The organism is Yersinia entomophaga (assembly GCF_001656035.1).
Taxonomy (GTDB): domain Bacteria; phylum Pseudomonadota; class Gammaproteobacteria; order Enterobacterales; family Enterobacteriaceae; genus Yersinia; species Yersinia entomophaga.
In genome coordinates, this window is sequence record NZ_CP010029.1 from 173,015 (window position 1) to 230,224 (window position 57,210).

Sequence of the window (57,210 nt, forward strand, 5' to 3'; positions counted from 1 at the left end):
ACATATGGCAGCCGGCGCATATGCATCGAGTTACGGGAGCAGGGTTTTAACGTGGGCAGATACCGCGTTCGGCAGATAATGAAAACCTTATTACTGATTGCTAAATGCCCCGGGCGTCATCGCTATTCACGCGGCGAAAAATCCGCTGTCGTGGCTGCTAATCTGTTGAACCGGCAGTGTAATCCAGAAACATTGAATACTTGGTGGTCAGGTGATATCACCTATCTGCGTACCGCTCAGGGTTGGTTATATTGGGCTATCGTGATGGACCTATGTTCAAGAAAAATAGTGAGTTGGCCCTTCTCAGACAAGCCGGACAGCGACTTGACTGTTCGGGCCTTAAGGCTGGCGGTCAATAAACGACGACCCACAGGGTCTGTGGTGCTCTATAGCGTTCAAAGGGCACAATATACCAGCGCCCAGTTCCAGTGCTGTCAACAGGAACTGGATGTTACAGGTACCCCTGACCACACTCAACGCCAACAAACCAGAAGAAGAAAGGATGACTATCAGGCAGAGCAAGTATCTGAATAACCTAATGGAGTAGGATCACCGGAATATCAAACGCCGAACACGGCCGATGCTGGGATTTAAATCATTTCGGCGGGCGCAGAGGCATCGAGTTGGTACAGATGATACGTAAAGAGCAACTTCAGCATCCCGCGGGTGCGCATTTATCACCGGCGGAATAATTTTATTTGTTGGCAGCCTAAAATATCGGCAGCGCAACTTTTGCTGACTCTGCTCTGTTAATGCTACAGAACCTTTTTTACCAGCAATGCCTGAAGCATGGCTCATGGGGTAGCGTCTGATTGTTGTTACCCCCAATCACTTTGAACCCTGATTCGTTCAGTGTTCTCATCAGATAATCCTAGAAATGTACTAACTCCTCATGATGCGTGAGCCAGCACTGCTGGTCAGGGCAGAGCGTCTGGTGGCTGCGGGCATATCCGGGAAGGGAATGAAGTCGCCATAGGTGTTACGCCACAGAACACCGTCTTCCACCTGCCGCAGTTCACTCTCCCAGAACAGGCTCCAGCCTCGCCCCAACACATCAATTTCAGTTGCGGTGTTGGGGGGCATATTTAGCGCTTAAATAATGGGATGAAGTGTGGGGATTGCTCACTATGGTAATGCGAATGAGTTTTAATAATGGTATATCTTATAATTAGAAAATCTTTAGGTTTCTTTACAAATAAATAAAAACGCGATCGAGATCAAATACTTGGAACACCAAAAATATCATCTTTGTGTTATCAATTTAACGCAGGGTGTTATATGAAAATTAAAGACTTTTTTGTTATGACCACGCCTTCAAGACGTCGATATGGTGTCGCTTTCTTTGTTGGTATTATTGCTGGCATAATGTCAGCTTTTGTAAAGTGGGGCGCAGAGGTCCCGTTGCCACCTCGTACATTCTCCGGCGGACGAGACGAATTTAATCCCCCTTATTTATTTCTGAGAGATTATCTCGGTATTGACCCAACTCAGGCTGTCTATCATTTCTCTGAGCACATCATTAATCCGGTGCATGTAACTCATATCATTTTCTCTCTGGTTTTTGCGATCGGTTATTGTTTGGTCGCCGAAGTCTTTCCTAAAGTTAAATTATGGCAGGGGGTAATGGCGGGTATTATTGCAACGGTTGCCGTGCACTGGATTAGTTTCCCTCTATTGGGATTAACTCCACCGCTATCAGGTCTACCTTTTGATGAATATCTCTCAGAATTAGTTGGGCATATTTTCTGGTTCTGGGCTATTGAAATGATCCGCCGTGATTTAAGAAACCGGATAACCCATGAGCCTGATGCGGAAGTACCGCTCGATTCACCTTTCCGCTAAATGTTGCTCGAGGATCTTAACCCACACTTTGTTGTGGGTTTTTTTACGCCTTGAAATTGTCCGGTATAAACGATCGTCTACGGGTACACATGCATAATTCCATTGTATTGGATAAGATTTTTATTAGAAGAGGTTTAAAGCATGAATTCTAGGGAGGAAAAGACGGTTAAAGCTGAGGCGTTGGGGAGATCGGCTACGTTGCAGGACGAAAGCAACTTCCGTCCTGCATTGAAACTTAAATATATATTAAGCTTCGATTGGCGCACGCCAGTCGTCAGCACCTGAAGTGCCAGCGGTAGTGTGTTCCCAGTTGATTTTACGATATGACAGAGATACGCGCACTAATTGAGTAAACTCGGTTTTAGTGCTGTCTTGGCAATGTGGCATTTTGCAATCGATATCAATAATAGTGGCATCTTCTAATTCAGTTGTGAAGAAGTGCTCTTGTTTACCTTCCACAGAAGTGCGGTACCATTTTAATTCTACTTTAGGCAACATTTCACCTGAAGCCAGTGCGTTATAAAGCAAAGGAACAGCCTTGTTTAATGCAACTGTAAAACGGAATGGTTTATGAGCACGTTGACCGGACGGCTGTCCAGATTGTGGATCTGTAGGCACGGTAACAACGTGTTCAAATTCCTGTACCAGCATTTCATCTTCATGACCCTGTACAAATATATTACCAACAGATTCAGCAGTGAATGAACCTGCTGTAATGTTGCCTTGTGTCTTACCGGTAATGGAGATATAGCATGGAGTTGGCATTGAGAATATCCTATAAAAGTGAGTTGGTATTGAACCCTAAATGACGCTAATAACCTGTAATTGAATATTCCAGGTGCCGGTTATTGCATTGTATACACAGAGCAAGACCTTATCGTCGACGCCACTATAATCAGCCAAAAGCAAATCTCCAAACCTCACAATGAGGATAGTTAATTAGTAAAAACACCATTAGTTTAAAAAATTAAAATAATTGCAAAATCAGAATAATCATCTTTATGGTCTATTTTTTTAGATCTAATTTTGTGCGAACTTATTTATTCAAAAAAATAAATAATTTACAACTCATTGTTATTGATGTTTTTTGTAAATTAAATTTAAAAAAATATTTGATCATGTGTGTATTGAGACGAACTTCAAATAAATAATGATGGATAGTTACCTAGTTATTTTTTCTATGGACTTTTTGCGGTGAAATAAGGGAAAATCCCTTGGAGATGCATTTTTTCCCAATCATTTAATTAATTTTTGCATCATGTGGAAATAACCTGCCTGACCCGATCAGCGCTGAGATTAAGGAATATCCAAGAAAATTTTGGTTAAGTATTCCTGTGCGTCGCATTGACTCATCTTGAGAAAAATAAGTTATTTCTTAAATTCTTAGGATAATTCTTGGATTTATAACCGAAAGGTAATGTGGATATGAGTAAGGATAATTCGAGTAGTGTCGCTCCTAAGGAAAGGATCAACATTAAATATGTCCCGAATACCGGTGACCAGGTTGCGGAAGTTGAATTACCGTTAAATCTGATGGTAGTCGGCGATCTGAAAGGGGTTAGAGAAGATACGCCAATTGAAGAACGGCAGGTTGTTTCTATTAACAAAAATAACTTCAATTCCGTAATGAATGAAGCTGGGATTAATCTTACTTTTAACGTTCCGAATCGTTTAGATGGTAACGGCGAAGAAGATATGCCGGTGACATTGCCTATTAATTCACTTAGCGATTTCTCGCCGGATAATGTGGCCAAGAAAGTTCCTGAACTGAATAAGTTATTAGAACTGCGTGAAGCATTAGTGGCGTTAAAAGGCCCGCTTGGAAACATCCCTGCATTCCGTTCACGTCTGCAAGACTTGCTTTCTAATCAAAGCGTCCGTGAACAGCTTCTGAAAGAGCTGGAAATACTTAACCAAAAGTAATTGGTCTGGATACAAGGAATTTTAAGTATGTCTGTACATGAAGAGAACGCAGCCACGCTTGCACCGGCAGCGAGTACCACTTCCTTGCTTGATGAGATTATGTCTCAAGCACGCATGGCACCGGAAAACGACGGTTATGATATTGCGAAACAGGGCGTGGCGGCATTTATCTCCAGTATTCTTGATACCGGCGTTAATGAAGAGCCAATCAATAAGCTGTTAGTGGATAAAATGATCGTTGAGCTGGATAAGAAACTCAGCGCTCAAATGGATGAAATTCTTCACGCAGAAGCATTCCGTGAGCTGGAAGCCTCGTGGCGCGCGCTGAAACTGTTGGTGGATCGCACTGATTTCCGTGAAAACATCAAAATCAATATTATGCATGCGACCAAAGATGAGTTGCTGGAAGATTTTGAATTTTCACCAGAGATTGTTCAATCCGGTTTCTATAAGCATGTTTACTCTTCAGGTTATGGTCAGTTCGGTGGGGAACCTACCGCTGCGGTAATCGGTAACTATGCGTTCAGCAATTCTTCCCCTGATATGAAGCTGTTGCAGTACGTCAGTGCCGTGGGCGCTATGGCTCATGCGCCATTCCTGTCGTCTGTGGCTCCCGATTTCTTCGGTGTAAGTAGTTTTACCGAGCTGCCGGGTATTAAAGATCTGAAATCCGTATTTGAAGGCCCGGCTCACACCAAATGGCGTGCGCTGCGTGAGTCCGAAGACTCTCGCTATCTTGGCCTGACAACACCGCGTTTCCTGCTGCGTCTGCCGTATTCAACCGTTGAAAACCCGATTAAAAACTTCAACTACCACGAAGATGTCAGTAAAAATCACGAGCATTTCCTGTGGGGCAACACCGCTTATTTGCTGGCATCTTGCCTGACAGATAGCTTTGCCAAATATCGCTGGTGTCCGAATATTATCGGCCCACAAAGCGGCGGCGCAGTGAAAGATTTGCCAGTGCATCTGTACGAAGCAATGGGTCAGATTCAGGCAAAAATTCCTACCGAAATTCTGATTACCGATCGCCGGGAATTTGAACTGGCAGAAGAAGGTTTTATTACGCTAACCATGCGTAAAGGCAGCGATAACGCCGCGTTCTTCTCTGCTAACTCAGTGCAGAAACCAAAGAACTATCCAAATACCCGCGAAGGAAAAATGGCAGAAACCAACTACAAGTTGGGGACCCAATTGCCATACATGTTCATTATCAACCGCTTGGCGCACTACATTAAAGTGCTTCAGCGCGAGCAGATAGGGTCATGGAAAGAGCGTCAGGATCTGGAGCGTGAACTGAATATCTGGTTGAAACAGTACATCGCCGATCAGGAAAACCCACCGACTGATGTTCGTAGCCGTCGCCCGCTGCGTTCCGCTCAAATCCAGGTCTTGGATGTTGAAGGGGATCCAGGCTGGTATCAGGTTGCGATGTCAGTGCGCCCTCACTTCAAGTATATGGGGGCAAGTTTTGAGCTGTCATTGGTAGGCCGTCTGGATAAGGAATAATCCGACATGGCAGCGCTGTTAAGTTGGGAGCGAGGAAGCTCCTCCAGCTTGTTTGAGCGTATACAGGGGGAAGGCTCCGGCCTTTCCCGTCGTGCGCGGGCAGACGATTTGCTGGTCTCAATAAAAGGACATTTGAACAAAGTCCTCAATGCCCGCCCCGGTGGTTGCCAGAGTTCGGTAGAGCTAGGCGTTATTGATCTCAATGATGCTACCTCAACGGCAACGGATTTTCGGCGCAGCATTGAGCACGCCATCAAAAACTGTATTGAGAGTTACGAACCCCGTATCTCATCCGTATCCGTGCATGCAGAAACCAATGATGGCGATCCGCTGCTGTTGAATTTCCGTATCAGCGCGCAGGTGAGCTTTGACAACATCGGCGATCTGGTGGAGTTCAATATTCAGTTGGATAACAACCGGCACTACCGTTTTGATCAGGATTTATAATGTCGTTCGAAAAATATTTCAGAGATGAACTGGACTATCTCAGACAGCTGGGACGAGATGCCGCCGTTGAAAGACCGCATCTGGCGACCTTTTTATCTGAGCAGGGTTCGGACCCTGATGTCGAACGGTTATTAGAGGGTTTTGCCTTCCTGACCGGGAACTTACGGGCTAAGATCGACGATCAGTTCCCTGAGTTGACCCACGGTTTGCTGAATATGCTGTGGCCGAACTATTTACGGCCCACGCCTAGCATGACCATTATCGAATACACCCCTGATGAGAATGTGGTGACCGAGGCGGCGTTGGTCAAACGTGGCACGCAGATTCTCAGCAATCCGATTGCCGATGAGGATTTTGTCAGCACTTCCCCGAAATCTGGGGCGCAATGCGTGTTTACTTTGTGTCGCGACATCTGGTTGTTCCCGATGGCGATTCGCGATATCACGGTGAACAATAGTAACGAGCAAGGCATTATTGGCATTAATTTCCAGGCTAAAAACGAGCTAAATTTCCAACACTTACAGTTGAATAAGCTGCGTTTCTATTTAGGCGAAGAAGCTTATACCAGTACGCAAATCTACCTGTGGATCAGCCACTATTTTGAGCGCGCGGAGCTGGTGGTTAACGATATTACTATCCCGATGCCGGATTTTGACTTTGTTCCGGTGGGTTTTGATCGTCAGGATGCGCTGCTGCCGTACCCAAAAAATGCCTATATGGGCTACCGAATTTTGCAGGAATACTTCTGTTTTCAGGAAGGTTTTCTGTTCTTTGATGTTTGCGGTATTCCGGATTTGCCGGGGCATCTGAAAGCCAGCGAATTTACGCTTAATCTGCATTTTTCTCAGGCGTTGCCGCCTGATGTCAAGGTGCGGCCAACGACCTTCCGTATGCACTGTACGCCGGCGGTGAACCTGTTCCAGCATGATAGTGAAGCCATTGCGCTGGATGGCACTCAGGCCGAATACCCGCTGCGTGCCAGTTATCACCATCCCGATCGCTACGATATTTTCTCCATCGATAAAGTGGATAGCTGGCTAAGTGAGAAGGGCGACGGCAAAGGGCGCTCCCGCGGAAGAGCGCGAAACTACACGCCGTTTGAAAGCTTCGATCACCAAATCGAGCATGTGGGTGAACGCCATGCTCTTTATTACCACCTACGAGTGAAAAAATCCTTATTCCGCAAAGGGTTCGAACATTACATCGCCTTTGTTCGCGGAGACGAATCTCAGCTTTTACACGCCGAAGAAAATGTTTCCGTCAGCATGACCTGTACCAACCGTGAGTTGCCGATGCTACTGCGGGTGGGGGATATCAATCAGCCGACCAAAGATAACCCGTCATTTGCTTCATTCCGCAATATTACCCGGCCTTCTGTGCCGCTTTATCCGGTACTGGACGGCAGCCTGCATTGGTCTTTGCTGTCAAATATGTCTCTTAACTATATGTCTCTGCTGGAGAAAGATGCGCTGAAGCAGATTCTGCGCACCTACGATTTACCCAGTATGAACAACCGCCAAGCAGCACGGGTTTCGCAGAAAAAACTGGATGCTATTCAGCGAATCGATACCAAACCGGTGGACCGTCTGTTTGCTGGTGTGCCGGTACGCGGGCTGCAATCCACGCTGTATCTGGCGCAAAGCGCCTTTAACTCCGAAGGCGAGCTGTATTTGTTCAGCACCATTCTGGCTCACTTTTTCTCACTCTATGCCAGCGTCAATGCCTTTCACATTTTGAAAGTGGTCAATACCGATAATCAGGAATGTTATGAATGGCCGGTTCAGATAGGTCAACATGCGTTGATGTAGTGCCCGGAGACGAGTCTCTAGACGTCTCCCGCTATAACTTTTTTCAGCTGGTAGAACTGCTTAATCAGCTCTCGGGTAAAAAACTATCCTCGCAGGGGGAGGCGGTAGCCTACCCGGCGGGCGAGAGTATTCGCTTCAGATCCAGCGCCAGCCTGGCTTTCCCAACGCGGGATGTGGTGGCGCTGGAAAAGTCGGAGCGCGGTCAATATCAGTTGGAAGTGTCCTTTCTCGGTTTGCACGGCAGTCAGTCGCCGATGCCCGGTTATTACCTGGATTCACTGGCCTGGGAAGATGCACAGAATGAAAACCGCCTGACGGATTTCCTTAATGTATTCAATCATCGCCTGATCACTTTATTACATCAGGTGTGGCGGAAATACCGCTATCACATCTGTTTCGAAGACGGCGGTGTGGATGATTTCTCTCAACGCATGTTTGCGCTGGTGGGGCTGGGTAGTGAGGTTATTCGCAACAAACTTCAAATTAATCACAGCAAAATGCTGGCTTACGCCGGTTTGCTGGCCAGTCCGGGGCGTTCGCCGGAGGTTATCTGCGGGCTGGTTTCCCACTGTTTCGATTTACCCGATGTAGAACTGCACAGCTGGCAATTGCGTCAGGTCAATATCGACCCGTCTCAGCAAAATCGCTTGGGCGGACGGGAGAAGATTCGCGGCAAAAAGTATCTGGAAAAATCAGTGCTGGGCAGCAATTTCACTATCGGTTCTCGCGTCGCGGATCGCAGCGGCAAGTTCATGCTTTGCATCAACAATTTATCTCGCGAGCGCTTCCTTTCCTTTTTACCTAACGGCGAAAACTATCAGCCATTAGTGATGTTTGTTTCGTTCGTGATGCGCGATCAGTTCGCGTGGGATTTGCGTCTCGGGCTCGCCAGCAAGCAGGTCAGTGGCATGGTACTTGGGGCAGACCAAAATAATTTACTCGGTTGGACCAGTTTTTTAGGCGATCCGGAAGAGAAACCCGACGTAACCATCTGCGTCATGGAATGACAACCCGCATTCAGGAATAGAGAAAATGGAAAAACAACAGCCAACCCTCACACTGCGGGTGCTAAACAGCGACAAATTGGAAAGTGGTAAAGCGGCCAGCTGCCTGTTCGATATTCAGGGGGGCCGAGTCGGCAGTGGCAGCAGCAATTTGTGGTCGATTCAGGATCAAATGTCCTCGGTTGATGGCGCTCAGTTTGCCGTGGAATGGCAGGATGGCGCGTTCTGCCTGCGCGTTTTGGGGCAACCGGTCATGGTTAATCAGGCCAGCTTAACCCGCGATGCTGGTTTTATCCGCCTACAGGCGGGGGACAAAATTAACGTTGGCATGTTAGCCATGAGCTGTCACATCGGTCATACGCTGGCCGATCGGCAAGATCCGCTGACGTTATCTCCTGAATCATTGGTTTCCAGCTATAGCAATCCGCTGGAGGCGATGATGGAAGGAGGCGAACCGCCGCGCGGTGCAGAAGCGCCTTATCAGGGTAATCTGGCCGCGACTGTTTCCAACGACTTTAGTCAGGATCCGCTGCGTATTTTACAAAGTGAGAGCCTGACGACGTTAACGCAGTCGCCCGCGACCGACCCCGATGCCAGTCAATCCCTACAGCAGGATCGCTACAGCAGCCCTCTGTTTTCTTCACCGCTATCAGATACCGCCAAGGACAGTGCCATGGATCAGGAATTTATCGACCTGCCTCATATCAACCGCCTTACCGCCATTGATCAATCAGAAACGTTGGAAATGCGTGAGCAACAGCACGTCGCTATGACCCCGCTGATGCGTGGCATTGATGCGCAATTGCCGATTAATAATAGCCAGGAAGCCCATGATTTTCTGGAGGAAATCGGCAAAACAATGAAAGCGGCCATCGACGGCTTATTGGCGTTACAGCAGGTGCAGCACGGATTATCGGATAAACATTTGCGTCCGATTGAGGATAACCCGCTACGGCTGAATCTGGATTACGACACCACGATGAATGTGCTGTTTGCCGATCAGAAAAGCCCGGTGCATCTGGCCGCACCGGCGGCGGTGGCGGAGAGCCTGAATAATGTCCGTTTACACCATCAGGCTAATCAGGCGGCAATTGGAGCGGCGTTGGCAACCATGCTGGACGCGTTTTCACCGCAGCATTTGCTGGCGCGTTTTGCGCATTATCGTCGCAGCAATGAACGGCAGGAAATGGACGCCGCCTGGGCGTGGGAGATGTACAACAGCTATTACCAGGAATTGGCCTCCAGCCGTCAGCAAGGCTTTGAGAAACTGTTTTGGGAAGTTTATGCGCAATCTTATGACCGCGCCTTACGTCAGGGATTGCAGGAGAGCGCGCAATGACACGCATCGCGAGTCATTCACTGGCCGTGTTGTTGCTGGTTCTGTTATTGCCGGGATGCAGTAGCACTTGGGAAGCGACGAAAAAAGTTGGTCAGGTGATGTGGGATCCCAGTATTCCCGTGGGTGTGAAGGACGATCAGCCTTCAACGGTGCAAATCACTCTGCTGGCCGAAGCGGATATTAACCCCAATGACAGTGGCGAAGCTGCGCCGCTGGAGATTCAGGTGATTTATCTGAGCGAAGATTCCAAATTATTGGCCGCCGATGACGATCAGCTAACCAGCGAAGAATTAGAAAAAGTGTTGGGCAAAAACTACATCGACCATCAGGACTACACCCTGTTGCCCGGTCAGTACAAACCTTTGCCGCCGATTAAGTTGAAAGCAGAGAACCGTTATCTCGGCGTTGTCGGTCATTACACCGACGCGGAAAAAGCCGAATGGAAAAAAATTATTCGTATCGACGGCGTTGGGCACAACTACCAGGTGTTAGTGCATGTTCGGGCGAACGAAATTGATCTCAGGAAAGAGGAAGAATAGCGATGCCAACCAAGAATCGCGTGATTTGGCGAGAAGGGCTATTTATCAAGCCGCAGCATTTCCAGCAGCAACAGCGCCATAACGACTATGTGTTGCACAGTCTTTTATCTTCATTAATGGACTATGGCTACGGATTTCGGTCGTTAGTATTGAATCACGAATTATTAAAACTGGGGCGCGTGGGCATTACTTCAGCCAGCGGTACGCTGCCGGACGGCTCGGTATTTGATATTCCGAATCAGGATCACACCCCAAAACCTTTGGATGTGAACAATCTGAATGACGCCGCCAGTCGTGATATTTATCTGGCGTTGCCGATGCAAAACGACGCAATAAACGAAGTGGCCAACGCGCAAAGCAGCGGAGTAGGCGCTGTTCGATATCAAGAGCGCAGCGATAGCGTGCGAGACTTGCATACTCAGGGCGGCGATGTGAGCGACCTGGCATTAGCGCAGTTAGCGCCACGTTTGATGCAAGGTTCCGAAGATCTCAGCGCTTTTACCGTTTTGCCGCTGTGTCGCATCAAGGAAAGGCGTCCAGACGGAGCCATTGTTTTAGACGCGGAGTTTATTCCAACCTGCACTTCGATTTCGGTTTCTCCTGAACTCAAACGCTTTATGGATGAAGTTGAGGGAACGCTGGTAGAACGCGCCAAACTATTGGCTAAGCGTATCGGTTCCCCCGGCCAGCAAGGGATTGCGGACGTGGCCGAATTTATGATGCTGCAATTGTTTAACCGCGTGCAGCCATTGTTCACCCACAGTGCCTATCTCTCCACGTTACATCCGCAAGAGTTCTACTGCCAATTGGTGCAAACCTGCGGCGAGCTGAGAACCTTTACCGATGAGTCGCGTCTGGCCGGTATTTTCCCGGTGTATAACCACGATAATCTGACGGACAGTTTTGTTCCGCTGATGTTGGCGATGCGTCAGGCGCTCAGTACCGTTCTGACGCCGCGCGCCATATCAATTCAACTGATGGTGCAGGCTCACGGCATTCGGGTGGCAACGATTAACGACCGCGATCTGCTGCGTAGCGCCGATTTCGTGTTGGCTATTCGGGCACAGATTCCACAGGAACAACTGCGTCGCCAGTTTATTCAGCAAACTAAAATCACTTCCCTGGAAAAAATCCGCGATCTGGTCAGCGTCCAGCTTCCGGGCGTGCCGCTGGTGGCGTTATCTGCTGCGCCGCGTCAGTTGCCTTACCATTCTGGATACACCTATTTCATGCTGGATCAGCAAAGTCAGGCCTGGAAAGACATTCAGCAAAGTAATGCCATTGCGTTCCACGTATCCGGCGACTTCCCAGAGCTGGATATGCAGTTCTGGGCGATCAGGAGCAGCTAACCATGAGCGAAATCGCACCGAATATTGCGTCATTATTTGATGAGCCGGAAGCCGCGCCGACGACTCGCCAGTACCAATTGGAGCTGCGCGGCGAAAGTTTGAACCCGATGGTAGATGCCGCTACGCCACTGCTGGGTATGGTGATGCGCCTGAAAAATATGGCTAATCAGGCGTTGCCGGAGCAGCTTTATCAGCAGGTGGTGACGGATATTCGCGCCATCGAACAGTTTTTACAGACCAAAGGCTATGAGCCGGGTGCCATTGTCTCTTTCCGCTACATGCTGTGTACCTTCATCGATGAAACCGCTTTGGGACACGGCTGGAATAGTCAAAACGGTTGGTTACAGCAATCGCTGTTGGTGCAGTTTCACAACGAAACCTGGGGGGGAGAAAAAATCTATGTGTTGCTGGAACGCCTGATGGGCGAACCGCAGCGTTACAAGGATTTGTTGGAATTCATCTATCTGTGTTTCTGTCTTGGCTACCGAGGGCGCTATAAGGTCAGTGCGCCGCAGGGGGATGAATTTGAACGTTTATTCAGACGGTTACATCACCAATTGCATGAAATGCGCGGCGATGCGCCGCCGACGGTATTACACCTCAACGCCGGAGAGTCTTCCGGCCGTTATCGGTTAAGCAAGCGCTTAACTATCAAACATTTACTGTGGGGCGGATTAGGGCTGTTAGCGCTGGTCTACGGGTTTTATCTGATTCGTTTACACGATCAAACCCAAGATATCTTGCAGCAGCTAAACAACTTATTGAGCTAAGGAAGGCCAAATGATCCGCATAGATTTACCCACATTAGTTAATCGCCTCAATCCCATCGCGAAACATGCGCTGGAAACGGCCGCCGCCCACTGTGTCAGCGAGCAGGAAATCGAAATTACGGTTTCTCAGGTGTTGCTGCAATTGCTGAATACGCCGTTGAGTGATGTGCGTTTAATTATCAATAAAGCTGAAATCGACCAAGATAGCTTGAGGGAACAGTTGGACACCCGCGTTCCCAGTCATCAGGTAGTGACTCAGTCTTACCCAAGCTTTTCACCGCTATTGATCGAGTGGTTGCAGGATAGCTGGCTGCTGTCCTCCACGGAAATGGATCACGGCGAAATGCGCAGCGGGGTCATGCTGATGACTTTGCTGATGAGCCCGGCGCGCTATCTTTCCGCACGTGCCGCTCAATTATTGGCTCCGGTAAACCGCGAGTTATTAAGGCAAAACTTTAGTCAGTGGACGACGGATTCCGCAGAAACTCAGGTTGTTTCTCTTGCGGCAGGCCAAACCTCTGCCGTTCAACCTAACGGTGAAAGTTTGTTAGCCCGTTACGCCAGCAACATGACCGAACAGGCGCGCAGCGGCAAGCTTGATCCGGTGCTGTGTCGCGATGAAGAAATCGATCTGATGATCGATATTCTGTGCCGTCGCCGCAAAAACAACCCGATTGTGGTAGGGGAAGCCGGCGTAGGGAAAAGCGCGTTGATCGAAGGACTGGCGCTGCGAATTGTGGCCGAGCAAGTGCCGCAAAAATTGTTGAGTGCGGAATTGATGACGCTGGATCTGGGCGCGCTGCAAGCGGGCGCGGCGGTGAAAGGGGAGTTTGAGAAACGCTTCAAAGGCATTATGGCGGAAGTTAGGCAGTCTGAAACGCCCATTATTCTGTTTATTGATGAAGCCCATACCTTGATTGGCGCAGGTAATCAGCAAGGTGGTCTGGATATTTCCAACCTGCTGAAACCGGCGCTAGCGCGCGGTGAATTGAAAACCATCGCCGCTACGACCTGGAGCGAATACAAAAAGTATTTTGAGAAAGATGCCGCGCTGTCTCGCCGTTTTCAGCTGGTTAAAGTTTCCGAACCGAGCGCCGCCGAGGCCACCGTGATTCTGCGCGGTTTACGCACCATTTATGAAAAAGCCCACGGCGTACTGATTGACGACGAAGCGCTACAGGCGGCTTCTACGCTCAGCGATCGTTATTTATCTGGCCGCCAGTTACCGGATAAGGCCATTGATGTGCTGGATACAGCCTGTGCCCGCGTAGCGATCAATTTGACCAGTGCGCCGCGAGAGGTTTCGGCTTTACAGACTGAATTGCACCAGCTAGCTATGGAAATCCAGATGCTGGAGCGCGAGCTGCATATTGGGCTGAGTGACGATAGTGAACGCCTGGCAACGTTACTGACTCAGCGGGAAGAGATTGACGCCCGTCGATTGGCGCTGATGGCAAGCTGGCAGCAGCAGCAACAGTTGGTTGAGCAAATTGTTGCACTGCGCAGCATTCTACTGGAACAAGACGATATTACCGCCGATGAACGAGCGGAATTAGTGCGTTTGGGTCATGAACTGGATTCATTGCAACAGGTGCAGTCGCTGGTTTCTCCTCATGTCAGCAAATCCCAGGTTGCGGCGGTGATTGCCGAATGGACCGGCGTGCCGCTGAATCGTTTGTCCCAAAGTGAGCTGGCGGTTGTGACTGAGCTGCCACTTTATCTGGAAAAGCAGATCAAAGGGCAGGATACCGCCATTGCTTATTTGCATCGTCATTTGTTGACCGCTCGCGCCGATTTACGCCGCCCCGGCCGTCCTCTGGGCGCTTTCCTGTTGGTTGGGCCAAGTGGGGTAGGTAAAACCGAAACCGTACTGCAAATTTCAGACTTATTGTTCGGTGGCCAGCGTTATCTGACCACCATCAATATGTCTGAGTTTCAGGAAAAACACACCGTATCCCGCCTGATTGGTTCTCCTCCAGGCTACGTGGGCTATGGCGAAGGCGGCGTATTGACCGAAGCCATTCGTCAGAAACCTTATTCGGTTGTGTTGCTGGATGAAGTGGAAAAAGCGCATCCAGACGTTCTCAATCTGTTCTATCAGGCTTTCGATAAAGGTGAGCTGGCCGACGGCGAAGGGCGGATTATTGATTGCAAAAACGTGGTGTTCTTCCTGACTTCCAATCTCGGCTATCAAACCATCGTCGATAACGTCGCTGATGCGGATTCCATCAACGATCTGCTGTATCCCGAACTGGCTGCTTTCTTTAAACCGGCGCTGCTGGCGCGTATGGAAGTGATTCCGTATTTGCCGCTGGGACGTGAAACCCTGCTGGCGATTATTGCCAGTAAATTGCAGCGGTTGGATAACTTGTTGCGTCAACGATTTAACGCCGAAGTCGTGATTGACGATGCGGTTACGGAAGAAATCTTGCTGCGGACCACTCGCGCCGAAAACGGTGCGCGCATGTTGGAGTCCATTATTGATGGCGTCCTGCTACCGCCGGTCTCTTTGTTATTACTGCAAAAAATGGCGGCGGGAAGTGACATTGGCTTTATTCGTATCGCAGTAGACGGACACAGCTTTGTTGCAGAGGTAGAGGACAAGGTATGAAACAGCGGCTAAAAAGCGTATTGGCGCTATTGGATAACGACACCATTGAGCAACTGATACACCACTTTTTGCAGGTTAATCATCGTCGGCAACGTTTTGATGCTTTGCTGGTTACCATGCTGAACGTCAATGAAAGTCGTCTCGATTGTTACAGCCTACCTCGGCAGGACGAGCGCGCGACGCTGAAACTCGACGTTCAAATTGATGAAATCAACCATCCGCTGGTACAGGTTTTACGTAACGGCGTCCCCGCAGTGTGGGATTCCTTACAGCGCGGTGTGCGTATCGAAAACGCCGATTTTCGCGGTTTTGTGCAAGAACTGCCCAGCGCCTGTGGTTTGTACGCGCTGCCGTTGTTCAACTGCAACGGTCAGGCCTGCGGCGTGGTGGCGGTATTTGCCGAAAACATTGAGCACTACACCCTCGCCAACGGCATGTTTAGCATTTACTGCCATATTTTCCAGCATCGTTTGAATAAATTGCAGGAACTGGAACAGCAGCGAGCGCAACTGCGACAGATTCGCGAAGTATTCAAAGCGCAGCAGCAACGACAAAAGCAGCTGGATGAGTTGCTGGTCTCCCTCAGCACATCGGATAACAACCTGTCTCCGGCAGGTTTATCTAACGATTACAGCAAAATAGACGATCTGACCGAAGCGGTGGAAGAGTTTGAATGCACCATTTTGCGTCAGCGTCAGCGCATGTACGGCACGGATAAAAAACGCATCGCCGCCAGCCTGAATATGGCACCACGCACGCTCGCCTATAAGTTGGCTAAGTATCGGTTTCAGTTATGAAAAAGTTGATATTAACAGCCACATTGATATTGGCTTGCAGCCACAGTCTGATGGCTGCAGAAGATGTACCTACCGTTACCCAACAATCACCTCAGTTATCGGCGCTGACTCAGTGTCGCAATGAGCCGTCTCCCTTGGTTCGACTAGCTTGTTACGATCAGGCCAGCAGTCCGGTTGGCGTAACCGATGACCGAATGATGGGGCCGGGTTGGCGTCGTGCCATGGTGCAGGAAAAAGGGCGGGAGGCACATTCCCTGGCTTTTCTGACCCGCCAGTCCGCTGGCAACAATCCGACCGTGATTATCACCACGCCGGCGATAGGAATGCCGCCTCCGCGTCCGGTTCTGATGTTTAGCTGTATCGATAACATCACCCGCATGCAGGTGGCACTGGTTGCGCCGCAAAAGGAAGGCGAAGGCGCGCTCACCTTTGTTACCGACCGCACTAAATTCGATACCGAATGGTTTGTTCGCGAAGAGGGTTTCCTGCTGGAAGCCAGTCGCGGGCTGGCCGGTATTGATGAAATCAAACGACTGCTGGATGGAGAAACCTTGGCCATCAGCTCAAAACAAGGGGCGGCAGTGCGGCTGACCTTCAACATTTCCTCGCTGGCAGAGGCGATCAAGCCACTGCGCAGCGCTTGTCATTGGTGAAGTTGATATGAATGCTATCGCCCAACATCCCTGGCGGAATTTGCTGCTAGCCCCGTTAGCCGACGGGCGCGCAGCGCTGGCGCTCAAAGACGATAACCCGCGCTGGGAGTTTATCGACGGCGAAATGGTGAAGCTGGGTTCGCTTACCCACGCCAGTCTGAATATTGCTGAATTGCAGCAGCAGGCGATGACGCTGCTGTCCGAAGAAAGCAAAGACATGCGCTTACTGACCCACCTGTTGCGTACTTTGCAGCACGGTGGCGAACCGCAGAATATCTTGCTGGCGATGCAATTGCTTTGTGATTACGTCAGCCATTTTTGGGCCGAAGCCTGGCCGCACAATGGTTTGCATAAACGCCGTTTGGCACAGCAGATCGTTAAACGTTTCGACGCCGCAGCCAGTCTTTTTAGCCAACGAGCCACCGGTGAACAACGGCTGGAAGCTTTAGGGCAACTGGCGCGACTGGCACAGTGTTGGCACGAAAGTGAGCCTCAATTGGCGAAAGAAGTGGATGAGCTGAGTTTCCCCTATCGCTATCAGCCAGAACCTCAGGTTGCGGATACACCGCAGACCAGCAGCCCGTCTTTATCCAGCGGCAGCGCGCCGGTTTCTTCTGTCGATGCGCCGGTTACGGAAGCGCCGATTGCCAGCGTCACGGTGGACAGTTCCAGCGATCGTGCGTGGCGGCAAACGCTGCTGAAAGTGGCGGATTTGCTGTGTGAACGCCATCCGGACAGCGACAGCGGCTACCGACTCCGACGCCACGCGGTCTTTAGCACTATCACCACGCCGCCTCAGTCTCAGAGCGATGGCCGCACGCCGCTGGCCGCCGTTTCAGCGGATCGCACCGCCAGCTATCAGGCTGCGTTACCGGCAGCCGATTTAGCGCTGTGGCAGCAAATCGAGCAAAGCCTGACGCTGGCTCCTTATTGGCTGGACGGGCATTTTCTGTCGGCGCAGGTGGCTGAACGTTTGGGTTATCCGCTGGTGGCGCAGGCGATTCAAAGCGAGCTTCGCGCTTTCCTGGCTCGCCTGCCTGCCCTGCGGGAACTGAGCTTTACCGATAAAACCCCGTTTCTCTCTGTGGAAACCGCCGCTTGGTTGCAACCGCAGGAAACGACGGTAACTACCGGTAGCGCCCGTGAGGATCAGAATGATATCTGGCAGTGCTATGAGCAACAGGGATTGGAAGCGGCTCTGGCTGCGGTTGATCAACAGCAACAGCAACAAACTGAACCTCGGGATCGTTTCTATAGCCAGTTGCTTAGTGCGCAATTATTGGAAAAGGCCGGGCTGGCGGCAATGGCGCAACAGCAGTATCAGAGCCTTTATTTGGCAGGGAAACAGTTGTCATTACCGGAGTGGGAGCCTTCGCTCTTTGCCGGGTTATCAGAAAAACAGCGGCGGCAGAACTCATGACAGCCACGATGCGACACAGGAATGTTAATCAATGAAAATGCCTTCAATACCCAAAATGCCAAAGATGCCTTCATTTTTACGTTTATTGAAGCCCATTATTCCGCGTTTTAAGTCTTCAATACCGATATTGCTGGGGCTGCTCTGGTGCATCGCTTTGGTAGTGATTTGGCTGTGGGGGCCACTGTGGCAAATGGGGGAACAGCATCCGCTAGAATCACAGCTGAGTCGTTGGCTGGTGACGGCTGTGCTGGTATTGGTTGCGGTGTGCTGGCTGACGTGGCGAGTTACGCGACGGCTGCAAGAATTAGAAAAACTCCAACTGGATCAACAGCAGCGGGAAGAAGATCCGGTGCAAATCGATTTGGATCGGCAGAACGGTTATCTGTCTCGCTGGTTGCAGCAGCTACAGCGCTATCTCAACACGCCACGCTATTTGTATCAGCTGCCGTGGTATCTGATGTTGGGTACCGAACAGAGCGGTAAAACTACGCTGCTGCGGGAAGGTTATAAACTGACGGAAATCTACAGCCCCGACGCCAGTAAAGGCGATGACGCCGCACAGCTACAGGTGCGCTGCTGGGCCGGTGAAAAAGCGGTGGTTGTCGATCCGACCGGAAAGCTTATCGAGCAACCGGATCAAGGAGAGGAAGGCAAACCTCAGCTTTATTCTCGCTTGTGGCAGGAACTGCTGGGCTGGCTGCAACATAACCGTAAGCGTCAACCGCTCAACGGCATCATCGTTACAGTCGATGTTTATCAGTTGCTGACCGCCAATAAAGATCGGCGGGAAAGTTATATCGACCATATGCGCCAGCGTCTGCACGATGTGCAAATGACGCTGCACAGCCAGATTCCAGTCTATTTGGTGCTGACCAAGCTGGATTTGCTGTACGGCTTTGAGGCGATGTATCAGTCGTTGGATAAAACCCAGCGCGAAGCGATTTTAGGCGTGACTTTCACTCTGAATACGCAGGATGAAGATCACTGGCGCAGCGAGTTGAATCAATTCTGGCAACAGTGGATGGCACAACTAAACAACGCCATGCCGGAGATGATGTTTAACGGTGTGGATAGCGATCAGCGCCCGCAGCTATTCAGTTTTACCCGTCAGATTCACGGTTTGCATGATTACGTGCTGCAAATGCTCGATCGTATGCTGTTTAGCGGCGATAGCAAACCGGCGCTGCTCCGCGGGGTTTATCTGACCTCGGCTCAGCAGCGTGGACAAATGGACGACCTGTTTACCCAATCGGCGGCGGTGCAGTATCACCTTGGGCCGCAGGCATTCCCGACCTGGCCGGTGGGTGACACTTCTTCTTATTTCGCCAAAGGATTATTTAATAATGTCCTGCTGGCCGAGCCAAATCTGGCCGGTGAAAGTCGCCAATGGCTGCGCAATTCTCGTCGCCGCATGATGGTATTCAGCGCCTGCGGAGCGGTGGCGATTGTCGGGTTGCTATTCGGTTGGCATCAGTATTATCAAAGTAACTATCGGGCCGGACAAGTGGTGTTGACTCAGGCTAAAACCTTCTTGGAAATTCCGCCTCCGCAAGGTGAAGACCAATATGGCAACCTACAGTTACCGCTGCTTGACCCGATTCGGCAGGCAACACTGGCCTACGGTAACTACCATGAGCGCAATAGCCTGTTAGCGGATCTGGGGTTGTATCAAGGCAGCAAAATTGGGCCTTACGTCGAAAATACCTATCTGCAATTGTTGGAGCAGCGCTTCTTGCCATCGCTGATGAGCGGGTTATTGGTTCAGCTAAAAGCTGCGCCGGCGGGCAGTGAGCAGAAACTGGAAATCCTGCGCGTGATGCGCATGTTGGAAGACGGCAGCGGTCGTAATAAAGGGCTGGTGGAGCAGTATATGCGTAACCGCTGGAGCGAGAAGTTTAACGGCCAGCGTAATCTGCAAAATCAGCTGATGGATCATCTGGATTACGCGTTGGAGCATACCGACTGGAAACGCAGCCGGGATAACGGCGATGTGCAGTCGATTCAGAATTTCGCGCCATATGTTCCGGCGGTAAAAGCCGCGCAGCAGGAACTCAGTAAACTGTCTCTGTATCAGCGGGTGTACCAAAACCTACGTATCAAAGGGCAGGATGTTTTACCGCCTGCGTTGAATCTACGCGATCAAATCGGTGCCAGCTTCGATGGCATTTTTGTAGCCAATAACGAAGATCTGCTGATGGTACCGCAGTTCCTGACGCGTCAGGGCTTGCAAAGCTACTTCGTAAAGCAAAATGACCAGTTGATCGATCTGACCAGTATGGATAGCTGGGTTTTGAGTTTGTCGAAAAACGTGGAATACAGCGATACCGATCGCAAAGAAATTCAGCGGCAGATTACCGAGCAGTATCTGGGCGATTACACCGCCGCATGGCGTGCGGCGATCAACAACCTGGAGATCCGTCAGTTTGAGGATCTGCCACAGGCGATCGCTGCCATTGAGCAAGTGATCAGCGGTGAACAGCCGATCCGTCGAGCGCTACAAACCCTGAGCAACAACACGCAATTACCTGCCGCCAGCGGCGAAGCTGATGCCAAAGATCTGCTGGAACAGCCGGATTACCGCCTGATGTCGCGGATTAACCGCGAGTTTGCGCCGGAAACTGCTGCGCTGATTGAACACGGTGATAAAGGCAGTACGTTGCAAAGCGTCTATCAAAAACTGACGGATTTGCATCGCTACATGCTGGCGATTCAGAACTCGCCGGTACCGGGGAAAGCGGCGTTGAAAGCGGTTCAGCTTCGGTTGGATCAAAATAACAGCGACCCGATTTTTGAAGTACAGCAATTGGCCAAAAACCTCCCAGAGCCGCTGAATCGTTGGGTGGGCGATCTGGCGGAGCAAGCCTGGCATGTTGTTATGATGGAAGCGATTCAATCGCTGGAAGTGGAATGGAACGACACGGTAGTGAAACAGTATCGCACCTATCTGGCGGGCCGCTATCCGTTTAATCCTGAATCGACACAGGATGTGCCGCTGAGCGAGTTTGAACGTTTCTTCGCGCCAAAAGGTGTGCTGGACAACTTCTATCAGCAAAACCTCAAACCTTTCGTCGAAAACAATCTGACCAACGGCAGCGACGGCGAGTTGCTGATCCGTGATGACGTCCTGCAACAGTTACAGGTAGCGCAGAAAATTCGTGAGACTTTCTTTAGCAGCCAGAACGGGTTAGGCACGCAGTTCGCTATTGAACCGGTGGCGCTGGCGGTCAATAAACGGCGCAGCGTGCTGAATCTAGACGGGCAATTGCTGGATTACGCCCACGGCCGCAGCAGTAAGGTGCATTTGGTGTGGCCTAACTCCATGCGCTCGGGTGTGGAAAGCAAAATCACTCTGGTGCCGGACGCTTCTGGTAAATCGCCGCGCAGCATCGCCTTTAGCGGCCCATGGGCACAGTTACGGCTGATTAACGCCGGTGAACTGACCAATGTACGGGAAGATTCCTTCGATGTGCGCTTTAACGTTGACGGCGGCCATATGACCTATCGCATTACCGTTGATGAGTCGGATAACCCCTTTGCTGGCGGACTGTTTAGTAAATTCAAATTACCGGACACGCTCTATTAATGAGTATGCCCGACGCGCGTCGTCGGGCTTTTTTTAAGGAAGAGTTTTAGTGAGCGACAATAAACAGGGATTGGTTATCCGCACCGGTGGCGATCCGCGCCAATGGCCGGAATTCACCGCGATCCGTGAAGAAATTAACAAAGCCAATCATCCCTCGCAGCCACAGGTTAATTGGCGGCTAATTGAGTCTTTAGCCTTAACGCTGTTTCGCAGTAACGGCGTCGATCTGCAAACCGGCGTGTATTACACCCTGGCGCGTACTCAACTGAATGGGCTGACAGGTTTCACCGAAGGCTGCGAGCTGTTGGCCAGCCTGATTGTCAGCGAATGGGATCGTTTGTGGCCGGAAAAACCGCTGGCACGTATTGAAATGCTGGAATGGTTCACCGCGCGACTGTGTCACTTGTTGCGTCAGCAGGTGTTCAGCAGTGAAGATTTACGACTGATTTATCGCGCCGAACGTGCCTTGCAGCTCATGATCGATAAGCTGCAGCAGGTGCAACTGAGCCGAGTGCCGCGCATCGAAAATATGTTGTATCTGATGCAAAACACCGCGAAAAAACTGGAGCGAGCCACTGAAGCCGCCGCGCCGTCCATCCAGGCCTATCAAATGCCGCCGTTGGTGTATCTGACCGCTTCGGATGATGCCCCGTCATCGCGGGAAGTGCCACCCGCGCCACCCCAGCCACAGCATGACGATTTGGAACATGCACGAGTGCAGGTGCGCTTTGTGCCGACCAAGCGTATGTCGGCGCTGCGAGGTTTCAATTTGGGCATCGGTTTTTCGCTATTGATCGCCGCAGGGGTCTATCTGATGCAAGTGCGGCCAATGGCGCAACAGCTGGCTGCTGTGGCCGCTGAGCCTGAAGGTTCAGCCTTACTGTGGCTACACCAGCCGGAGCTGGAGACCTATGGCGAGCAAATGGATCGGCTGGCTAAACGTTCTCCGCTGGAAGTGTTAGGTGGGCCAGATGCGCTAATGAAAACCGCCCAGCAGCTATGGCCTGCAGATGCCCGGCAAACCGGGGTCAGCCAACGCTGGCAGGAGCAACTGCAAGCCAGAATGGGCAGCAATCAGGATTCCGCTCATTACTATCAGGCCAAAATGGGCGTTCAGCAGCTTTCTGAAAAACTGTTAGAGCAGGAAAAACAGAAAGGCAGCCTGACCATTTCTTATTTAAAAACTGCGCTCTATCGCATTCAAAACAACCTTAACAGCGAAATCCCGCTGGAAGAGCTATTGCGCCAGTTCTCTGCGCAACGGGAGCAGAAGAAAGGCGTCTCGCCGGTATTGATCAAACAAATTGATGACCGCTTCGATGCCTTACTAAGCCGCTACCACCAACTGACGGTTCAAACTGAGCCAGCCCATTAACGCCGACGAGAAGGGATAACCATGTTTAGTCGTGATGAGAAAAAAGATAAAACCGGCGCAAGCGATGCATTAGGAGCCGCAGCCGTTGATGGCGTTTCCGGTCTGGCGGACGGCGCTGGCATGGTGGCCAGCGTCGCCGGTGGCAGCGTGGGGCGTGCGGCAGAGAAAGTATCCAAAGTGGCAGGAACCGCTAGCAAAGCCGTAGATACCGCGAAAAATGCCTCCGGTATGGCTTCGAAAGCGATGGATACCGCGAAAAATATGGCGGGCATGGCCTCAAAAGGCGTAGATGCGGCGAAAAATATCGGTGGAAGCGCCAGCGGAGCTTTGGATACTGCCCAAAATATCGTTGCTGGCCCAGCATCTAAAGCGATGAAAACCGTACAGGGTGCAGCATCACAAGCGACCGGCGCGATGAATAGCGCCAAAAATACCGTCGGGCGTGCGGCGGCGATGGCTGGCTCGGCAGCTGGCCTCAGCGGCGCAGCGGGTTTACTGGGCGGGATAAAACAGCCTTCGGGGCTGCAATTTACGCTAACCGCCGGTGGTTTGCCGGAGCAGACTTTCGTGGTGGTGGATTTCAGCCTGAGCGAAGGATTGTCATCACCTTTTATTTTACACGTTGGTCTGGCCAGCGCCGATCCTGCCATTGCGTTTGACGCGGTGCTAGACGAAGTGGCCACCCTGTTTATCTGGCGTGAAGGCGAGCTGCAACGCAGCATTACCGGTATGGTCTCCAGCTTTGAACAGGGCGATACCGGTTTTCGTCAGACGCGCTACAGCATGGTGATTCGCCCCGATTTTTGGCGTACTTCTCTACGTCATAACTCCCGTATTTTCCAGCAGCAATCCATTCAGACCATCGTTTCTTCGCTTCTGAAAGAGAACGGTATCAATGACTTCGCCTTCGCTTTGCGTAATCCGCACCCAGAACGCGAATTCTGCGTGCAGTATCAAGAGTCTGATTTCCATTTTATTCAGAGACTTACCGCCGAAGAAGGGATGTTTTACTACTTTGAATTCGCCAACGGTAAGAACACGCTGATTTTTGCCGATGATGTCGGCTCTCTACCGCCGGGAGCCGTTTTGCCTTACAACCCGACCAAAGCGGCGCAGGCCAAAGAACTCAGCATCAACACTTTTAAACGCAGCGCGCAGGTGCGGACTGCCAGCGTGCAGTTAAAGGATTACACCTTTAAAAATCCAAACTGGGCGGCGGAATTCAACGAACAGGCACGAGAGCTGGAAAATCAGCGTCCAGACTACGAGCACTTCGATTTTCCCGGTCGTTTTAAAGACGAACAGCACGGGCAGGATTTCACTCGCTATCGGTTGGAGGCCCTGCGTAATGATGCCAACCTTGGGCAGGGAGAAAGTAATGATTTCCGGCTGCAACCGGGTCAGCTCTTTACCCTGACTAGCCACCCTCGGGCCGATCTCAATCGTAAATGGCAGTTGGTCAGCATTCAGCATCACGGCAAGCAGATGCAGGCACTGGAACAGGAATCTGGCGATCAGGGGACGGTGCTGTTTAACAGCTTTAGCTTTATTCCGGCCAGTCAAAGCTGGCGGCCAACGCCGTTGCCAAAACCGGTAGTTGATGGCCCGCAAATCGCCATGGTAGTAGGGCCGCCGGGAGAGGAGATTTACTGCGATCAATACGGGCGAATTCGTCTGCAATTCTTGTGGGATCGCTATGGCAAATCCAACGATAACAGTTCCTGCTGGATTCGGGTAACGCAGCCGTGGGCCGGACAAGGTTGGGGGATGTTAGCCATTCCGCGTATTGGTCAGGAAGTGGTGGTGGATTTCCTTCATGGCGATCCGGATCAGCCTATCGTGACGGGGCGCACTTATCACGCCAATAACATCCCGCCGGGAACCCTGCCGGGCAGTAAAACCCAAATGGCGTTCCGATCCAAAACCCACAAAGGGGACGGTTTTAACGAACTGCGTTTCGAAGATGAGAAAAACAGTGAAGGGCTGTTTATGCATGCGCAGAAAGATATGACGACCAATGTGCTTAACGATCGGGTGACCACCGTGGTTCACGATCACACCGAAAGCGTCGGTCACGATCAGGTGATTTCTGTGCGTAACGATCGTCATAAAGAAGTTGCGGGTAACGAAGTGACTTCTATCACCAAGCAGCGCCGCATCATGGTTCAGGGTAGTAGCAGTCTGGAAGTCACCGGCAGCATCATGATTCAGTCTTCGGCCGAGGGGATTCAGATCGGCACCGCCGGTGCCAGTATTACTTTGGATAATGCAGGCAATATCACCATTGAGGGCGCCAGTATTACGCTGAAAGGCAACCCGATAAACCTCAATTAACGAACATTCTTCACCAAATAATTATAAGCCACGGAGCGACTATATGACTCACCCTGCTTACCTAATCAATGAAGGCACTTTAGCCATTCCAGCCAACTGGCGCGATGAAACCATGAATGTGTTTATTGCCCCCGACGACAGCGGAATCAATTTAGTGGTAAGCCGTATGGCGGTTCCGGTCGGGCTGGATAACGAAAGTTACTACGCGCAGGTTATCGAGCAATTTCAAACCAGTCTGCCCGGTTATAAAGAGCGCAGCCTTACGACCGTCACGTTGAGCGAACAACCGGCTCGTTTGCTGGAATATTTTTGGAAAAGCCCCGAAGGGGAAATGCACCAAAGCGTGGTGATGCAGGTGCGTGGCACCAAGTTACTGACCTTCACCATCACCTCACCAAAAGTACTGGCGGAGAGCCAAAAAACAGCGTTGCTGGCGATTATTTATAGCTACCAGGCTGCGTAAAAGTGTGTAACGCGGGAGGCGTTTCATGTCGTTAACAGATGATATTGTGCAGCGAATTGCCCGAGTTGGGGCCATTCATGCCAGCCCCAAACCGGTCAGTTCCGGCGCGCCCGGACCGGCTGCGGCGCGATTGGGCGATCCTATCAAGCATGCCAGTTTTCTCGGTGCATTAGCCGGAGCCGTGGTTGGGGCACTCATTAGCGTAGCTATTTTTGCGGTGGCTGCTGCGGTGGTGGTGGGCACCGGTGGGTTGGCGACCGTGGCAGTACTGGCGTTAGGCACAGCTGGGACTTTTGCTATGGGAGGGATAATCAGTAAGGCCAGTTCGGCGGTCAGCGCGATGGTAGACAGCGTTGGCCCGACGGACGGCGTTCTACTCAGCGGCTCTGGCGATGTATTTATCGAAGGTAAAGCGGCTGCCCGTGCAACCGGCGATACCGCTATGTGTAGCAAACACAGCGCGCCGGCGACTATCGCCCAAGGCAGCGAAAGCGTTGCCATCAACGGTATGCCCTCGGCGCGGGTGGGGGACAAATTGACCTGCGGTCCAACCATTAAATCCGGCGCATCTACGGTATTTATCGGTTCCGGTCAGGGTGGCTATCTAGAAGTGGCCGAAGAATTTTCTATGCTGGAAAAAGCCATTCTGGTCGCCGTAGAATTCTTGGTTCCACCGAGTAAAGGTCTATTAACCGGCACAGCAAAACTGTTTACCAAAGCGGGGAGTAAAGCCGCAGCCAAAGGCGCAATCATGGGTGCTAAACAGGCTGCGAAAATATGCGCGGGTAAAACCTTATCTTGCGTAACTGCCGCATTTAAAAGTCATAAAGGCATAGCACGCTTTACTGAAGCGGGTAAGAAATTCGTCAAGGGTGACCCTATTGACGTGGTCACTGGTCAATTGGTCGAGCAGCGTACCGATCTGATGTTAGGCCAAACCTTGTCGCTGGCGTTTACCCGAACCTGGGCTGAGGGCTGTTTTGGGGTATTAGGGGCTAATTGGGCGGATAGCTTCAGCGAATACGCGGTTATCGATCCTGAAAATGACAGTATTGAGATTTTCACTCAGGAAGGCAGTTCTCTGAACTTTTCGCTACCGGATGGCTATGCGTTCAGTTTTAATCCGGATCACCCTGATTTCACTGTGACGCGCGGCAACAAGGGTGTCATCCTGACGGATCGCCGCAGCGGTATTCAGCGTCATTTCGCCTTAGTCGGGCAAAAGGATCGGAATAAATTTCTGCTTAGCGCTCATCAGGACATTAACGGCAATCATATCGATTTTTGTTATGACGAAAGGCAACAGCTCACACGCATTTGTCACAGCGACGGTTCGGAACTGACGCTGATCTGGAATGCGTCGCAGCAACTGACCGAAATTCGCCGCACCGACGAAGGTTTATATGATGTTCTGGCGAGTTATCGCTATCACGACAGCGGTTTTATGGCGGAAGCGGATAGCACCGAGTTCTACCATCTTTTCTATGAATATAACGCGCAGGGTTGGATCAGTCGCTGGCATGATAATGATCAAACCTGGACGGCATATCATTATGATGCGCAAGGACGTTGTACCGACAGCATAGGCGCAGACGGTTATTACCCGGTGCACTTTGACTATTTGCCGGGGCTGACGCGAGTCAGTAACCCGCAAGGAGCAACCACCGAGTTTTATTTTACTCCGATGAATCAGGTGACCGAGGTTCGTTCTCCCACCGGAAATATCACCCGATACGAGTACGACAGTTACGGCAATCTGTTGTCGCAGATCACTCCTTCAGGCCATCAAATTACCCTGAGCTACCTTAAAGATACCGGTCTGGTGACTTCATTTACTAACGCTATGGGCGCCTGCTGGCAATACAGTTATGACGATAGCCAAAGACTGTTCGGCATTACCGATCCGTTAGAGCGTACCTGGCTGCAACAGTATGATGAAAAAGGGAACCCCCAAAGTTTTACCGCACCAGACGGCAGCAGTATCACGTTGGAACGTAATGAATTTGGGTTGGTGACTACGCAAATTCACAGCGACGGTAGCCAGCGCAGAATGGAATACGATCATCACCAGCGTCTGTTCCGCATTTTCGATGAAGAACAGCGGGTGATGAATCTGCGTTACGACAGCCGGGATAATCTGCAAACTCTCAGCACCCCTGGCGGAGCCTTATGGCGCTGGCGCTATGACAGGCATCAACGGCTGGCGGTAAGCGATCGCCCGAACAACAGTCAGGAGCACTTTACCCACGATCGTCACGGTAATCTGACCCAATATCATGATGCCAACGGGGTTAGTTGGACGGTGGAATACGGCGCTTTTGACCTACCGATTTCCCGCCGCGACGGTGAAGGCCATATCTGGCGCTATCGCTACGATGCTGACACGCTACAACTGATAGCAGTGACTAATCCCCAAGGCGAATCCTACCGCTATACGTTGGATAGCGAAGGGCGGGTCATAGAGGAACGGGATTACGCCGATGCGGTGTGGTATTACCGCTACGATGCCGAGGGAAATTGTAGCCAGAAGCAGGATGCGCTAGGGAATATCACGCATTATAGCTACGACCCTTGCGGGCGCTTACTGACCCAGAGCAACCCGGAAGGAGCGACGCAGTATCAATACGATATGATGGGGCGTTTGCTGAGCGTTACCGCACCGGATAGTACTTTGCACTTTGAGTATGACGAACAGGATAGACCGATTCGCGAGATTCAGGTAGCCGGTGAAATTCTGCGTCGTTATCCGGATAACCAGACGTTGGAACGAGAAATTACCAGTGTTGGGCACGAGTCGGGCAGTTGGCTGACTCGTATTGGCGTAAACCGCACCGGTGAGCTTATTCAGCTGGAATTGCCAGCCGGACAAAGTTTACAGCTACAGCGGGATGCCGCGGGGCAGGAAGCGGGACGCGAAGCGGCGGCGGGTTTTATGCTGCGTCAGCAATACGACCTGATGGGGCAGGTTATCCATCAACGCGCAGGCCGCAATACGCGGGTATTCCGACAGGAAGAACTGAGTGACATTCCTCAGCCTACGTTGGCCGAACTGGATCGCGAATATCAGTATGACGCTGGTTTGCAGTTGGTTGCGATCAACGATGATGTTGAACGACTGAATTATGTTGTCAATGGCAACGGACAGGTGATTTCGGTCAGCGAACGTAATCAACTGCGCGAGCATTACCGTTATGACGCCAGCGGCTATCCACTACCCAGACGGGTGGGCGATCAACAGTGCGGCGCAGAGGATGAAATTTATCACCGCGGCCATCGTTTAAATCGTCTTGGTAATCAGCTTTATGAATATGACGCCGCTGGCCGAATGACGGCGCGCCGTACGCAACAGGAAGGCTTCCGACCGGAATACACGCGATTTATCTGGAATAGCCAGAACCAGCTGGTGGAATTGCGCAAACAAAATGGTGATAGCTGGCGCTACCGTTACGATGCCTTTGGGCGCCGTATCAGCAAAACCTGTGAACAGCAAGGCATCCGTGTGAGCTATTTATGGGACGGTGATGTTATTGCTGAAATTCGCGATTATCGACAGGGCGAGTTGCAAAAAATCCGACATTGGGTGTTTAATGGCTGGGAGCTGATAGCGCAACAGGAATGCCGAGTCAGTGAGGGCGAGGTAGGCGAAGTCGAAACTCACTACGCGGTCAGCGCCCCAACGGGGGAACCCCTCGCGCTCTTTAACCCCGCAGGAAAACGCGTCTGGCAACGCGCCAACCATTCGTTATATGGCGCAGCGCTGGCGAAAGTGCTCAACCACAGCCAGCCAGAACCCGGTTTAAAATTCGCCGGCCAGCTTCTGGATGAAGAATCGGGGCTGCACTACAACCGCTTCCGCTACTACGACCCGCAGGCCTGCTGTTACTTAAGTCCGGACCCGATAGGGCTGGCGGGGGGGTTAAACTTATATGCGTATGTACCAAATCCACTTACATGGATAGATCCGCTGGGACTAGCGACGTGTCCTCCTGTAGGAAATGCTGGTAATGATGGCTATAAGTTCTCGTTTGGCTCACTTCGTCATATATTAAGAAGGCACTCTCCTCATGTCGGTCCTCCTAAGCAAGAACCATATGCATCAATGAAGCCTAAAAGGCAAAAAGGTTCACCATTCCCATCGGAGTGGAGCAATAGAGATATTGCGCATGCTACTGTGGAGGTCGCTAATAATCCTGCAAATCAAGTCATTTCTAATAGGGAAGGGTTCTTTGGTAAGGTATTTGAAGGCACATCGACCCAAAATGGGGTAACACAAAAAATACGTGTTATTACAGACCATGTTGATCCGCATATTGGTGGTACTGGTCCAGGTGTTATTACATCTAGTATTCCAATTAAATAAGAGAGGGTTGATGAAATATACCACATGTCAAAATTGTTATTCTAGCTATGAATCGGATCTGGAAAGATGTCCAGACTGTAATGCATCTCAAGGTGAAAAAGATGATGGGTTAATAGTTTTTACAGAAGAAGCTCGTTCTGAAATATCACGCCTTGGCGGCATTGTGTATGATGTTATTCATCTCCCTGAAGAGCGCTATTTAATTCCATGTGAGTGGGGGGTGCTTCTTTATAATAATGCCAAAAAGTCTTTTTGGCATTACCTTTGTGGAATTGTTGATGCAGTTGTGGTTAATGAATATGTGGAGATCACACATGGAGATAAGAGAGACTATCTGACACTTGATGATGGAAGATTAGTTAAGAGGGAGAATGTTGGCTAACTCTCTTCTGGCGTGGAATGATCCTCTCAGGATCATTCCTGCTAATTATGAAATGTCAGTGCACATACAACTCTGCTGAATCCTAATCACCACCTGACCGGGCATCACGCTGATCACCAGCGGTTGCCCGGTCAGGCCGCACTGTGTCAGCCAGTCCTCTGGCAGAGACAGATTGCCGTTATCCCGTATCTAGTTCACGTAACCACAGCCAGCCAGAACCCGGTTTAAAATTCGCCGGCCAGCTTCTGGATGAAGAATCGGGGCTGCACTACAACCGCTTCCGCTACTACGACCCGCAGGCCTGCTGTTACTTAAGTCCGGACCCGATAGGGCTGGCGGGGGGATTAAACTTATACGCGTATGTACCAAATCCATTAACGTGGATCGATCCACTGGGGTTGGCGGGGTGCCATACTCAAAAATATGAAGTAGGAACTTTTGATGATTTACAGCGGCGTTCAAAAGTTGGTGATGGATTAGATATTCACCATGTTACTCAGAAACACCCTGCAGGCCAGGTTATATCTGGTTATGACCCAAAGACTGCACCATCAATGGCTGTTCCGAGAGCTGAACATAAATTAATACCAACAACTAAAGGTACTTTTACAGGAACGCCAAGGGATTTATTAGCGAAAGATATACGAGATCTTCGTAACTATACCAATGCACCACCTTCAGCCATTAAAGATCTTATCAGGCTCAATAAAGAAATGTTCCCTGAGGCGTTTACTAAATTAAGGTAAGTTAAATGGATGCTAATAAGTTTGTAGATATATTAAACCTTGTTGTTAAAGATGCCGCGGTAGAAGATATAATATCTATACTGGAATCCCCACCAGGTAAAAAGCCATCAAAGGAACTGGTTGATTTATCCGGCTTTTATAATTCACAGGCCGATGAGGCTAAAGAATTTATAAAACAGATAATCAAGCTTGTTGCCGATGATGCTTTATTCGGTATGCTATGTGTTATCGATGGCGTTCGTGCTATAGAGGATGATGAAAATAAAGGGGAGTTGGTTTTGACTTATCAGAAAGATAATGAATTGTCTGTCGTGTTAAACGAAGATAAAGATTTGCACGATATATACAACGCCAATTAGACTAAAGCCGGGAAGATCCTCTTTAGTTCTTCTCGGCTTTTTTATCTGTTGTTACGCTAATATATTACCCTGCTGAGTCCTAATCACCACCTTGCCAGGCATCACGCTGATCGCCAGCGGTTCCCGGTCAGGCCACACTACGTCAGCCAGTCCTCTGGCAGAGACAGATTGCCGTTATCCCGTATCTAGTTCACGTAACCACAGCCAGCCAGAACCCGGTTTAAAATTCGCCGGCCAGCTTCTGGATGAAGAATCGGGCCTGCACTACAACCGCTTCCGCTACTACGACCCGCAGGCCTGCTGTTACTTAAGTCCGGACCCGATAGGGCTGGCGGGGGGGATGAACTTATATAGTTACGTTCCGAACCCACTGACATATATTGATCCGCTAGGGCTGGCATCCTGTCGTCTAAATAATATGGGAAGAACCCCAGGCAAAAATAGCAAGACTGGCAGAGAAGTTATTGAACGAATGCGTGGTGAAGGTCGTATTCGTGGTGCTGGTAGTGATATGAGGTTTAAAAGTTCAACGGATAATAAATGGTATCGCGTTCAGGATGCTGATATGGCTCACTTAACAGATGCTGTTAAATATTGGAATCAGAAAGGCGGTTATTATGGCCCGAAATCTAAAGAAGTTAGAGCCTTTATGAGAGATTCCAAAAATTATGAATTAGAATATTTTGGGCATAACCGTTCTCAAGGTGCTAAATTGCCTGATAGATATAGAGATCCAAGTGATTTTATTGGGCCAGCAGAAATGTCACAATATTTTTAATAGGTGGGTGTATGAAAGAGCTTGCAGAAGATAACCTGGAATTAGAAGAAAAAATAGTATCTATCATAGAGGCTGGGAATGTTTACAGTACGAATGGTGACTTTGACTCTGCATTGAAAAATTATCAAGAGGCATGGGAGTTACTGCCGGAACCAAAATTGGAATGGGAAATGTTAAGTTCATGGTTATCAGGTTCTTTTTATACTGCATATTTTAATCGGTCAGATTTTGAAAGTGCAAAATATTGGGGTGAGGCGCAACTTAAAGCAACAAGCTCTAATATAGATACAGCACCATCAATCGACCTGGGAATGGTCTGTTATGAGTTAGAGCAATATGATGAATCATATAAATACTTTGACGATGCCTATAATTATGGTAAGGCTCGTGCATTTAAAGAAAGACCGAAGAAGTATCTTGACTTTTATTTATCCAAGAAAAAAGAGATGAAGTAAAAATAAATGGCCGGAATGGATCTCTTTAGATCTTTCCGGCCATTTTATATGTCGCTACGCTAGTATATTACTCTGTTGAACCCGAATTACCACCTTGCCGGGCATCACGCTGATCGCCAGCGGTTGCCCGGTCAGGCCGCACTGCGTCAGCCAGTCCTCTGGCAGAGACAGATTGCCGTTATCCCGTATCTAGTTCACGTAACCACAGCCAGCCAGAACCCGGTTTAAAATTCGCCGGCCAGCTTCTGGATGAAGAATCGGGCCTGCACTACAACCGCTTCCGCTACTACGACCCGCAGGCCTGCTGTTACTTAAGCCCGGACCCGATAGGGCTGGCGGGGGGCGAGAATACTTACGGGTATGTACATAACCCGCTGGGATGGATAGATCCCTTAGGGTTGGCAGCTTGTCCACTGGCAAACGCTGGTAAACTTAAACCACCGTTAGCGAAACCAGGCGAGGACTTATTTGTTGGCACATATAGCCAAGTCCGTGGAGCAAATATAAAGAGTGGTCTTAATCCAACCCATACACCGCATCATGCTATTCAGAATGCTGTTAGTCCGACGACACATGCTCGAGGAATAACGATAAACATGCGTAAAGATCTGCACGAATTAACATGGACATATAAAAAACCGTTTGTCCGAGGTTTAACAAATAGGCAATACCTAGCAAGAGACATTGTTGACCTGAGAACTATATTCCGTAATGCTGGATATAGTAAGGACGTTGTTAATAGGCAGTTGTCTGAGCTAATCAAACAAAACAAAGCATTATGGAAAGCTATGGAGCTATGAATATGAACAGAAATGAAGCGCTGTCTTTCTTACGTCATAATCAACCGATGCCGGATGATGACGTTTTAACACAAGAACTAATTAATAAATATGATGAGGCAAGAAAGTTTTTCATTGCTCATCCTGACAAAGAGGCAATCTCATTATTCCTTAACTCTTATGGTAATGGAGATGGGTGGGGAGTATATCAATTAGTAGAAGATTTTTTTTATAAATGCCATCGCGATGATGTAGTGTTGGAAATACAAAAAACATTAGAAAACCCATCTGTAACCGACAATGTAAGATACTGGGTTACCCAAGTATCAGCAGCATTCGCTGATGCCAAACTAAAAAAAGGCTTGGAAATATCGCTAAAATCGAAGAATGAAGATATCCGAGAGGCAGCACAGTTATCTCTTGATATGATTGATGACTAATATTAGAACGGGGAGATAATATTTGGATCTTTCCGGTTTTTTTATCTGTTGTTACGCTAATACATTATCCTGTTGCACCTGAATCACCACCTTGCCGGGCATCACGTTGATCGCCAGCGGTTGCTCGGTCAGGCCGCATTGCGTCAGCCAGTCCTCTGGCAGAGACAGATTGCCGTTATCCCGTATCTAGTTCACGCAGCCACAGCCAGCCAGAACCCGGTTTAAAATTCGCCGGCCAGCTTCTGGATGAAGAATCGGGGCTGCACTACAACCGCTTCCGCTACTACGACCCGCAGGCCTGCTGTTACTTAAGCCCGGACCCGATAGGGCTGGCGGGGGGATTAAACACCTATGGTTACGTTCACAATCCGCTAGGATGGATAGATCCATTAGGGCTAGCTGGATGTTCTACTCTTGATCGCATTATTGCCGATGCTAATAAGGTTGCGTCACCTGGAGGGCATATAACTCCAAAGCAAGCAGAAATATTAAAAGGTAATTTACCAGTAGTTCAAAGACGTAGTGCTTTCCAAAATAGGTTGTCACGTAAAGAATTTGTGAGAGATCAAAAATATCTTATGAGTCAATGGGAAGCGAATACAGGAAGAGTTTGGCCTACTGGGGCAACTCCGCATCATATAATTCCATTGGAAAGTGGGGGGGCGAATAAATGGTGGAACTTAATGCCTACACATGGAACATTACCAAACCACTCTTTACCTGGAATACCTGGCCCGCACGCAGCAGGTGGTGTGCTTCGTACTACAGTCCAACAAGGTAGGAAAGCTTTACCGCCAGGAACCATAACCGATTTGAGATTTTAATATGATTGATATTAATAAAGTGTTGGAAGAAATAGATAAGGCAAGATTCTTTTCAAATATGGGGGTGTCTGACATCCAGAATGAAAATGTTATTTTAATTAAAGATGTTGAAAAGGTGTTCATTAATCCATCTGATGTGGAGTTTAATGGCCTTTATGCTAGTGCTGAGTGGCTTCCGACCTCGCCAACTCAAGATGACCCATTTTATAAAGGTCAAACTACATCTAAAGAGCTTGCAGAGCTTAGAATTAAAGTAAATAAAGCAGTATTAAATGCAACTAAAGGGTTACCTAAAGATAAATTTATATGCTTGCCACATGATTTTAGCCAGGCGGCAAGAAATGGAATATGCTTTGCTTTTAGGCAGTATGTATCTGAAAAGTATCAAAACCTAGGAACTAGATGGGAGGATGTTGTGCGGATATATTATGCTGGGCATTGGCCTGTTGGCTTTGCTCAAGAAAAAATAATAGCTATTTAATATAAGACTAGATAGATCCAAGAAGGATCTATCTAGTTATTTGTAACTGTGGTTACGCCAGTATATTATCCTGATGTACTTGAATGACCACCTGACCAGGCATCACGCTGATCGCCAGCGGTTGCCCGGTCAGGCCGCACTGCGTCAGCCAGTCCTCTGGCAGAGACAGCTTGCCGTTATCCCGTATCTAGTTCACGTAACCACAGCCAGCCAGAACCCGGTTTAAAATTCGCCGGCCAGCTTCTGGATGAAGAATCGGGGCTGCACTACAACCGCTTCCGCTACTACGACCCGCAGGCCTGCTGTTACTTAAGCCCGGACTCGATAGGGCTGGCGGGGGGGATGAACCTGTATGCCTACGTTAAAAACCCTCTTACATGGATAGATCCGCTGGGATTGGCTGGGTGTAATCTCAATCCTAAAGATATTCACTACATGCAAAGCTCAATTAAAAATCAAACAGGAGCTCATACTGTTCTGGATAACGCTGCTGCATTAGCAAATGGAACACTTAAAGCTGCGGATCTACCTGCTATTAAGGTTTGGCGGGATGCTACAGGGAAAATATGGACTCTAGACCATCGAAGATTGGCCGCATTTAAAATAGCAGGTCTTGAAAGCGTACCAGTCCAATAGGCTACAGCCAAAGAAGTTGCAGGCCAAATGTGGAAAATGACAACAAAAACTGAAGGTAAGAGCATCATTTTAAAATTAGGTGATGGAATTAAACAGATAATAGGTGGTTGAAATGGAAAATGATTTATATCCTGTTGAAACTAGAGATGAATTAATTAAATTAATTTTATCTTTGGCTTCGGAAGCAAGAAATAATCCTGATGAGTGGGAGAATAATGATCTTCCATCTTTTTTAGAAGCGATGGCTTCATGGATGGAAGACATGGATGGTTTTTATAAGAATATGAATAAGCCATGCCCAGATAATGCCAGTTGGAGTGTCCTTGCTGACGTATTAATGGCTGCCAGGATCTACGAATAACTAAAACAAGCCGGAATGATCATAAGGTATCTTCCGGCTTGTTTTACCTGTCATCATGCCAATATATTCCCCTGCTGAATCCTAATCACCACCTGACCGGGCATTACGCTGATCGCCAGCGGTTGCCCGGTCAGGCCGCACTGCGTCAGCCAGTCCTCTGGCAGAGACAGATTGCCGTTATCCCGTATCTAGTTCACGTAACCACAGCCAGCCAGAACCCGGTTTAAATTTCGCCGGCCAGCTTCTGGATGAAGAATCGGGGCTGCACTACAACCGCTTCCGCTACTACGACCCGCAGGCCTGCTGTTACTTAAGCCCGGACCCGATAGGGCTGGCGGGGGGCGAGAATACTTACGGGTATGTACATAATCCTCTGTCATGGGTCGACCCATTAGGCTTAGCAGGATGTTCTACCACACTTGGTAGGAACATGATGGAGGCGATGGGACTGCCGCGTTCTACGAAATGGACTGGGCATCAAGCCCACCATATAATCCCGAAAGAATTAGCTAACCATCCAGCATTAAAGAAGATCAAATATTATATTGACGATGCCGGAAACGGTATCTTCCTCAGAAGAGTCGATGATGGCACTAGTGCGATGGCAAGGCATCAGGGAAGTCATGATGGATATACACAAGCAGTTAAAAATGCTTTAGATAAAATAGATCTTAATCAATCTAAAGGCGCTATTTTGAATCAAGTGAAAGAAATCCAAGGAATTTCTCGGAAAGGGTTAGAGAATGGCCACCCAATCAGACCACTTGATATGGATAAAGCAGGTGGTGCATTAGGAAATGGAAAGGTTAATGCTGTCTGGACTAATATTTTCACTAAAGGTGGCTGGTAATGGATCAAAGATACATAATCGAACCTATTGAATTTGCATTTACAAATGCTCTCTTTAAAGGGTTGTCTGAAGCTATAAGCCAGAAGGTTATTGTTATTAATAATGTTGATGATGCTTATAAGTATGCGTTTGAGCAGAACCTCCCATCGGGTTATAAAGTTTGGAATGATACGATTGAACAATGTCGTAAATCTTTAAGGAAAAATAAGAAGTTCCAAGAGGCTTATGATTTTGTTAATGGTAATCTTGAAAGTTTACAGGTTAAAAATGCATCATCACTTATTGAGTTTAGAAAGAAGAGAATAAAGAAAACGAATACCGCTCATGATGACTTTATTTTCTCTGAAGCTAAAGAAGATGCGTTTTTTGTATTGTCTACAGTAGCGGTCAATAGATACTTAGATAACTTTATAAAAGACTCCTTTCTTGAAGATATATATGCACTTTACAAAGCAGGTGCGTGGCCGTGTGGTATGAAAGGAAGTGTCATCTTGGTTTTTGACCCAGCATCGCTTAGTTAATATTATTAACTCTTTAGATTAAATGTGTAAATAAAAGCCGGGAAGGGCCTCTTTGGGTCTTCCCGGCTATTTTTTTATCTGTTGTTACGTCACAGATTACCCTGCCGAACCTTAATCACCACCTGACCAGGCATCACGCTGATCGCCAGCGGTTGCCCGGTCAGGCCGCACTGCGTCAGCCAGTTCTCTGGCAGAGACAGCTTGCCGTTATCCCGTATCTAGTTCACAGCAATATTATGATCTTCAATATGGTCAAGGTCGTAAAACTAGGCCAACTGATATCCAGTATGTATCAAAATGGAAATAAAACTCTTGATGATTTCTTTAGGAATATCTAATAGATAATTCAAATGTTGCAGTGGAAAAATTGATTCGTTTCTTTGATGAAATGAATAAATAGCAAATGAGATATCTCGTATCTTTACGAGAAGGTGATGAGAATGATGCTGTAAAAGCGAAAGAAGAGTGGGGGTTGTATGTTTTTTGTGCGATCTTGTTTTTTTGTTTACACTCTTAAATTCTATGTAATTACATCCATGAATTTAAATCCTAAAAGTGACATTTTCCAAGCGTTTAAAATTATTGTAATTAAATAACGTTGTTGTATTTTAAAAGTGAGTCTTTGATTTTTTAAATGTCTAAATTGGCAATGATGGTGTTGAATTTTTTATATTTTAAATCTAACTATTTCATAATTATATGCTGTTATTTTTTATTAAATAGCAAGTCATTTTTATCGCTAATGGTTTGATAGTGACGCGCTATTCATCTATATCATTAGAAAGAAATAAACCTTGAGGTCAGTTTGTTTAATAATAGAACCCGAGAAAGCAATACCGATGCAATAAAGACGGAGAATAGCAGTGTGAATCTTAGGGTGATGTCTGATAAATTATAGGCACTAGAGATAAAATAGAATATGCCATCGTGGAGAATATAAACTCCTATCATCGATGGGCTGATATAAGCTAGTGTCTTTCTTATCCATTCATATTTAGTATCAAAATTATCAAAGATAACAAACAGACATAGACTCAAAATGAGTACATGAAAGTTATCAAGAAAATAGCCAGCATTAACCGTTTTATACACGTGCAGAGACATAAAGCTCTCATAGAAATACATCGATATAGCTGTAGGGACGATCAATAGTTTAGCCGCTATTCTGACTTTTATGTTTTTAGTGATTTCTCTACCTTTGGTTGAACAGAGAAAACGTCCGACCATATAGTAAAATACCCATGTCCAAAGCCTGAAGTACTGGGGGAAATCGATTAAATAAGGTCTTTCGGTAAAAGTACTGATAATATCAATGGAAACTGAAAAGATTAATAATCCACCTAAGGTAAAGAAGGTTTGCCTGTTATTTTTAAGTATTTTAGATATTATCGGATTTATTACATAAATAAGCGCGATGCTAAATAACAGCCAGCTTTGCAGGAAATAACCTTTTTTAAATCCATCTTCATTGATGAAGTAAAATAAAACGTTCCAGAATATTATGATTGTTAAAATGGATTTGATCTTTCTTAATATATCCTGCCTTGTGATTTCTTCAATCGAGTCAATATAACCTATTATCATGAAAAACAGCGGTGTTGCTATAATAGATAAGAAATAGAGGATACTCATAACCTCACCGCTTAAAAAACAGCTGTCGGAACAGGTTTTACTAGCAGAGTAGAATGTGACCGCAGAAAAGCAGCTAAGGCTCTTTAGCGCATGGAGGCCGACATTTCTCATAATTGAATCGTCACATAAGAGGGGAGTCCAGAGGGCAAAGCGATGCCCTTTATCATCTGACTTGGTGCAATTTTTTTTGGCTGACTGTGTCTGATCACATACCGCAGTTTGTTCATTGTCACACCTTGGGTTTGCAACAGAAAACTCGCTATCTCATCTATTCATTTTAAGATATCTTTGCACAAAACGAAATTTCTGTCACCGTTCATAGTGACTAACTGAAATTCATAACATCAGGTAGGAATTTTGCCATCACTCCCTCGTTTATTCCCCCTTTGTTCTTACCTTTTAACTCTATTTTGCCAATCCGTTAATTTTTATTGGTGTCAGAGTATTCCTACACAAAAGCGTCTCACTGTCCTATATAACCTAAAAATGCCCTGTGTTTTACTGATTGAACATAAAATCCGTCGGTAAGATAGCGGCCATAAATTAAAGAATCGCTTCTACAACCATAAGGAAGTTGATTGCTTAGGTTCTCAGCAAAAAAGATCGCGTATTGGCGTAAGTTTGCCTTGAACCCGGATTGGTGCTTTGCACGTTGATGTGGGGATAGGCAGTCCGTGGCCTGCATGGAGCCTGATATTACGGGTAAAGGCATGGATTATCTTTTTTGTTCGACGTCTTATTTTAGGATGTGAGTAAAATGATAAGTTGCATGGTGGTAGATAATGATAGATATCTGACCCTTGGGATCATATCTATGGTTAAAAAAATATTTACCGGAATGGGAAGCAAGGAAGATATTAAGTTTTATAAGCGTCCATTCCATCCAGTTGATGTTGTATTTATCGGCGTTGATGAATCCAACTTTTTTGAGGCGTTAGCCCGCCTAGAGAAAATAGCGCTGGATACTAAGGTTTTCCTGATTGCGGATTTAAGGTTAAGTAGTTTCTTTCAGGGAATCCCCGGATTCCATAATGTCACCATGATTTATCGTGAAGAAACTATAGACAGCCTAGAGTCCAAAATTACCGGCGTTATTAAACGAACATTCCGTATCCTCACTGAAGCTGCATCCGATCGTAAAGTAGATCAGCATGAAGTCGTTCAGAATGATGAGCAAAACTTTCTTACGCCAAGTGAAAATGCCGTTCTGGCGTTGTTCAATGAAGGCTTTTCCGGCGGTGATATCGCCAAAATCCTTAAGAAGAGTCAAAAGACTGTGAGCGGGCAAAAGCGCTCTGCGATGAGAAAGTTGGGTGTAAGAACTGATGTTGAATTGATTAAGATGTTTATGTTCAAGTAAAGAAGTTTAGATATACATGCGTCAACGTCTATTGTTGACTTAAACATCGGGCACTGAATTTGCCTTTTTGACACCGATGACACCACGGTGATTGCTAATTTTACCGTCAGGAGTTTAAGGGGTACTCAGTCCCCATCGATAGGGGACTGGTAGATAAGAGGGTTAAATATTTTTCAGCTTGGCTACAGTGCTATCAATATCGATTTCGTGATCGGAGAAGGTATAAGTCACGTTTTGATGAGTGGTTACCGATAGCATTTTCAGGGGAACCGTTTTTTCCGCAATGTTTTCTTCCTGCGGGCGAATTTTATTCATCAACAGTCCAACAGAAAGCACGGTATTAGCTTTATCCACCTCTGCCTGAGCCGGTACTTCTTTAGTAAATGTTTTGAAAGACTTAATGCTGGTAAGTTTGATTCTCTCATTGGCAATAAAAATGTATTTGCTCTCAATGGCAACTTTAACTGCAAAAGCTGATAAACCTTTGCTGTTGGTCGTTGGTTCAAAAGTCACTTCCGCATTTTTCTTAATCATCTCGGGATTAGCAACTTTAATAACGTGAAAATAACGGTTATCTCCGTTTTCATCGGTGATAAAACCAAAACCTTTATCTTCAAAAAAAGTTGTTATTCTACCGTTCATCATGTATCTCGTTTAAGCCAGTCTATTAGTTGCCTATGATACAGGGGAATGCTTTACAGATACAGCCTGAGACCTTTGCCACGTTTATTAGCATTGGGAATCACCATAGATTTGGTTGCAACTTAGGCAGAAATGCAAAGTATTCACACTGACAGTGTGGCAGAGATTGGTGATTCTATCTGTTTTTCTCTTTTTTGTGATCTACATTCTGGACAAAACATCGTTCAATTGCTGTACTGTAATTGACACGGTTGTTGTGTCCAACTATTCACGTAAAGGTATGTTTGATGTCTAAGATTAAAGGTAGCGTTAAGTGGTTCAATGAATCCAAAGGTTTCGGCTTCATTACCCCAGAAGATGGCAGTAAGGACGTTTTCGTTCATTTCTCTGCCATCGCTAGCAATGGTTTCAAAACTCTTGCTGAAGGCCAGCGTGTAGAATTTGAAATCACGAACGGTGCCAAAGGGCCATCTGCTGCTAATGTTATCGCTATCTAAGTAGCCAATATTCTTAAAAACCCGCCCCATGGGCGGGTTTTTTTATGGCTGAAAATAGAGCCAGAGCCCGTTTTCGATGATTACAGTATGAGATGACCGTCCGATAAAACCTGGGTCTGGTTGTTGAGATTCAGGCAGTGAGGCTACAGCTCATCTTAAACGTTATCTTGAAATACTAGAATAAATAAACCTTCAGGAATGCCAGCGAGATCAATACGCAAAGGCCAACCATCAGTAATTCTGTTAGTGTTTTAGGTGATCCAAACATGTTATTTATCCCGCGTTTCAGTGCATTAAGGTGAAACTGTTCTCAGGATACGGATTATCTAATTTGAAACTTAAGAAAACATTAAGGGGATAAATAGCGCACTTAAAAGTGAGAGGAGTCCCCGATTTTTGCTTTTTTACTGTGCGCTCCACATGTTCACTAACATAAAGGCCAGCATTGTCATAGCTAACGAACCCGCCAGATTGAATAATATAGTCAGCCCGGCCCAAATGAATTTACTGTCTTGTAGCAAGTACACCACTTCCAGCGAAAAAGTTGAGAATGTTGTCAGCCCGCCGCAAAAGCCAGTTGTTATTAGCATTTTCCAAACTGGATCAAGGTGCGTCATTCGATTGAATAAGGCTAATGTCAGGCCAATAATAAAAGCGCCAACCAGGTTAACAGTGAGAGTGCCAATAGGTACGTTGGGAGATAACCCGTTTAATTTCATGCTGATAAGCCAACGTAGCGTACTGCCAACGCCACCGCCGATAAAGACTGCCAGTAATGTGGGGAACATAAACACCTTTCTTGTTATCAGGGAGTTTGCAGAAAGGCTTAGGCGTAATTCTACGCACCTTTCTGAGAAGGTAACGTAGACATCATCAGCCTTGAGGGGCGGTTATGGAGGAATGTCATCTCCAGAGCTTTAATTGGATATTACACTGACTTTTTCTTATTTTAAACCCTGAAAGTTTGGTAGCCTATTCGCGATTACATCGTGATACTTAAATGACCAAGGAACAAGCGTGAAAATCCGAAAGGTGAAACCCGGTGACGAAGCTGCCATCTCTGAATTATTGATAGCATTAGATTATGCAGGAACAGATGGTTTTTTAAACCAGCGTTTGCTACAGCTTATTGGGCATCCCGATAGCGGTTTGCTGGCTGCGACTATCAATGATGTTGTTTGCGGTTTTATTTCATTGCATTTTATCCCGCAGATCGCGCTGGCCGGTGATTTCTGTCGGATCAGTTATTTATGTGTGAGTGAGAAGGTCAGGGGAGCAGGAATCGGTAAGCAACTTCTGGATGAAGCTGAAAAGATGGCGCGCGAACGTGGCTGTGATCGTATGGAATTACACAGTCATTCCCGTCGAGTGAAAGCTCATGCTTTTTATCTGCGGGAAGGCTATGCAGAATCACCGAAATATTTTACCAAGTGCTTAACTGAATAGGTATTTAGCTCGCTAGCTCAATACGGTCTCTGCCATTATCTTTAGCGTGATATAAAGCGGAGTCAGCGGCTTTTAACCACTGTTGATAATTGGTCATTTCTGGTTTGAATTCTGATACACCAGCGCTGACTTTGAGCTGCAGCCCCGGCGATTGATTAAAGACAATTCCAGCCAGTTTTTCCTGAATACGCCCTAATACCTCGCAGGCCTGTTCCGCCGAAGTATTAGGGAGGATAGCGCCAAATTCATCCCCGCCGTAGCGGCCGACGATATCTACGGCTCTTAGCCCCAATAATAGCTCCTCGGCAAGCGCCGTAATGGCATCATCACCAACCGCGTGACCAAAAGTATCATTGATGGTTTTAAATTTATCGATATCCAGCAGCACCAAGGACGCGCTGTGTTTATAGCGACGGCAGCTATCAAACTGATTATGAAGCTGATGTTCCCAGTGGCGTCGGTTATACAGCCCGGTTAATCCATCTCTCACGCTAATACGCAAAAGCTCCTCTTTGTTATCTGCCAGGCGTTTGGCTGTGCGATACGTCACCCAACCAAGTAACGATGGATAAATAAAAATCATCGGTAAACAGCTATATACCTGAATTGGTGTGGTTTGCGGCTGGAAAGGTAGTTGAAATATCCAGGCGACCAGTAAGCAACCTATTATCTGTAGGCCAAGGCCTTTAAGAAAAAAAGATTTTCCGCCTGATGCGATATTGTTCATGCTCATCATCGATAAGATGACCACGGAGGGCAGGGCATTAAACGACATTACCGCCACCCATACGCCGCCTGAAATAGAATCCAGGCTTAAATTCAGCATTTCCTGGCGATGCGGGGAATTGGCTCGAAGGGATAATTGATAGGCTAGGTGTGGCCAAATTAACCCGTTTATGACTAGCAGTGCCCACATCCACAACGGAGTTTGTCGGGTGATTAGCACTGATAAGACGCATAACATACCGATACCCAAGCCAAATATCCGGGGTAGGTAGATGCGGCGGGCAAAACTCAATCCGGCCTCGCGCGAATTTGCTCTGCTATATAAGGACAATTGACGCGCTCCGAATAAATCTGATTTTGGGGAATGTTAAAGAATCGACATTCAGCATGAGTCAGAATTTAATTAAGCAGACTCCTGCATAAATCATAGTTCAGGAACGAAATCTGTTACATATTACTGTTGTTTTATCCGGTATTTTATTCGTAAATAATCCACAATTAAGTTAATCCTATTTTGAGTCCTGAACGAATAAGAAGGTATGTATGGAAGGTATCAGTATTACCAAGCTCTTAGTGGTAGGTATATTGATTGTGCTGCTGTTCGGCACCAGTAAACTGCGCACTTTGGGGGCTGATTTAGGTGCGGCGCTGAAAGGCTTTAAAAAAGCAATGGGCGATGATAAAGCTCCGCCAGCCGATATCGCAGAAACTAAAGTTGTGCCGCCGGTAGAGCATAAAGACTAGTTCTAGTTTTATTTACTGCATGGAAATTGCAGATGGTCTGAATGAAAACGGATATCCAGGTGGAGATCCGTTTCAGGCTATTTGCGATTTGAGTTGTAATAAATTATGTCTATTTAACGCGGTTTTTCGCAACTAAAAACCAGCCCAGATATGAATTCAGGCTTATATGATTATTTGACTTCCTCGCCTTTGGCTTGCAAGTCCGCATGATAAGAAGAGCGGACGAAAGGACCACAGGCTGCGTGGGTAAAGCCCATAGCCATGGCTTCGGCTTTCATCTCATCAAACTCATCCGGGCTGACGTAGCGCTGAACCGGTAAATGATGGCGGCTAGGCTGCAAATACTGGCCCAAAGTCAGCATGGTCACGCCATGACGACGTAAATCGCGCATGACTTCAACGATTTCTGCGTTGGTTTCACCCAGACCCACCATCAGACCAGATTTGGTCGGAATATTTGGGTGCGCTTCTTTGAAACGTTCCAGCAGCTTCAATGACCATTCATAGTTAGCGCCTGGACGAACCTGACGATAGACCCGCGGCACGTTTTCCAGGTTATGGTTAAACACGTCAGGCGGCGTTGCAGTCAGAATATCTAATGCGCGATCCATACGGCCACGGAAATCTGGCACTAATGTTTCGATCTTGATCGTTGGGTTTTTGGCACGAATTGCCGCGATACAGTCAGCAAAGTGCTGAGCACCACCGTCGCGTAAATCATCGCGGTCAACGGATGTGATTACCACGTAACGCAACCCCATATCTTTAATGGTTTGCGCCAGCTTTTCTGGCTCGTTGGCGTCTGGCAGAGTTGGACGACCATGCGCTACGTCACAGAACGGGCAGCGACGAGTACAGATTGCGCCGAGGATCATAAAAGTCGCAGTGCCGTGATTGAAACACTCTGACAGGTTAGGGCAAGAGGCTTCTTCGCAAACCGAATGCAGGCCGTTTTTGCGCATCGCCGCTTTGATGCCTTGAATACGGCTGGAATCAGCAGGAAGCTTGATTTTCATCCACTCGGGTTTACGTAACAGCTCCTGGCGTTCAGTCACCACGGTTTTCACCGGGATTAACGCCATTTTATCTGCATCACGGTATTTTACGCCGCGTTCCATCTGAATCGGTTTACTCATAATCGTGCAGGTTCCAGTTCTGAATCTCTAATATGAGATTTTTCATTAAAATCAACGAAATGAGACATTCGTTAAAAATTATTTGAAAATTGTTTAAAAATTATATCATCTTTCCCCCGATTCGTTCAGCCCCCAATTTTGTATGAGTTTGTGCTTTCAGGTAGCAGAATCCTACGGGAGAAACCTTATAAAGGATGATAATCCTCTGCCTGCCAAGGCTGAAGAACGGCATCCACGTAGCCCAATTGGCGAATAAACTCTTGCACCAGAATGGGTTGCACATCGCTGAGCGTTGTTCCTGGCCGGTATGCACTCACTTGTGTCATCTCCATACCGGCGTTACCGCAAGGGTTTATGCGCTGAAACGGTGACAAATCCATATCGATATTCAGCGCTAGCCCGTGGAACGAGCAGCCTTGACGAATACGCAAACCCAAAGAGCAGACTTTCTTTTGCCCGATATAGACGCCGGGCGCATCTGGTCGGGCGTGGGCCTCAATACCAAAGTGAGCCAAAGTTTCTACCACGGTATTCTCAATCGCGGTAACCAACTGGCGAACGCCGATCTTTGCACGTTTCAAATTGATCAGAACATACATTACCTGCTGGCCGGGGCCATGGTAGGTAACCTGTCCGCCACGATCGCTTTGAATGACAGGGATATCTCCCGGCATCAGCAGGTGTTCGGCTTTCCCAGCTTGGCCTTGCGTAAATACCTGATGGTGTTCTACTAGCCAGATTTCATCTGGGGTAGTTTCATCGCGACATTCAGTGAAGGCGTGCATGGCTTGAGATACAGGTGCATAGGGTTGTAGCCCTAGCTGGCGCAAAATGATCTTGTGTTGTTGCAAGCGAGACATCATCTGGTTACAGAAAGGGTGGCGTCAGTATACCAGCACCACCGCAGGGAACCAGTGTTGACCGGTGAAAAAACGGAAGTGTGATAATAATTACGCATGAATCACGGATATATAGATAAAATAAGGCCCGAGTTAATTCGGGCCTCTATTCGTTTTTTACGCGGTGTTACAGCGCAAAAATCTATGGGTATTTATATTGAATCAAATAGATATGGTTTAAATTACAGAACCATACGAACCAGTTCAATTTTACCCAGTTCTTCATACAGGGTTTCTACCTGCTCAATGTGTTCTGCATTGATGGTGATAGAGACGGAGTGATAGTTGCCTTTGCTGCTCGGTTTTACCTCAGGGGTATAATCGCCCGGAGCATGGCGCTGTACCACTTCAACCACCTGGTCAACCAGCTGTGGTTCAGCAATGCCCATCACCTTGTAGGTAAAGGAACAAGGGAACTCTAGCAGTTCGTTCAGTTTAGTTTTCATGTGCGCTCCTGGGTTGCGACCGGACAGTTGATAAGGCGAAATGCAAATCACTTCCGGCATTAAAAATTATAACTCCCGCCGGAGCGGGAGCTTCATAATATTTATAATATGGGGGCAGTCTTCAGACTTTCAAGCCTGTGACCTTAGCCGAACCAATGGTGGAACATCAGTTTGATGTAATCCACCATGCGGCTGAAGAAACCACCTTCTTTCACTTCGTTCATCACCACCAGCGGGCGTTGTTCGATAGTTTTGCCGTCCAACTGGAAGTTGATGCTGCCAACTACCTGATTTTTTGCCAAAGGTGCGTGGATTTCTGGCGTGTTCAGCACGTAGCTGGCTTTAAGATCTTTCATACGACCGCGCGGAATAGTCAGATAAACGTCTTTATCAACGCCCAGCTGTACGCGATCGGTGTCCCCGAACCAGACTGGCTCAGAAGCGAACTCTTTACCGACTTTCAATGGCGCTACGGTTTCAAAGAAGCGGAAGCCCCATGTCAGCAGTTTTTTGCTTTCGGTTTCACGGCCTTTGTAGGTGTGACCACCCAGAACCGCGGAAATCAAACGCATCTGGCCTTCGGTAGCGGAGGCAACCAGATTGTAGCCAGCGGCTTCGGTATGGCCGGTTTTGATACCGTCAACGTTCAGACTGGTATCCCACAGTAAACCGTTACGGTTCATCTGACGGATATTGTTGAAGGTGAATTCTTTTTCTTTATAAATGGCGTATTCGTCTGGAACGTCGCGAATCAATGCCTGACCAATCAACGCCATATCACGAGCGGAGCTGTATTGACCTTCGGCATCCAGACCGTGAACAGTTTTGAAATGGGTATTTTTCAAGCCCAGCGCATTCACATAGTTGTTCATCAGATTCACGAAGGAATCCTGACTGCCAGCAACGTAATCAGCCATGGCCACGCAGGCATCGTTACCGGATTGCAGATTAATACCGCGAGTCAGTTTGGAGACCGGAACCTGATCCCCCGGTTTCAGGAACATCAATGACGAACCCTGGAATACCGGATTGCCGGTTGCCCAGGCGTCTTTGCCTACGGTAACCATGTCTTCGGGGCCGATTTTCCCAGATTTGATCGCCTGGCCGATAACATAGCTGGTCATCATTTTGGTCAGACTGGCAGGGTTACGGCGCGCATCGGCATTCATTTCTGCCAATACTTTTCCGGAGTTGTAGTCAATCAGTACATAAGCTTCCGCGTCGATTTGTGGCACGCCGGGAATCATGGTTTTCATATTGACGTCGTCGGCGTTAGCAACAGAAGCTGCGCTCATGACGATAACGGTGCCGAGCGTTATGCTCTTGATAAAACGAGAAGTAGTTACATATTTCATGATCAGGACAACAACATCCGTGGGGTAAGTTAAGAACGTGCCACACTATAGCAGATGAGGTCTTGGCAGACATCAGGCAATCCCCATCTCTTGCGGCGTTTACACATTTTTACGTGTGGGTGGCAACCCGACATTTTAAAGCCTAACCTTCTGTTTATACACAGATTAGGCTCTAATTTTTCTTGAAACAGCAAAATTGCTACAAGGCGTTTCCAAAAGAATCAGATAGCCAGTTATTATGGCTAACTACGGCGCAGTGATGATAAATGACTGCTGCTGCGCTTCTGAAGATAAACGCTGTTGCAGTTCTGCGGCCTGTTGGCGGCTGCTGAACGGGCCTAACTGTACCCGATGAACGTTTCCAGCGCTGGACACTTTACCCGGTACGCCAAAACGTTGGCTCAGAGCCTGCTGCCAGGTAGAGGCGCGCTGGGCATCGCTTAATGCCCCAACCTGCACGATGTAAGCACCGGAAGCTGAAGCGGATGATGCCGCAGGAGCTACCGAGGTTATCGGACCGGGAGGACTGACCACCGGCGGCGTTACCGGCTCGGCGCTTTCCAGCACGCCGGAAGGCAACGAGGACGGCGCACGTAGGAAACCGCTGCTTTGCGCGGCTACGGGCTGCGCGGCATCGGCACCGGATAAGTTGCTGTTTTCAATTGGACGAACCGGCGCGTCGTTGACGGGGGCGTCCTGCTGAATGGGGTTGCCCATCGCTCCAGACGTTAAATCCGGGCGGCTTGGCAGAGCGTAGCTTTGCTTGGCAATAGTGGTCCCAACCATACCTGGGCCGGAGAGGGAACCGTCAGGTGAAACATTGATAAAATCAATTTTCACCTTGGTATTGTTAGAGATATTCAAGCGATCTGCTGCAGCTTTGGATAAATCAATCACACGTCCCGGAGTATAAGGGCCACGGTCATTGACCCGCACCACGATTTGGCGGCCATTGCTCACGTTGGTGACCCGCACGTAGCTAGGAATAGGCAGGGTAGGGTGAGCGGCGGTTAGCGCATTAGGATCGAAAGTTTCGCCGGTGGCAGTCGTGTTGCCATTGGCTTCTTCACCATACCAGGCAGCCAGACCGGTCTGGCTGAAGTTTTGCGGATCTTTGATGACGCTATAGGATTTCCCGTTCACTTTGTAATCCTGATTAAAATTAGGATTAAAAGGTTCATAACGAGGTTCCGCTCCGCCGATCTCTTCAATCGGCCCATTATAAGTCTGCTGAGTTTGTTCTATAGGTGCTTGATTTTCCGTAGTACAAGCTGATAACAGCACGCTGACGACGCCGATCCAAAGCCATTCCTTACGCATTGCTCACCTCTATAAATTTTTAGATAACATTTTTCGATGAGTATGTATCGACATCACGATACCAAACCCGGCCATCAGGACTATCAGCGCCGAGCCACCGTAGCTGACCAAAGGCAAAGGTACGCCAACTACGGGTAGAATTCCACTGACCATACCAATGTTAACAAACACATACACAAACAGTATCAGCATCAGCCCACCGACCATCACTCGGCCAAAGGTGGTTTGCGCATGAGCGGCGATTACCAACCCACGCATAATAGTACAAAGATACAGACCCAGCAGAACCAATACGCCCACCAGACCTAATTCTTCTGCTAATACCGCAAAAATAAAGTCGGTATGGCGTTCTGGAAGGAATTCTAGCTGGGACTGAGTGCCCTGTAGCCAGCCTTTACCCACTAAACCGCCGGAGCCGATAGCGATTTTGGATTGAATAATATGGTAGCCCGCGCCCAATGGATCACTTTCCGGATCCAGCAGCATCATGACGCGGTCTTGTTGGTAACCGTGCATCAGGAAGAACCAAAGTATCGGGATAAAGCAGGCGACCAGTACGGCGGCGATGGCAATCAAACGCCAACTCATTCCGGCCAGGAACAGTACAAATAATCCGGACGCTGCGACCAGAATTGACGTCCCGAGGTCGGGCTGAGCAGCCACCAGCAGGGTTGGCATAAAGATCAGAATGAGTGCAATACCAGTATTTTTTAATGTTGGCGGACAAACGTCCCGGTTCATAAAGCGCGCCACCATCAGCGGGACGGCGATTTTGGCTATTTCCGACGGCTGGAAGCGCACAAAGCCGAGATCCAACCAGCGCTGTGCGCCTTTACTGATTTGGCCGAAGGCATCGACCAAAACCAATAAAATCACGCAAACAATATACAGATAAGGTGCCCAGCTTTCGTAGACGCGCGGAGGAATCTGCGCCATTACGATCATCACGCACAGGCCAATGGCGATTTGGCCGAGCTTGCGCTCCATCATGCCGACATCCTGTCCGCTGGCGCTCCACATCACGAAGGCACTGTAGGCCAGTAGCGAAAGAATGCAGATCAGAAACGGTAGATCGATATGCATTTTGGACCACAGAGATCCTTTTTGTTGGCGTTCAGTCATGATGTACCTTAATCACCTTCAGTGCCGGGAGGCGTCGGTGCCGCATCCGGTAATTCAGTATTATTATCACCTAACAGTATGTGATCGAGGATCTGGCGGGTGATAGTCCCCACAGCAGGACCCGCGCCGCCGTTTTCCAGAATAATCGCTACGGCTACCGTCGGGTTATCATAAGGGGCAAAGGCCGTCATCAGCTTATGGTCACGTAAATGCTCGGCCACTTTGTGCGCGTTATAGGTCTCATAGCTGTAAACCTGCGCAGTACCTGACTTGGCTGCCGCTTTATACGGTGTACCTTCGAAAAATTTACGGCCTGTGCCGTTCGGGCGGTTGGCTACGCCATACATACCGTCTTTCGCCAGTTCCCAAAAGCCTGAGTGAATATCGCCAATCTGGATCTGTTTTTCCTGACGATAAGGCACCAGCACGCCGTCTACTTTGGTATTTAGTAGCAAATGCGGATTTTTCACATCACCGTCATTGATTAATGTCATCAACGCTTTTGCCATTTGAATGGGTGTTGCCGTCCAGTAGCCTTGACCGATACCTACGGGAATAGTATCCCCTTGATACCAAGGTTTTTTATGGCGCTTTTGTTTCCATTCACGCGTTGGCATGATGCCCGCACGTTCTTCTGATAAATCAATGCCGGTATATTCGCCATAGCCGAATTTGCTCATCCATTCGGAAAGGCGATCAATCCCCATGTCATAAGCAACCTGATAGAAGAAGGTATCCGCTGATTCTTCAATGGCTTTGGTGACATTCAGGCGCCCGTGGCCCCATTTTTTCCAGTCGCGATAGCGTTTTTCTGAGCCAGGTAACTGCCACCAACCGGGATCGAATAGGCTGGTATTTTTATTGATCACGCCTGCGCTTAAAGCCGAAACGGCAATATAAGGTTTTACCGTAGAAGCCGGCGGGTAAACGCCTTGAGTCGCGCGGTTGATCAACGGGCGGTTCGGGTCATTGAGCAGACCCTGATAATCTTTGTTGGAAATACCGTCGACGAACAGGTTCGGATCATAGCTTGGGTTGGATACCAGCGCCAGAATTCCGCCGGTGCGCGGATCGGTGACCACAACCGCTGCGCGGCTACCGCTTAGCAGTTGTTCAATATAGGTTTGCAGATGCAGATCCAGCGTCAGGTAAATATCTTTACCTGCCTGCGGCGGTTGCTCATGCAGTTGACGAATAACCCTGCCACGGTTATTTACTTCTACCTCTTCATAACCGGTTTTACCGTGTAATACCGGTTCGTAATAGCGTTCTATACCCAGTTTGCCAATATCGTGGGTCGCGGCGTAATTGGCCAGAATGCCTTCTTTATCCAATCGCTCGACGTCTTTGTCGTTTATTTTGGATACGTAGCCAATAACGTGAGTGAGTGCGGAACCGTAAGGATAAAAGCGGCGTTGGTAGCCTTTGACTTCAATTCCGGGAAAGCGGAATTGGTTAACCGCAAAGCGGGCGACCTGAACTTCGGTCAGCGGCGTTTTGACAGCAATAGAGGTAAAGCGTCGGGAACGTTTGCGTTCTTTTTCAAAGTTCGCAATATCTTCATCAGTCAGATCGACAATAGGACGTAATGCATCGAGAGTCGCTTTTAGATTCTCGATTTTCTCTGGCATTAATTCGAGCTGATAAATCGTGCGATTCATCGCCAAAGGAATGCCATTGCGGTCATATATCATGCCGCGACTAGGAGCAATAGGAACCAGTTTTATGCGGTTTTCATTAGAACGGGTGCGGTAATCTTCAAAGCGAACAATTTGTAAATTGTACAAATTGGCGATCAACACCCCGATAAGTAAAACAATACCTAGAAACGCCACGAGAGCGCGGCGCACAAACAGGGCTGATTCAGCCGTATAGTCGCGAAAAGGGTTACGTTCTTTTTTCATCCCGCTAAACACTTACTCTGGTCAAAGTCACCACGTTGCTCAGGCTGATCACCCGATTATTCCCGGTGGTAAGGATGATTGGTCGTAATACTCCAGGCACGATACAGGCTCTCTGCCACCAGTACGCGCACTAAAGGATGAGGTAGCGTCAGCGGAGAGAGCGACCAGCTCTGCTCTGCTGCGGCTTTACAGGCCGGAGCCAGTCCTTCCGGCCCGCCAATAAGTAGGCTGACGTTGCGGCCATCCTGCTTCCAGCGTTCCAGCTGATGGGCTAACTGAGGAGTTTCCCAGGGCGTGCCTGGGATATCCAAAGTGACAATGCGGTTGTTTTTACCGACCGCCGCCAGCATCAGTTCGCCTTCTTTTTCCAGAATACGTTTGATATCCGCATTCTTGCCCCGTTTTCCGGCCGGTATTTCTATCAGCTCAAAAGGCATGTCTTTAGGAAAACGGTGCAGATAATCCATAAAGCCGGTCTGCACCCAGTCCGGCATCTTAGTGCCGACGGCTACCAGTTGCAGTTTCACTCTTTAGCCCCAGAGTTTTTCAAGTTCATACAGGCGACGACTTTCTTCTTGCATCACATGTACGATAACGTCGCCCAGATCGACAACGATCCAGTCAGATACGCCCTGGCCTTCGATTCCTAATGGAATCATGCCTGCTTTACGGGATTCTTGTACCAAATTATCGGCCAAAGCCATAACGTGGCGGGTAGAAGTACCGGTACAGATAATCATGCAATCGGTAATGCTGGATTTACCTTTCACGTCGATAGAAAGAATGTCTTGGCCTTTCAAGTCATCGAGCTTGTCGATAACAAATTCTTGGAGCGCTTTACCTTGCAAAGGTTCCCCCTCAGGTGATTTATGTCCATAACCTTCGCTGATAATACGTTTCGCCGGAATTTCTTCTCAGCACGCAATCTGTTACGAGTGGTTATGATGTATTTATCGGCAGGATGCCGCTGAAAGCCAGCTGTTTACTGCAATTGCTACAGGGGTTTTCAGCGAATACCTAAAATTAAGCGGCGAAGTATATCATGGGACTAAGGCTCGCGATATAAACCCTGTAACTCGATGTATCGCTGAATTGCGCGCGGTAACAGGTCATCACAGCTTAGTCCTTCACGTCGCCGCCGGCGAATCTCCGTAGCGGATATATCCAAAAGTGGAGTATCTGCCAGATAGATAAAGCCATTGGGTTGCTGGCTGAGTTTTTCTGGTTGCGTAACCTGATGTTGTTCCAGCCAGTTTTGAAGCTCAGGTGTATCCAGCTTCTTGGCATAACCGGGACGAGCGCAGACCAGCAAATGGCAAACATCCAACAGCGATTGCCAGCGGTGCCATTTATGCAGAGATAATAATGAATCCTGACCAATGATAAAAGCCAGTGCTAGTTCGGGACCGCGTTCCGCACGTAGCGATTCCAGCGTATCTATGGTGTAAGACGGCGTGGTGCGCTGTAGCTCGCGATCGTCAACCTGAAATAGCGGGTTTCCCTCAATGGCGAGCTTTACCATTTCCAGCCGTTGTTGCGCAGAGGCTTCCGGCTGTGGCCGATGAGGCGGAACGTGATTAGGCAGCAAAATAACCTGCTGTAATCGGACTTGCTGCGCCAAAGCTTCCACCGGACGTAAATGGCCGTAATGGATGGGATCAAAGGTGCCACCAAACAGAGCGTGTAAGCTACGCTCTGGTTTAGCGCTATCAGCCTGCTTATCCAGCATCAAAGAAACTCTCAGGTAAGGTTTTGCCACAGATCAGCATGGAAAGTGACTCTAACTCAGGCCAGACAGACTGACCGTAGTCCTGCTTGAGGCGAATCTCCATTTGCGTTAGCAAATGCACACTGCGCTGTAATTGTTGCAACGTGAGACGCTGAAGCGCCTGTGTCATCAGATGACGGCGGTTTTGCCAGACTTTATGCTGATCGAATAGGGTTCTTAGCGGCGTCGTCGCCATTTGCCGTTTTAAGTTCAGCAGTAGCAACAGTTCACGCTGGATGGTGCGTAGCAAAATAATAGGTTCGCTATCTTCCAACCGCAGTTGCTGCAAAATATGCCAGGCCCGCTTACTTTTCCCCGCCAGCAATGCATCCAGCCAATGATAAGGTGTGAAATGCGCCGCATCATTGACAGCTTGTTCTACGCGCGGCAGGGTTAACTTGCCGTCGGGATAGAGCAGGGAGAGGCGTTCCAATGCCTGGGATAACGCCAGTAAATTACCTTCATAGCAATAACAAAGCAGTTGAATAGCTGCATCATCGACTTCGAGGTTGAGACTTTTGGCTCGGGTTTGAACCCAGCGAGGAAGCTGAGCCTGTTCCGGTGTCTGGCAGCTGATTAATGCGCCTTTTGGACTCAGAGCTTTAAACCAGGCGCTGTTTTCCTGCGCTTTGGTGAGTTTGTTGGCACGCAATATCAGAAGAATATCGGGGTGTAGCAGGCTTGTCAGTTTAGCTAACTGTTCGTTCATAGCGGCGGTTAAACCACTATCAGGGAATACCAGCAGCAGAGTTTGGCGGCTGGAGAACAGGCTTAGAGCCTGACAAATGCTGAAGATATTCTCCCATTCGGTATGGGTATCTAACGCTACGGTGTAATGTTCGGTAAAACCTTGCTGCGATGCAGCCTGACGGATGCGATCCTGACTTTCCTGTAACAGCAGCGGTTCGTTCCCACACAGCAGATAACAAGCGCGCAGCCCCTCTTGGAGCTGCGCGGCGAGTTGTTCAGGATAAATACGAATCATTGGGCAGAGGCAACTGGAGTCACTGTTTTGGCCGTAGCCGGCTTAGCGTCTTCTTCCTGTGCCTTTTTCACTTCTTCAGCGTGTACGGTCAGTAATTTCCGCACTAACTGTTGAGCGGCCTGCTCACGCATTTCCTGCGCAATGATGTCACTTTCTGCCGTTTTTGCTAACGCGGTTAACGGGTTATCAAAGAAGGAGCGGAAAACGGTCACATTCAACGGGTAAATATCGTGCCCAGGAATCAGCACCTGCGCCTGAACATTCAGTACCATTTGGTATTCTGCGGTCACGCCGTTCTGGAACACCGAAACGGTGTCCTGACTTTGCGACGATCCCAAAATACGCAGCGTCGGCAGATCCTTGCGCATCGCATCGTCAACAATGGAGACGTTGCTTAGACGCAGCTGTTGACGAATAGAGCGCGTCAATGGCCCATAAGGATCGCTGCTTTGCAGCAACATTTTTTGCAGTTCCTGAGGCACTTGTGTAGTGCCCCGCAGATGAAAACCGCAGCCAGCGGTGACCAGCACCGCTAACCCCAGCAACAGCGTCAGAATACGATGTCGCACAACTCCTCCTTGTCTTAACCTACAACCAGGTTAAGCAGTTTGCCAGGGACATAGATCACTTTACGAATCGTAACCCCATCCAGATATTTTGCCACCAGACGCTCCTGACTTGCGCACTCGCGTACGTATTCTTCAGTTGCATCGGCTGGCACGGTGATCTTGCCGCGAACCTTGCCGTTTACCTGTACCACGACTAACTTGGAATCTTCAACCATGGCCTGCTCATCAGCCATTGGCCAAGGAGCGGTATCGATATCGCCTTCGCCGCCCAGTTCCTGCCACAGAGTGAAGCAGACGTGAGGGGTGAACGGATACAGCATACGTACCACGGCCAGCAGTGCTTCTTGCATGAAGGCTCGATCCTGCTCGGTTTCCTGCGGCGCGCGACCCAGTTTGTTCATCAGCTCCATCACGGCGGCAATCGCGGTGTTGAAGGTCTGACGGCGGCCTACGTCATCGGTCACTTTAGCAATGGTTTTGTGCAAATCGCGACGCAGTGATTTCAGATCTTCAGTCAGGCTGGCGATATCCAGCGGCTGTGTAGCCCCTTTGCTGGTGTGTTCAAACACCAAACGCCATACGCGCTTCAGGAAGCGGTTCGCCCCTTCAACGCCAGATTCCTGCCATTCCAGCGTCATTTCTGCCGGAGAAGCGAACATCATGAACAGACGAACGGTATCCGCGCCGTATTTTTCTACCATGACTTGCGGGTCGATACCGTTGTTCTTCGATTTCGACATTTTGCTCATACCGGCATAAACCAGTTCATGGCCTTCGCCATCAACGGCTTTAGTAATACGGCCTTTGTCATCACGTTCAACAATGGCGTCAACCGGAGATACCCAGATACGCTCGCCGTTGCTACCGGTGTAGTAGAAGGCATCGGCCAGAACCATGCCTTGACACAGCAGACGCTTGGCT

Annotated in this window: 57 protein-coding genes, 7 pseudogenes and 1 riboswitch (2 of these 65 only partly in view); of the genes and pseudogenes, 39 read left to right on the forward strand and 25 right to left on the reverse strand. The window is 48.4% G+C overall.

The features are described from left to right. Both PL78_RS00900 and PL78_RS19890 read left to right on the forward strand, forming a co-directional pair. Positions 1 to 534 carry the 3' portion of an IS3 family transposase gene (locus tag PL78_RS00900; protein ID WP_128821911.1) on the forward strand. 225 nt of this gene lie to the left of the window's left edge, so 534 of the gene's 759 nt are visible here — the last part of the coding sequence; its start codon lies off the left edge, out of view; the stop codon is at positions 532 to 534. After that, positions 464 to 692 (forward strand): annotated as a pseudogene (locus tag PL78_RS19890) (DDE-type integrase/transposase/recombinase); the annotation flags it as partial. The gene PL78_RS00900 and the pseudogene PL78_RS19890, both read left to right, overlap by 71 nt. Positions 693 to 882: 190 nt before the next feature. Here PL78_RS19890 and PL78_RS20090 read toward each other — a convergent pair. Further along, positions 883 to 1,083, reverse strand: a complete 201-nt coding sequence (locus PL78_RS20090; RefSeq protein WP_128821910.1) for a hypothetical protein — start codon at positions 1,081 to 1,083, stop codon at positions 883 to 885. A gap of 195 nt (positions 1,084 to 1,278) precedes the next feature. Here PL78_RS20090 and PL78_RS00905 point away from each other — a divergent pair, with 195 nt between their 5' ends. After that, positions 1,279 to 1,842, forward strand: coding sequence for a YagU family protein (locus PL78_RS00905; protein ID WP_064512375.1), 564 nt, complete (start codon positions 1,279 to 1,281; stop codon positions 1,840 to 1,842). Between the two features lie 246 nt (positions 1,843 to 2,088). On the opposite strand, the gene PL78_RS00910 is transcribed toward PL78_RS00905, so the two are convergent. Beyond that, positions 2,089 to 2,607, reverse strand: a complete 519-nt coding sequence (locus PL78_RS00910) for an Hcp family type VI secretion system effector (RefSeq protein WP_049602039.1) — start codon at positions 2,605 to 2,607, stop codon at positions 2,089 to 2,091. A 660-nt stretch (positions 2,608 to 3,267) separates the two neighbouring features. Here PL78_RS00910 and tssB point away from each other — a divergent pair. The 19 genes from tssB (at position 3,268) to PL78_RS01005 (ending at position 30,508) form a co-directional block, all read left to right on the forward strand. After that, positions 3,268 to 3,765 (forward strand): type VI secretion system contractile sheath small subunit, encoded by a 498-nt coding sequence (gene tssB, locus PL78_RS00915; RefSeq protein WP_064512376.1) that lies wholly within the window; start codon positions 3,268 to 3,270, stop codon positions 3,763 to 3,765. 27 nt (positions 3,766 to 3,792) lie between these two features. Then, positions 3,793 to 5,274 carry a type VI secretion system contractile sheath large subunit gene (gene tssC / locus PL78_RS00920; protein WP_049602045.1) on the forward strand — a complete coding sequence of 494 codons (1,482 nt, stop codon included), beginning with the start codon at positions 3,793 to 3,795 and terminating at the stop codon, positions 5,272 to 5,274. A gap of 6 nt (positions 5,275 to 5,280) precedes the next feature. Continuing rightward, the gene (gene tssE, locus PL78_RS00925) at positions 5,281 to 5,721 is read left to right on the forward strand and encodes a type VI secretion system baseplate subunit TssE (protein ID WP_064512378.1); all 441 of its coding nucleotides are present in this window, start codon (positions 5,281 to 5,283) and stop codon (positions 5,719 to 5,721) included. Continuing rightward, positions 5,721 to 7,529, forward strand: a complete 1,809-nt coding sequence (gene tssF, locus PL78_RS00930; protein WP_064512380.1) for a type VI secretion system baseplate subunit TssF — start codon at positions 5,721 to 5,723, stop codon at positions 7,527 to 7,529. Before tssE ends, tssF begins: the two co-directional genes overlap by 1 nt. Continuing rightward, positions 7,493 to 8,536 carry a type VI secretion system baseplate subunit TssG gene (gene tssG, locus PL78_RS00935; protein WP_049602054.1) on the forward strand — a complete coding sequence of 348 codons (1,044 nt, stop codon included), beginning with the start codon at positions 7,493 to 7,495 and terminating at the stop codon, positions 8,534 to 8,536. Before tssF ends, tssG begins: the two co-directional genes overlap by 37 nt. A gap of 25 nt (positions 8,537 to 8,561) precedes the next feature. Further along, positions 8,562 to 9,872, forward strand: coding sequence for a type VI secretion system-associated FHA domain protein TagH (gene tagH, locus PL78_RS00940; RefSeq protein ID WP_064512382.1), 1,311 nt, complete (start codon positions 8,562 to 8,564; stop codon positions 9,870 to 9,872). Continuing rightward, positions 9,869 to 10,411: a type VI secretion system lipoprotein TssJ gene (gene tssJ / locus PL78_RS00945; protein WP_064512384.1), complete on the forward strand. Its 543-nt coding sequence runs from the start codon at positions 9,869 to 9,871 to the stop codon at positions 10,409 to 10,411. Before tagH ends, tssJ begins: the two co-directional genes overlap by 4 nt. A 2-nt stretch (positions 10,412 to 10,413) precedes the next feature. Further along, complete coding sequence (gene tssK / locus PL78_RS00950) at positions 10,414 to 11,760, forward strand: type VI secretion system baseplate subunit TssK (protein WP_064512386.1); 1,347 nt, start codon at positions 10,414 to 10,416, stop codon at positions 11,758 to 11,760. A gap of 2 nt (positions 11,761 to 11,762) precedes the next feature. Next, positions 11,763 to 12,530, forward strand: a complete 768-nt coding sequence (gene icmH / locus PL78_RS00955; RefSeq protein ID WP_084414261.1) for a type IVB secretion system protein IcmH/DotU — start codon at positions 11,763 to 11,765, stop codon at positions 12,528 to 12,530. 10 nt (positions 12,531 to 12,540) lie between these two features. Beyond that, positions 12,541 to 15,141 carry a type VI secretion system ATPase TssH gene (tssH, locus tag PL78_RS00960; protein ID WP_064512388.1) on the forward strand — a complete coding sequence of 867 codons (2,601 nt, stop codon included), beginning with the start codon at positions 12,541 to 12,543 and terminating at the stop codon, positions 15,139 to 15,141. Further along, a complete protein-coding gene (locus PL78_RS00965; RefSeq protein ID WP_064512391.1) occupies positions 15,138 to 15,938 on the forward strand; it encodes a hypothetical protein in 801 nt (266 codons plus the stop codon). Before tssH ends, PL78_RS00965 begins: the two co-directional genes overlap by 4 nt. After that, positions 15,935 to 16,591, forward strand: coding sequence for a type VI secretion system-associated protein VasI (vasI, locus tag PL78_RS00970; protein WP_064512393.1), 657 nt, complete (start codon positions 15,935 to 15,937; stop codon positions 16,589 to 16,591). The genes PL78_RS00965 and vasI overlap by 4 nt, the downstream gene beginning before the upstream one ends. Positions 16,592 to 16,598: 7 nt before the next feature. Next, entirely contained in the window at positions 16,599 to 18,011 is a 1,413-nt protein-coding gene (gene tssA, locus PL78_RS00975; RefSeq protein ID WP_064512394.1) for a type VI secretion system protein TssA, read from the forward strand. Positions 18,012 to 18,042: 31 nt separating this feature from the next. Next, positions 18,043 to 21,594 (forward strand): type VI secretion system membrane subunit TssM, encoded by a 3,552-nt coding sequence (gene tssM / locus PL78_RS00980; RefSeq protein ID WP_064512396.1) that lies wholly within the window; start codon positions 18,043 to 18,045, stop codon positions 21,592 to 21,594. A 49-nt stretch (positions 21,595 to 21,643) separates the two neighbouring features. Beyond that, positions 21,644 to 22,969 carry a VasL domain-containing protein gene (locus PL78_RS00985; RefSeq protein WP_064512398.1) on the forward strand — a complete coding sequence of 442 codons (1,326 nt, stop codon included), beginning with the start codon at positions 21,644 to 21,646 and terminating at the stop codon, positions 22,967 to 22,969. Positions 22,970 to 23,422: 453 nt separating this feature from the next. Then, positions 23,423 to 25,303 carry a type VI secretion system Vgr family protein gene (locus PL78_RS00990; RefSeq protein ID WP_064518188.1) on the forward strand — a complete coding sequence of 627 codons (1,881 nt, stop codon included), beginning with the start codon at positions 23,423 to 23,425 and terminating at the stop codon, positions 25,301 to 25,303. A gap of 43 nt (positions 25,304 to 25,346) precedes the next feature. After that, on the forward strand, positions 25,347 to 25,766 hold the full coding sequence (locus PL78_RS00995; RefSeq protein ID WP_064512400.1) for a DUF1795 domain-containing protein: 420 nt from the start codon (positions 25,347 to 25,349) through the stop codon (positions 25,764 to 25,766). A gap of 25 nt (positions 25,767 to 25,791) precedes the next feature. Then, positions 25,792 to 30,126, forward strand: a complete 4,335-nt coding sequence (locus PL78_RS01000; RefSeq protein WP_064512402.1) for an RHS repeat-associated core domain-containing protein — start codon at positions 25,792 to 25,794, stop codon at positions 30,124 to 30,126. Between the two features lie 10 nt (positions 30,127 to 30,136). Beyond that, on the forward strand, positions 30,137 to 30,508 hold the full coding sequence (locus PL78_RS01005; protein WP_027272928.1) for a hypothetical protein: 372 nt from the start codon (positions 30,137 to 30,139) through the stop codon (positions 30,506 to 30,508). A gap of 45 nt (positions 30,509 to 30,553) precedes the next feature. On the opposite strand, the gene PL78_RS20960 is transcribed toward PL78_RS01005, so the two are convergent. After that, positions 30,554 to 30,697, reverse strand: coding sequence for a SymE family type I addiction module toxin (locus tag PL78_RS20960; protein WP_071925626.1), 144 nt, complete (start codon positions 30,695 to 30,697; stop codon positions 30,554 to 30,556). Positions 30,698 to 30,732: 35 nt separating this feature from the next. On the opposite strand from PL78_RS20960, the pseudogene PL78_RS20095 reads away from it, so the two are divergent. The 4 genes and pseudogenes from PL78_RS20095 to PL78_RS01020 all read left to right on the forward strand — a co-directional run. Next, positions 30,733 to 31,254: pseudogene (locus PL78_RS20095) on the forward strand (RHS repeat-associated core domain-containing protein); the annotation flags it as partial. Between the two features lie 5 nt (positions 31,255 to 31,259). Further along, a complete protein-coding gene (locus tag PL78_RS01010) occupies positions 31,260 to 31,613 on the forward strand; it encodes a hypothetical protein (RefSeq protein ID WP_064512405.1) in 354 nt (117 codons plus the stop codon). A gap of 220 nt (positions 31,614 to 31,833) precedes the next feature. Continuing rightward, positions 31,834 to 32,391 (forward strand): annotated as a pseudogene (locus PL78_RS01015) (RHS repeat-associated core domain-containing protein); the annotation flags it as partial. Positions 32,392 to 32,402: 11 nt separating this feature from the next. Further along, positions 32,403 to 32,846, forward strand: coding sequence for a hypothetical protein (locus tag PL78_RS01020; RefSeq protein ID WP_064512409.1), 444 nt, complete (start codon positions 32,403 to 32,405; stop codon positions 32,844 to 32,846). A 54-nt stretch (positions 32,847 to 32,900) separates the two neighbouring features. Here the strand turns inward: PL78_RS01020 and PL78_RS20685 are convergent, their stop codons facing one another. Continuing rightward, complete coding sequence (locus PL78_RS20685; RefSeq protein WP_071925628.1) at positions 32,901 to 33,035, reverse strand: SymE family type I addiction module toxin; 135 nt, start codon at positions 33,033 to 33,035, stop codon at positions 32,901 to 32,903. A 26-nt stretch (positions 33,036 to 33,061) separates the two neighbouring features. Here PL78_RS20685 and PL78_RS20940 point away from each other — a divergent pair. Both PL78_RS20940 and PL78_RS01030 read left to right on the forward strand, forming a co-directional pair. Beyond that, positions 33,062 to 33,646, forward strand: a pseudogene (locus tag PL78_RS20940) (RHS repeat-associated core domain-containing protein); the annotation flags it as partial. 2 nt (positions 33,647 to 33,648) lie between these two features. Next, the gene (locus PL78_RS01030; RefSeq protein ID WP_049602121.1) at positions 33,649 to 34,065 is read left to right on the forward strand and encodes a hypothetical protein; all 417 of its coding nucleotides are present in this window, start codon (positions 33,649 to 33,651) and stop codon (positions 34,063 to 34,065) included. Between the two features lie 51 nt (positions 34,066 to 34,116). On the opposite strand, the gene PL78_RS20695 is transcribed toward PL78_RS01030, so the two are convergent. After that, complete coding sequence (locus tag PL78_RS20695) at positions 34,117 to 34,251, reverse strand: SymE family type I addiction module toxin (RefSeq protein WP_071925629.1); 135 nt, start codon at positions 34,249 to 34,251, stop codon at positions 34,117 to 34,119. 26 nt (positions 34,252 to 34,277) lie between these two features. Here PL78_RS20695 and PL78_RS20965 point away from each other — a divergent pair. Together PL78_RS20965 and PL78_RS01035 are read left to right on the forward strand one after the other, a co-directional pair. Next, positions 34,278 to 34,478 (forward strand): annotated as a pseudogene (locus tag PL78_RS20965) (RHS repeat-associated core domain-containing protein); the annotation flags it as partial. A gap of 412 nt (positions 34,479 to 34,890) precedes the next feature. Then, positions 34,891 to 35,370 carry a hypothetical protein gene (locus PL78_RS01035; protein ID WP_064512411.1) on the forward strand — a complete coding sequence of 160 codons (480 nt, stop codon included), beginning with the start codon at positions 34,891 to 34,893 and terminating at the stop codon, positions 35,368 to 35,370. 52 nt (positions 35,371 to 35,422) lie between these two features. On the opposite strand, the gene PL78_RS20700 is transcribed toward PL78_RS01035, so the two are convergent. Continuing rightward, positions 35,423 to 35,557: a SymE family type I addiction module toxin gene (locus PL78_RS20700; protein ID WP_071925630.1), complete on the reverse strand. Its 135-nt coding sequence runs from the start codon at positions 35,555 to 35,557 to the stop codon at positions 35,423 to 35,425. Positions 35,558 to 35,583: 26 nt separating this feature from the next. Between PL78_RS20700 and PL78_RS21005 the strand changes: the two are divergent. Then, a pseudogene (locus PL78_RS21005) lies at positions 35,584 to 35,784 on the forward strand (RHS repeat-associated core domain-containing protein); the annotation flags it as partial. A gap of 334 nt (positions 35,785 to 36,118) precedes the next feature. Next, complete coding sequence (locus PL78_RS01045; protein ID WP_064512413.1) at positions 36,119 to 36,367, forward strand: DUF7660 family protein; 249 nt, start codon at positions 36,119 to 36,121, stop codon at positions 36,365 to 36,367. A gap of 53 nt (positions 36,368 to 36,420) precedes the next feature. Here PL78_RS01045 and PL78_RS20710 read toward each other — a convergent pair whose 3' ends face one another. Continuing rightward, entirely contained in the window at positions 36,421 to 36,555 is a 135-nt protein-coding gene (locus PL78_RS20710; RefSeq protein WP_071925631.1) for a SymE family type I addiction module toxin, read from the reverse strand. Positions 36,556 to 36,629: 74 nt separating this feature from the next. Here PL78_RS20710 and PL78_RS21010 point away from each other — a divergent pair. The 3 genes and pseudogenes from PL78_RS21010 to PL78_RS01055 form a co-directional block, all read left to right on the forward strand. Beyond that, positions 36,630 to 36,707, forward strand: a pseudogene (locus PL78_RS21010) (hypothetical protein); the annotation flags it as partial. Positions 36,708 to 36,797: 90 nt separating this feature from the next. Next, positions 36,798 to 37,217: an AHH domain-containing protein gene (locus tag PL78_RS20560; RefSeq protein ID WP_162493035.1), complete on the forward strand. Its 420-nt coding sequence runs from the start codon at positions 36,798 to 36,800 to the stop codon at positions 37,215 to 37,217. Further along, positions 37,217 to 37,738, forward strand: a complete 522-nt coding sequence (locus PL78_RS01055; RefSeq protein WP_064512417.1) for a hypothetical protein — start codon at positions 37,217 to 37,219, stop codon at positions 37,736 to 37,738. Before PL78_RS20560 ends, PL78_RS01055 begins: the two co-directional genes overlap by 1 nt. 89 nt (positions 37,739 to 37,827) lie before the next feature. On the opposite strand, the gene PL78_RS20715 is transcribed toward PL78_RS01055, so the two are convergent. Beyond that, entirely contained in the window at positions 37,828 to 37,956 is a 129-nt protein-coding gene (locus PL78_RS20715) for a SymE family type I addiction module toxin (RefSeq protein ID WP_071925632.1), read from the reverse strand. Positions 37,957 to 38,515: 559 nt separating this feature from the next. Further along, the gene (locus tag PL78_RS01060; RefSeq protein ID WP_064512419.1) at positions 38,516 to 39,481 is read right to left on the reverse strand and encodes an acyltransferase family protein; all 966 of its coding nucleotides are present in this window, start codon (positions 39,479 to 39,481) and stop codon (positions 38,516 to 38,518) included. A gap of 658 nt (positions 39,482 to 40,139) precedes the next feature. On the opposite strand from PL78_RS01060, the gene PL78_RS01065 reads away from it, so the two are divergent. Then, complete coding sequence (locus PL78_RS01065; protein ID WP_064512421.1) at positions 40,140 to 40,730, forward strand: helix-turn-helix transcriptional regulator; 591 nt, start codon at positions 40,140 to 40,142, stop codon at positions 40,728 to 40,730. 162 nt (positions 40,731 to 40,892) lie between these two features. Here PL78_RS01065 and PL78_RS01070 read toward each other — a convergent pair whose 3' ends face one another. Further along, a complete protein-coding gene (locus PL78_RS01070) occupies positions 40,893 to 41,372 on the reverse strand; it encodes a cold-shock protein (protein ID WP_049596799.1) in 480 nt (159 codons plus the stop codon). A 287-nt stretch (positions 41,373 to 41,659) separates the two neighbouring features. Between PL78_RS01070 and cspE the strand changes: the two genes are divergently transcribed. Beyond that, entirely contained in the window at positions 41,660 to 41,869 is a 210-nt protein-coding gene (gene cspE, locus PL78_RS01075) for a transcription antiterminator/RNA stability regulator CspE (protein ID WP_002210315.1), read from the forward strand. Between the two features lie 404 nt (positions 41,870 to 42,273). On the opposite strand, the gene crcB is transcribed toward cspE, so the two are convergent. Beyond that, positions 42,274 to 42,657 (reverse strand): fluoride efflux transporter CrcB, encoded by a 384-nt coding sequence (gene crcB / locus PL78_RS01080; protein ID WP_049596798.1) that lies wholly within the window; start codon positions 42,655 to 42,657, stop codon positions 42,274 to 42,276. Between the two features lie 69 nt (positions 42,658 to 42,726). Next, positions 42,727 to 42,789: riboswitch (Fluoride riboswitch) on the reverse strand. Positions 42,790 to 42,886: 97 nt separating this feature from the next. On the opposite strand from crcB, the gene PL78_RS01085 reads away from it, so the two are divergent. Continuing rightward, positions 42,887 to 43,315, forward strand: a complete 429-nt coding sequence (locus tag PL78_RS01085) for a GNAT family N-acetyltransferase (protein WP_064512423.1) — start codon at positions 42,887 to 42,889, stop codon at positions 43,313 to 43,315. 4 nt (positions 43,316 to 43,319) lie between these two features. On the opposite strand, the gene PL78_RS01090 is transcribed toward PL78_RS01085, so the two are convergent. After that, on the reverse strand, positions 43,320 to 44,279 hold the full coding sequence (locus PL78_RS01090; protein ID WP_084414367.1) for a diguanylate cyclase: 960 nt from the start codon (positions 44,277 to 44,279) through the stop codon (positions 43,320 to 43,322). Positions 44,280 to 44,584: 305 nt separating this feature from the next. Between PL78_RS01090 and tatA the strand changes: the two genes are divergently transcribed. After that, the gene (gene tatA, locus PL78_RS01095) at positions 44,585 to 44,785 is read left to right on the forward strand and encodes a Sec-independent protein translocase subunit TatA (protein WP_049596796.1); all 201 of its coding nucleotides are present in this window, start codon (positions 44,585 to 44,587) and stop codon (positions 44,783 to 44,785) included. A gap of 170 nt (positions 44,786 to 44,955) precedes the next feature. Here tatA and lipA read toward each other — a convergent pair whose 3' ends face one another. The 13 genes from lipA to leuS all read right to left on the reverse strand — a co-directional run. Beyond that, the gene (lipA, locus tag PL78_RS01100) at positions 44,956 to 45,921 is read right to left on the reverse strand and encodes a lipoyl synthase (protein WP_049596795.1); all 966 of its coding nucleotides are present in this window, start codon (positions 45,919 to 45,921) and stop codon (positions 44,956 to 44,958) included. A gap of 185 nt (positions 45,922 to 46,106) precedes the next feature. After that, on the reverse strand, positions 46,107 to 46,784 hold the full coding sequence (lipB, locus tag PL78_RS01105; RefSeq protein ID WP_064512425.1) for a lipoyl(octanoyl) transferase LipB: 678 nt from the start codon (positions 46,782 to 46,784) through the stop codon (positions 46,107 to 46,109). 218 nt (positions 46,785 to 47,002) lie between these two features. Further along, a complete protein-coding gene (gene ybeD / locus PL78_RS01110; protein ID WP_064512426.1) occupies positions 47,003 to 47,266 on the reverse strand; it encodes a DUF493 family protein YbeD in 264 nt (87 codons plus the stop codon). Between the two features lie 143 nt (positions 47,267 to 47,409). After that, complete coding sequence (gene dacA, locus PL78_RS01115) at positions 47,410 to 48,621, reverse strand: D-alanyl-D-alanine carboxypeptidase DacA (protein ID WP_049596793.1); 1,212 nt, start codon at positions 48,619 to 48,621, stop codon at positions 47,410 to 47,412. A 246-nt stretch (positions 48,622 to 48,867) separates the two neighbouring features. Further along, a complete protein-coding gene (gene rlpA / locus PL78_RS01120) occupies positions 48,868 to 49,941 on the reverse strand; it encodes an endolytic peptidoglycan transglycosylase RlpA (protein ID WP_064512428.1) in 1,074 nt (357 codons plus the stop codon). Between the two features lie 9 nt (positions 49,942 to 49,950). After that, positions 49,951 to 51,063 carry a peptidoglycan glycosyltransferase MrdB gene (gene mrdB / locus PL78_RS01125; protein ID WP_049596791.1) on the reverse strand — a complete coding sequence of 371 codons (1,113 nt, stop codon included), beginning with the start codon at positions 51,061 to 51,063 and terminating at the stop codon, positions 49,951 to 49,953. 8 nt (positions 51,064 to 51,071) lie between these two features. Beyond that, positions 51,072 to 52,967, reverse strand: a complete 1,896-nt coding sequence (gene mrdA, locus PL78_RS01130) for a peptidoglycan DD-transpeptidase MrdA (RefSeq protein ID WP_064512429.1) — start codon at positions 52,965 to 52,967, stop codon at positions 51,072 to 51,074. Between the two features lie 56 nt (positions 52,968 to 53,023). Then, on the reverse strand, positions 53,024 to 53,494 hold the full coding sequence (gene rlmH / locus PL78_RS01135) for a 23S rRNA (pseudouridine(1915)-N(3))-methyltransferase RlmH (protein WP_064512431.1): 471 nt from the start codon (positions 53,492 to 53,494) through the stop codon (positions 53,024 to 53,026). Between the two features lie 3 nt (positions 53,495 to 53,497). Continuing rightward, entirely contained in the window at positions 53,498 to 53,815 is a 318-nt protein-coding gene (rsfS, locus tag PL78_RS01140) for a ribosome silencing factor (RefSeq protein WP_049596788.1), read from the reverse strand. A 200-nt stretch (positions 53,816 to 54,015) separates the two neighbouring features. Further along, entirely contained in the window at positions 54,016 to 54,696 is a 681-nt protein-coding gene (gene nadD / locus PL78_RS01145) for a nicotinate-nucleotide adenylyltransferase (RefSeq protein ID WP_064512433.1), read from the reverse strand. Then, positions 54,686 to 55,720, reverse strand: coding sequence for a DNA polymerase III subunit delta (holA, locus tag PL78_RS01150; protein ID WP_064512436.1), 1,035 nt, complete (start codon positions 55,718 to 55,720; stop codon positions 54,686 to 54,688). The genes nadD and holA overlap by 11 nt, the downstream gene beginning before the upstream one ends. After that, positions 55,717 to 56,289, reverse strand: a complete 573-nt coding sequence (lptE, locus tag PL78_RS01155; protein WP_064512438.1) for an LPS assembly lipoprotein LptE — start codon at positions 56,287 to 56,289, stop codon at positions 55,717 to 55,719. The genes holA and lptE overlap by 4 nt, the downstream gene beginning before the upstream one ends. Before the next feature lie 14 nt (positions 56,290 to 56,303). Beyond that, positions 56,304 to 57,210 carry the end of a leucine--tRNA ligase gene (gene leuS / locus PL78_RS01160; protein ID WP_064512440.1) on the reverse strand. Its footprint extends 1,676 nt past the window's final position, so the window shows 907 of its 2,583 coding nt (coding positions 1,677-2,583); its start codon lies beyond the right edge, outside the window; its stop codon occupies positions 56,304 to 56,306.

Excerpts from the sequence above, each read along its gene's own strand:
- PL78_RS20090 (WP_128821910.1), bottom strand. The coding sequence starts at position 1,083 with ATGCCCCCCAACACCGCAACTGAAATTGATGTGTTGGGGCGAGGCTGG.
- PL78_RS00905 (WP_064512375.1), top strand. The coding sequence starts at position 1,279 with ATGAAAATTAAAGACTTTTTTGTTATGACCACGCCTTCAAGACGTCGA.
- PL78_RS00910 (WP_049602039.1), bottom strand. The coding sequence starts at position 2,607 with ATGCCAACTCCATGCTATATCTCCATTACCGGTAAGACACAAGGCAAC.
- tssB (WP_064512376.1), top strand. The coding sequence starts at position 3,268 with ATGAGTAAGGATAATTCGAGTAGTGTCGCTCCTAAGGAAAGGATCAAC.
- tssC (WP_049602045.1), top strand. The coding sequence starts at position 3,793 with ATGTCTGTACATGAAGAGAACGCAGCCACGCTTGCACCGGCAGCGAGT.
- tssE (WP_064512378.1), top strand. The coding sequence starts at position 5,281 with ATGGCAGCGCTGTTAAGTTGGGAGCGAGGAAGCTCCTCCAGCTTGTTT.
- tssF (WP_064512380.1), top strand. The coding sequence starts at position 5,721 with ATGTCGTTCGAAAAATATTTCAGAGATGAACTGGACTATCTCAGACAG.
- tssG (WP_049602054.1), top strand. The coding sequence starts at position 7,493 with ATGGCCGGTTCAGATAGGTCAACATGCGTTGATGTAGTGCCCGGAGAC.
- tagH (WP_064512382.1), top strand. The coding sequence starts at position 8,562 with ATGGAAAAACAACAGCCAACCCTCACACTGCGGGTGCTAAACAGCGAC.
- tssJ (WP_064512384.1), top strand. The coding sequence starts at position 9,869 with ATGACACGCATCGCGAGTCATTCACTGGCCGTGTTGTTGCTGGTTCTG.
- tssK (WP_064512386.1), top strand. The coding sequence starts at position 10,414 with ATGCCAACCAAGAATCGCGTGATTTGGCGAGAAGGGCTATTTATCAAG.
- icmH (WP_084414261.1), top strand. The coding sequence starts at position 11,763 with ATGAGCGAAATCGCACCGAATATTGCGTCATTATTTGATGAGCCGGAA.
- tssH (WP_064512388.1), top strand. The coding sequence starts at position 12,541 with ATGATCCGCATAGATTTACCCACATTAGTTAATCGCCTCAATCCCATC.
- PL78_RS00965 (WP_064512391.1), top strand. The coding sequence starts at position 15,138 with ATGAAACAGCGGCTAAAAAGCGTATTGGCGCTATTGGATAACGACACC.
- vasI (WP_064512393.1), top strand. The coding sequence starts at position 15,935 with ATGAAAAAGTTGATATTAACAGCCACATTGATATTGGCTTGCAGCCAC.
- tssA (WP_064512394.1), top strand. The coding sequence starts at position 16,599 with ATGAATGCTATCGCCCAACATCCCTGGCGGAATTTGCTGCTAGCCCCG.
- tssM (WP_064512396.1), top strand. The coding sequence starts at position 18,043 with ATGAAAATGCCTTCAATACCCAAAATGCCAAAGATGCCTTCATTTTTA.
- PL78_RS00990 (WP_064518188.1), top strand. The coding sequence starts at position 23,423 with ATGGCTGGCTCGGCAGCTGGCCTCAGCGGCGCAGCGGGTTTACTGGGC.
- PL78_RS00995 (WP_064512400.1), top strand. The coding sequence starts at position 25,347 with ATGACTCACCCTGCTTACCTAATCAATGAAGGCACTTTAGCCATTCCA.
- PL78_RS01000 (WP_064512402.1), top strand. The coding sequence starts at position 25,792 with ATGTCGTTAACAGATGATATTGTGCAGCGAATTGCCCGAGTTGGGGCC.
- PL78_RS01005 (WP_027272928.1), top strand. The coding sequence starts at position 30,137 with ATGAAATATACCACATGTCAAAATTGTTATTCTAGCTATGAATCGGAT.
- PL78_RS01010 (WP_064512405.1), top strand. The coding sequence starts at position 31,260 with ATGGATGCTAATAAGTTTGTAGATATATTAAACCTTGTTGTTAAAGAT.
- PL78_RS01020 (WP_064512409.1), top strand. The coding sequence starts at position 32,403 with ATGAAAGAGCTTGCAGAAGATAACCTGGAATTAGAAGAAAAAATAGTA.
- PL78_RS01030 (WP_049602121.1), top strand. The coding sequence starts at position 33,649 with ATGAACAGAAATGAAGCGCTGTCTTTCTTACGTCATAATCAACCGATG.
- PL78_RS01035 (WP_064512411.1), top strand. The coding sequence starts at position 34,891 with ATGATTGATATTAATAAAGTGTTGGAAGAAATAGATAAGGCAAGATTC.
- PL78_RS01045 (WP_064512413.1), top strand. The coding sequence starts at position 36,119 with ATGGAAAATGATTTATATCCTGTTGAAACTAGAGATGAATTAATTAAA.
- PL78_RS20560 (WP_162493035.1), top strand. The coding sequence starts at position 36,798 with ATGATGGAGGCGATGGGACTGCCGCGTTCTACGAAATGGACTGGGCAT.
- PL78_RS01055 (WP_064512417.1), top strand. The coding sequence starts at position 37,217 with ATGGATCAAAGATACATAATCGAACCTATTGAATTTGCATTTACAAAT.
- PL78_RS01060 (WP_064512419.1), bottom strand. The coding sequence starts at position 39,481 with ATGAGAAATGTCGGCCTCCATGCGCTAAAGAGCCTTAGCTGCTTTTCT.
- PL78_RS01065 (WP_064512421.1), top strand. The coding sequence starts at position 40,140 with ATGGTGGTAGATAATGATAGATATCTGACCCTTGGGATCATATCTATG.
- PL78_RS01070 (WP_049596799.1), bottom strand. The coding sequence starts at position 41,372 with ATGAACGGTAGAATAACAACTTTTTTTGAAGATAAAGGTTTTGGTTTT.
- cspE (WP_002210315.1), top strand. The coding sequence starts at position 41,660 with ATGTCTAAGATTAAAGGTAGCGTTAAGTGGTTCAATGAATCCAAAGGT.
- crcB (WP_049596798.1), bottom strand. The coding sequence starts at position 42,657 with ATGTTCCCCACATTACTGGCAGTCTTTATCGGCGGTGGCGTTGGCAGT.
- PL78_RS01090 (WP_084414367.1), bottom strand. The coding sequence starts at position 44,279 with ATGTTATGCGTCTTATCAGTGCTAATCACCCGACAAACTCCGTTGTGG.
- tatA (WP_049596796.1), top strand. The coding sequence starts at position 44,585 with ATGGAAGGTATCAGTATTACCAAGCTCTTAGTGGTAGGTATATTGATT.
- lipA (WP_049596795.1), bottom strand. The coding sequence starts at position 45,921 with ATGAGTAAACCGATTCAGATGGAACGCGGCGTAAAATACCGTGATGCA.
- lipB (WP_064512425.1), bottom strand. The coding sequence starts at position 46,784 with ATGATGTCTCGCTTGCAACAACACAAGATCATTTTGCGCCAGCTAGGG.
- ybeD (WP_064512426.1), bottom strand. The coding sequence starts at position 47,266 with ATGAAAACTAAACTGAACGAACTGCTAGAGTTCCCTTGTTCCTTTACC.
- dacA (WP_049596793.1), bottom strand. The coding sequence starts at position 48,621 with ATGAAATATGTAACTACTTCTCGTTTTATCAAGAGCATAACGCTCGGC.
- rlpA (WP_064512428.1), bottom strand. The coding sequence starts at position 49,941 with ATGCGTAAGGAATGGCTTTGGATCGGCGTCGTCAGCGTGCTGTTATCA.
- mrdB (WP_049596791.1), bottom strand. The coding sequence starts at position 51,063 with ATGACTGAACGCCAACAAAAAGGATCTCTGTGGTCCAAAATGCATATC.
- mrdA (WP_064512429.1), bottom strand. The coding sequence starts at position 52,967 with ATGAAAAAAGAACGTAACCCTTTTCGCGACTATACGGCTGAATCAGCC.
- nadD (WP_064512433.1), bottom strand. The coding sequence starts at position 54,696 with ATGCTGGATAAGCAGGCTGATAGCGCTAAACCAGAGCGTAGCTTACAC.
- holA (WP_064512436.1), bottom strand. The coding sequence starts at position 55,720 with ATGATTCGTATTTATCCTGAACAACTCGCCGCGCAGCTCCAAGAGGGG.